We start from the raw sequence: 55,422 nt of genomic DNA on the forward strand, positions 1-55,422 counted from the left end.
GGCTTGTCGGCCGGCTTCTTGCGGGAGGCGTCGTCGGACCAGGTCGAGGAGACTTCGGCCGTCTTGATGGTCTTCTTCGAACCGGGAGCGCCCGGCTTGGCGTCCTTCTTGGCGGCGCCAGCGGGCGCGGCGGCGGTCTTGCCGGCCGGCTTGTGCAGCGTGCCCGACAGAGGCGCGGCAGGCGCTTCCGGCTCGGGAGCGCGCAGCACCTTGCGCGGACGGTTCAGCATCTCGCGCAGCGCGGCGGCTTCGGCCTCGGCGGCACGGCGCGCTTCGTCGCGGGCGGCGTTGGACGCCACCGGCGGCATGGCGCGACGCGTGTCGGCGGGACGGGCGGCCTTGGGCGCGGCGGCGGGTTCAGCCTTCGCGGGCGCCTTGGCGGGTTCGGACTTGGCGGCGGGCTGCTGGGCCTGCGCGGCAGGCGCGGCGGCCTGCGAGGAAGAGGATTCTGACTTGGTAGCTAGCACAACGGGTTCCGGCTTGGCTTCTTCAGCCTTGGGCTCGGCGGGTTCAGTCTTGACTTCGGGCTTGGCCTCTTGGGCCACGGGCTCGGCAGGAGCGGGTGCCGGCGTCGATTCGGACTCGGGCTGCGCCTGGACTTCAGGGGCCTGTTCCTTGACGGGGGCGGGCGCTTCGGCCGCGACGGATTCAACGGGCGCAGCCGCTTGCGCCGGCTCGGACGCTTCGACTACGACGGGCTTGGCCTCGGGCGCCGGCTCGGCGGGAGCCTGCGCCTGCACGGGCGCGGCTTCGCGGATCGGCTCCTGGGGAGCGGCGGGCGCGGCCGTTGCCGGCACGCTCGCTTCTTCTGCGGCAGCGGCGGCGGCTTCTTCTTCCGCTCGCACGGCGGCGGCGTGCTCTTGCGCCAGTTCGGACGGATCGCGCTTGACGAAGACGCGTTTCTTGCGCACTTCGACCTGGATGGTGCGCGAGCGACCGGTGGCGTCCGCCTGACGGATCTCGGAGGTCTGGCGCCGCGTCAGGGTGATCTTCTTGCCTTCGGTCGCGCCGTGGGCCCGACGCAGCGAGTCGAGCAATTTCGCCTTGTCGCTGTCGGTGACGGAATCGTCAACCGATTTGAGGTCAACGCCAGCCGAACGCAACTGCTCCAGCAGCACGTTGGCAGGCATTTTCAGCTCGGTAGCGAACTGGGCGACGGTGTTACTCGACATTAGGCTCTCTCTTCCCTATATGCAGCTATGACAAACAACGTGAACTCGCGGCGGATGAAAGCGCTCCGTCCGCCGCGGACGCGTGTCCTTATGGTTATTCCTCGTCGAACCAATGGGCACGGGCACGCATGATCAGATCGCTGGCTTCCTGCTCGGTCAGACCGGCGATTTCCGCCAGCTCGTCCGTCGCCAGTTCGGCCAGATCGTCACGCGTATGCACCTGACGCTCGGCCAGCTTGGCAGCCAGCTCGGGCGTCACGCCTTCGAGTTCCAACAGGTCCTGCGCGGTCTCAAGACGCTCTTCCTGGGCGATCGCCTCGGTCAGCAGCGCATTGCGGGCGCGGGCACGCAACTCATTGATGGTGTCTTCGTCGAACGCCTCGATTTCCAGCAGTTCCTGCATGGGAACGTAGGCGATTTCCTCGATACCGGTAAAGCCTTCGTCGATCAGGATGTCAGCGACCTCCTCGTCGACGTCCAGCTTGTTCATGAACGTGGCGCGCAGCGCGGACCGCTCGACTTCCTGGCGGTTCAGGCTTTCTTCCGGCGTCATGATGTTGATCTGCCAGCCGGTCAGCTCGGACGCCAGGCGCACGTTCTGGCCCTTGGCGCCGATGGCCTTGGGCAGGTTTTCCTCGTCCACCACCACGTCCATCGCGTGCTTGTCCTCGTCGACGACGATGGACTCGACGTTGGCCGGGGCCAGCGCGCCGATCACGAACTGCGCCGGGTCTTCGGACCACAGCACGATATCGACCTGTTCGCCGCCCAGCTCGTTGCGGACCGCGGTCACGCGCGAACCGCGCATGCCCACGCAGGTGCCGATGGGATCGATGCGCTTATCGTAAGCCACCACGGCGATCTTCGCACGCACGCCGGGATCACGGGCGGCGGCCTTGATTTCGAGCAGGCCCTGCTCGATCTCGGGCACTTCGTTTTCGAACAGCTGGCGGATGAATTCCGGCGAGGTGCGCGACAGGATGACCTGCTGGCCACGGGCGGCGTGGTCCACTCGCAGCACATAGGCGCGCACGCGGTCGGCCACGCGCAGGTTTTCCTTCGGGATCATTTCCGAGCGCGGCAGGCGGGCTTCGATCTTGCCGGTCTCGACGATGACGTCGCCCTTGTCCATGCGCTTGATGGTGCCGGACACGATGGTCTCGCCACGATCCAGGAAGTCGTTCAGGACCTGCTCGCGCTCGGCGTCGCGGATCTTCTGCAGGATCGCCTGCTTGGCGGCCTGGGCGCCGATGCGGCCGAACTCGACAGGCTCGAGGGCCTCTTCGATGTATTCGCCAGCCTGGATGCCAGGCACCATTTCCTGGGCGTCCGACAGCATTTCCTGCTTGTCGGGCTCTTGCAGGCCCGCTTCGTCGGGCACGACCAGCCACCGGCGGAACCCTTCGTGGCTGCCGGTTTCCCTATCGATGGAGACGCGGATTTCGGCGTCGTCCTTGAAACGCTTTTTCATGGCCGAGGCCAGCGCACTTTCGAGTGCTCCGAATACCACGTCGCGCGTGACGTTCTTTTCGCGCGCCAAGGCATCGACCAACAGAAGAATTTCGCGACTCATCGCTTTTTGCCCTTGAAATCCAGAACGGGGTCCAGTTTTGCGCGCTCGACATCGTCGAGCGAGAAGTTCAACACCTGCACTTCGTTCTTCTTTGCCTCAAATTCGAGACCGAACACGGTCTTTTGCGCCTGGCCGGCTTGCGGCTCGGCGTCATCCTCGGGCACGACCAGCGTGCCGGAGAAGACCTTGCGTCCATCCATGGCCTCGCGCAGCTTGATCTCGATGCGCTCGCCCGCGAAACGGCGGAACTCGGCCTCGGTGCGCAGCGGACGATCCACGCCCGGCGAACCGACTTCGAGCCGCTTGTAGTCGACGTTCTCGACTTCGTACACCCGCGACAGCTGGCGAGACACCTGCTCACAGTCTTCGATGCGCACGCCGCCGATCCGATCGATCGTCACGCGCAAAAGGCCCAGGGCGGCACGCTCGACGTCGACGAGTTCGACGTCCATGCCGGCCAGAGCCTCTTCGGTCAATGCGAATAAATCAGCCATATACTCAAAAAAAATGGGCTGCACGCCCAGCCCATCGTATTGCGCAATGCCCGGCCGCTGCCCTACTTCACGTAAGGAGCAATGCCAGGCAGCGCCCAAATTGCGACCTAAAAATGCGGCAATCGGCCCCGGCCGATTTGCCCTGCCTCGCCCGCGCACGCCCCAAAAAGGCACCGCTGGCAAAAGCGCCGCTTTGCGCCTCGCCCTTCAAGCCTGCCTGATGCTTGCATTTCTGCTGGCATCACTTGCGGGCATCCCCTGTATAGGGCAACCCGCAGGGCTGGCGAAGGCACGCAAAGACGCGAAAGCCATGAAAACCATTGATTTTACCAGATAAACCGGAAAAATACCTGATACCTCACGGGCTTACGATTAAGCGGGACGAATCAGCCGGCAAGCCCCGCCAGCAGCCGCTCCGCCAAGAGGGTGGAACGACCTCAAGCAAGCGCCGGCCAGGACTCAGCGCCCCTGACGACCCCGGCCGCCACCCAGCACGCCCAAGCGCGACTCGTGCGCGCTGGCGCCGCGCGGCTGCCAATCATCGCCTCGCGGCGCGGAACCGCGCGACGAACGCGACTTGTTGCCGCCCTGCCCCGCGCTCTTGCCAGCCTGACCGCCCGCGCCCTTGCCCGCGGCGCGCGACCCTTCGGCCTTGTTGCCGCCGCGACCGGCCCCGGCCGCCTTGGCGCCACCACGACTGCCGCGCGCACCCGCCGGCTTGCCGGTCGCCTTGGCGCCGCCGGCTCGCCGCCCGGCGCCCGGAGCGCCGGCGGCCGCACCGCCCTCCGCCGGCGAGTAGGCCGCTTGCGCACCCTGCTCGGCGGATGCAGCCGCGCGATTGCCGCGCGGCTTGCCGCCGGATTTGCCGCCAGCGGGCTTGCCGCCCTTGCGGTTGCCGTCAACGCTCCCACCGCCCGCCAACGGATGACCGTTGGCGTACCCGCCCGCGATCATCAGGCCGGTGCCGAACGGATCGGAGGGACAAGCGGCGGCCTGGCCGGCGCTGCCCTGGCGGCCGCCTTGCAACTTGCCGCGACGGCCGATGCGCGCGCCGTTCATGCCGTTGCGGTCCATGGTGCCAAAACCCGGAGGCAAGGCACTGTCATGCGATTGCGGCTGCTTGGAGCGGCGGCGGTTGCCGCCGCTGGAATCGTCGTCTTCGCGCAACAGACCCAGCTGGACCATCAGCGCCGTGACCAGCGAGGCATCCAGTTCGTCCCAGCGGCCGCGGCGCAGCGTGCGCGGCAGCACGATGTCGCCGAAACGGGTGCGAATCAGCCGGCTGACGGTGACGCCCACGGCCTCGAACATGCGGCGGACCTCGCGGTTGCGCCCTTCCTGCAGCGTGACGCGATACCAGCGATTGCTGCCGTCGCCGCCCAGGTAGTCCAGCGCGCCGAACGCGGCCAGGCCATCTTCCAGCTCGATGCCCTCGACCAGGGAGCGGCGCTGCGCTTCGTCCATCTCGCCCAGCACGCGCACGGCGTACTCGCGCTCGGTGCCGTAGCGCGGGTGCATGATGCGGTTGGCCATGTCGCCCGAGGTCGTGAAGATCAGCAGGCCCTCGGTGTTCAGGTCCAGGCGCCCCACCGACAGCCACTTGCCGGTGCGCAGCTTGGGCAGGCGCGCGAACACGCTGGCGCGACCGCCCGGATCATCGTGACTGACGATCTCGCCGGCCGGCTTGTGATACAGGATCACGCGCGGCGGCTTCTTGGTATTGGTGCGCATGATCGGCTTGCCGTTCACGCGCACCTGGTCATTCGGGGCAACACGCTGGCCGATGTGGGCGGGCTCGCCATTGACCGACACGCGGCCGGCCACGATCAGCTCTTCCATCTCGCGGCGCGAGCCGATGCCGGCGTCCGCCAGCACCTTGTGCAGCTTCGGCATGACCGCTTCGCTGTTCAGGTACTTGCCCAGTCGCTGCTCCATGCGGTCGGCGGTGTCCAGATAGGACAGCGCCTGTTCGGCTTCCTGCTCGCCGCCACGGGAATCCTGCGACTCGACCGGGGCGGACGGAGCAGCGGCCTGACCTTCCGCGGCCGACGCCTGTTCGGCGGCGGCATCGCCGCGACGGCGGCGGAACGGCGTGCGCAACTTGCGGCCGCGGCCACGGGCGGCATCGCCTTCGGCAGCCGGCTCGCGAGCGGCGGAGGCTTCCGGCTGCGCGCCGGAAATGGCGTCATCCGGACGGGGATTGTCGTCCTGCATTGCTGTATTCGTTGTCACTGGGACAGCTCCGAATTTCAAACTTGGGAGGGCCTGCCGGCGGCAGGCTCATCATCATCAGGAGGCACGGGCTCTCGGCCCGCATCGGTTTGTTCCGCGGCGTCGCCATCGGGCGAGCCGTCGGATGCGGCATCCAGCAAGGGCCGGGCGGCGGGCCCATGGCCAACCTCCGACTCAGGCCCGGCAGCGCCTTGCGGCGCAACACCGTCCGCGTCATTCAGGTCATTCGATTTCGCCGATTCCGCATGTCCGGCGGCATGATCCGCCGCGATCTCGTCGGCGGACTCCACGTCGGTATTGGAAATATCATTGCCGACCGCAGCGCCGAGGGTATCGGCATGCGCATCGGGCTCAGGACCGGCGCCGGATGTCTCGTCAGCGGAGGCGGCGGCATGGCCAGCGCCCGGAAGTTCGGGCTCGCCGGACAGACCGTCCGCCGGCGATCCTGCAGCCAGCTGGTCCGCAAGACCAGCGTCGCCATCATCGCGCGAAAGCGAGGATTCTACGCTATCGCCCGCCGCCACGGAAACCGGCAACGACGGAACAGACAATTCCGCTTGCGGAATACTGTCGCCGGCGTCACCGCCCGCGACGTCGAGTTCCGCCTGGACGCCCGCCCCATCCTGCGGCGCATCGCCCTCTGCTGCAGCGGCAGCCTCGCCTTCGGCCGGCGCCTCGCCCAGCGGCTGCGCATCGCCCAGGTCCAGCCCGGCCAGGGCCGCGGCAGCCTGCGCCGATTCCAGCGGAGGCAGCTCATCCAGCGCGCGTAGTCCCAGGTCATCCAGAAACTGGCGGGTCGTGCCGAACAGCGCGGGCCGCCCTGGCGCGTCGCGATGGCCGATCACTTCGATCCAGCCACGATCCTCGAGCGCCTTGACGATCTGGGACGACACGGTGACGCCGCGTATGTCCTCGATATCACCGCGCGTCACCGGCTGGCGCCAGGCAACGATCGCCAGCGTTTCCATGACGGCGCGCGAGTACTTCGGCGGCTTCTCGGGACTCAGCCGCTCCAGGTAGCGCTGCATTTCAGGACGGCTCTGAAAGCGCCAGCCCGTGGCCAGCTGCACCAGCTCCAGGCCGCCATCGGCCCAATTGGCCTGCAAGGTTTCCAACAGCCCGCGCAAGGCGGCGTTGTCGAATTCCTCATCGTTGCCGAACAGCTTGCGCATGTCGGCCAGTTGCATCGGCTGCACGGCGCACAGAAGTGCGGTTTCCAGGACGCGTATTGCCTCGCTATCGTTCATCGACATTCATATTCAAAGTGGACCAACTTGCGTTGGATGGAAAATAAGGCTAATATTCTTTTCTCAGACGCGGGGTGGAGCAGTCTGGCAGCTCGTCGGGCTCATAACCCGAAGGTCGTAGGTTCAAATCCTGCCCCCGCAACCAAATTGATCAAGGCCTGGCATCTGCCGGGCCTTTTTCATTTGCGCTCGCGATACCGAGATCAGACGGACGTAGGCACGGATGCAGACACGGATGCAGACACACACCCCCGCGACAGCCACGGCGGAACGCTCCGCCAGATCGGCGATTCCGCGAATGACTGCGTAGGTTTGCGACATACTCAAGAGACGTTCCTGTTTGGCGCCCGGCCACCCTGCTGACGACGGATATGCCGGATATCCGCACACTCGGGCTGGAGCAATGCGTGTGCGCAGCCCTGCTGCGGCAAACGCTTAATCAAATTCCGGAAAAGCGGGCATATAAAGCCCACGCAGCCTGCGGACACTCCGGCAATCCGGAGCCATACGCCGCGGCGATCGATAATCAAGGACCCGATACGTCAGGCATCGGACGGCTGGCGAAATCCTGCGCCGAAAACCGGACTCCCGATGCGCTCCCTCCGCACGGACGGCATTCCGTTCCGCGCCGCTACGGCCACCCATCTGGCCGCACCCGTGATTTTTGGACGTTTTCTAAGACTATATCCTAGCGAACATTGGCCCTGCCGCAAATCGTGATCCGGAATCGTGTTCCACCACGCCGCGCAAGGCGCTCAGGCGGGCAAATTATACCGCCATATACCTGGCCCTCAAGCGCCGGCCGGCTTGTCCCAAGGCGCCGGTCCCAGTCGTTCCACCAGGAAATCCAGCATGGACCGCAGCACCAGCGGCATCTGCCGGCGCGACACATAGACGCCGTAGATGCCCAATTCCTGCGGCCTGGCCTGGGGCAGAATGACCCGCAACTGGCCGGACGCAATGTATTCGGCTGCGTAGTAGGTCGGCAGCATCGCGATCCCCGCCCCCTCCAGCGCGGCGCGCAACAGAACCGATACCTCGTTGGCGCTGATATTCCCATCGACCGGCACATCAACAGGCTCGCCGTCGCGCTCGAAGCGCCAGAGGCTCTTGCCGAAGTAGGAATGCGTCAGGCAGTTGCGCAGGGACAGGTCTTCGATCCGGGCCGGCTCCCCTTCCCGCTCAAGATAATCCGGAGAGGCGCACACCACCGAGCGACAGACGGCCAGCTTGCGGGCGATGAGATTGGGATCCAGGTCATTGGTGATGCGCACTGCCAGATCCACCCGCTCCTCGACCAGATTGACGGCGCGCTCGACCAGCATCAGATCCACCGACGTGCCCGGATGCAGCTTAACGTAATCCGCCACGATGCCCGCCAGATGACGCGAGCCGAACGACATGCTGGTCGTGATCCGCAACAGCCCCTTGGGCGTATCGTCGGGCGTGGACACGGCGCTGCGCAGATCCCCCACCATGTCCAGCATCTGCCGGCAACGCGGCAGCGTTTCGGCGCCGGCGGGCGTCAGGCTGAGCCGGCGGGTCGTGCGGTGCAACAGCCGCACGCCAACCCACTGCTCCATTTCGGCGAGATACCGCGACACCATGGCCCTGGACATGTCCAAATGCACGGCCGCCGCCGACAAGCTCCCTCTGTCGGCGACCTCGACAAACACCTGCATGGCTTTCAAGCGATCCATGATTGTCTCGAATCGTGCATAAGACGGTTCCGTTTATACCGTATTTCCATGCATTTTCCGTACATGCGATACGGCAAAGGGTGCGATTCGCGCACCGACCGTCTCATGCGGGCAACTGGCCGAGGGCGCGCCGCAGGCAGGCCTGCACCTCGGCCGCGTCCGGTCCGCGCAGGATGCACACCAGGCGGGACGCCCGTTCGTCCGACGGCCACTGCGGCAGCGTCCGCAAGGGATACAGCTCGCCATGCACGCCGTGCACCTCGCAAGGCAGCGTCTCGCCTTCGAAACAGACCAGGCCCTTCAGGCGCAACAGGCCTTGCCCATACCGCTCCTGGACCAGCGAGATGCCCGCCAGGAAGGCCGCGCGACCAATGGGTGCATCCAGTGTCAGGCTGAAGCTGGACACCATGCCATGCCTGCCCGCCACCGGCTGCGCGAACGCCCGCAACCAGTTCGACAGCTCCGCCCGCCGCGTCGCGGCATCCGGCCAGCCCGCCAGCGCCTCGACCAGTGGCGAGTCCTGGCGCTGCACGCAGCGCCTTGCACCCGGATTGATGGCCTCGACCTGCCGTTGCAGGGCCTGCAACGAGGCATCCTCTGCCAGGTCGGCCTTGCTGAACACGACGGTGTCCGCCAGGGCCAGCTGACGGGCTGCCTCGGGCTGGTCGGCCAACTGCCCCGCGCCATGCTGCGCATCCACGACCACGATGGCGCCGCGATAGGCATAGCGCTCGGCCAGGAAGCGATCGTGCTTCAGCGTGAACAACACGGGCGCCGGGTCGGCCAGGCCGCTGGTCTCGATGAGCACGCGGCGAAATGGCTTGATCTGCCGGCGCAATGCCAGCATGAACAAGTCCCGCAACGCATCGACCACCGCGCCGCTGACCGCGCAGCACAGGCAGCCGCCTTCGACCAGCATGATGTTGTCCTGGGCCAGGCGCACCAGGTGGTGGTCCACGCCCACGTCGCCATACTCGTTGATGATCACCACCGCGTCCGAATAGGTCGGTTCCTGCAGCAGGCGGTTGAGCAGCGTCGTCTTGCCGCTGCCCAGAAAACCGGACAGCACGGTCACGCCGATGCGTTTTTCTTCGTCCATGAACCTCGATTCCACCCGCGGCATCCGCCGCCTTCACGCCCCAACTCAATCGCCGGACGCCTGCGCCGGCCCCCAGACGGGAAACGGATCCGGCAAGGCGCGCAATTCTTCCACAGGCAGGGCCAGTTCGTCCTGCGTCATCAGGCAGGCATGCAAACCTGCCCGCAAGGCGCTTTCGTCCATGCCGATGCCGATCAGCACCAGCTCCTGGCACCTGTCGCCATAGACCGGATCCCAATCCGCCACGATCTGCGCGCGCGCCTCTGCGTCCTGCGGCCATCGCTCGCGCGGCAGCGCCGCCCACCAGTAGCCCGCCGCGCCGTGCCGCGAGACCGGCCCGGCCTGCGACCATGATGCGGCAAACGCGGGACGCGTCGCAAGCCAGAAATAGCCCTTGGAGCGCATCACGCCCGGCCACTCCTGGCGCATCCAGTCCCACAGGCGCTGCGGATGGAAGGGTCGCCGCGCGCGAAAGACGAAACTGCCGATGCCGTACTGCTCGCTCTCGGGCACATGCTCGCCGCGCAACGCCTTGAGCCAGCCCGGCGCCTGCGCGGCCGCCTCGAAATCGAAGCGCCCCGTGTCCAGCACCTTGGCCAGCGGGACGCTGCCGAACTCGCAGCGCACGATATCCGCCCTTGGATTGAGCTTGCGCAGCATCGCCTCCAGCCGGCCCAGCTCCTGCCCGGAAAGCAGGTCGATCTTGTTCAGCACCATCACATCGCAGAACTCGACCTGTTCGATCAACAAGTCCACGACCGTGCGCTCATCTTCCTCGCCCAGCGTCTCGCCGCGCGCGGCCAGGCGGTCCTCGCTGGCGTAGTCGCGCAGGAAGTTGAAGGCATCGACCACCGTCACCATGGTGTCCAGCCGCGCCATGTCCGACAAGCTGGCGCCGTCCTCGTCGCGGAACGTGAAAGTCTCGGCCACCGGCAGCGGCTCCGAGATGCCGGTGGACTCGATCAACAGATAGTCAAAGCGCCGCTCGGCGGCCAGCCGCCCGATCTCCAGGAGCAAGTCCTCGCGCAGCGTGCAGCAGATACAGCCGTTGCTCATCTCGACCAGTCGCTCCTCCGAACGCGACAGGGACGCCCCGCCGTCGCGGACCAGTCTCGCATCGATATTGACTTCCGACATGTCGTTCACGATGACCGCCACCCGCAGCCCGTCGCGGTTGTTCAGCACATGGTTGAGCAAGGTGGTCTTACCCGCCCCCAGGAAACCGGACAACACCGTCACCGGCAGGCGCCGGCCCCGCGCCAGCCCCTCATCTTCCATTCTCATCGTCGCCATCACACGCCCCTCATCCAAAAATGAAATGTTATTACATAACTAAATTTGGAGGTAGAAAGGACTCATGACGAGCCAAACAACACCCGCGCGCTCCGCACGAATGGCGCAAGCAGGGAGCGGCGCGAAATTCGTCCCGGGCCTCGCCGGACCAGCGCGGCAGAGTTGAACAGGAAGGATGGGAAGACGACCGCTTGCGCGCGCTCGCAGCCGCGAAAGCCACTCAGAAGCACCCGGGTGTGGCCGCCCGCGTACAAAGCGCCAAGCCAACGACGGCGCGGTTGCAAAGCAACCAAGGGGCATACGAAATCGGGCGCCCGGAAAGCCAAAAGGGCCACTCACTTGCGTGAGTGGCCCCAAAATTCTTTGGCTCCCCGAGCTGGGCTCGAACCAGCGACCTGCGGATTAACAGTCCGTCGCTCTACCGACTGAGCTATCGGGGAACTGCTAAGAAACGAGATTATGAACGAAAATTTTGAAGTATGCAAACGCCGGTTTTTTTGCCAGAAAACGCGTCTCTTGTTTCCCATTGCAAAAAAACTCTGATATGATTTCGGTCTTTCCAGATCAGGCCCTAAAAATCCCGATCCTGGGAAGAACAAAAGAGCAAGTAGATTTTTTTGCCCGCCACGGGAGTCATTCCAAGGCATCAGGGCAAATGGTCTTGCCGGCATAGCTCAGTTGGTAGAGCAGCGCATTCGTAATGCGAAGGTCGTAGGTTCGACTCCTATTGCCGGCACCAGAATTCCAGGAAAAAGCAGCCGCCAGGCTGCTTTTTTCGTTTGCGGGTCCGACACCGCCGCCAGGGCGCGCTCACCCGCGCCGCCACCCGCCCAAGGGTTGCCACCGCAGCGCCGCCCTCCCTTTCTCAAACGCCGCAACAATGCAGCCAGCGCGCTGCGGGGAACTCGGACACGATCCCCCGCATCCAATCTGCTGGACTCCTTTCCGCCACACACCGCCCATGCGCATCCTGCTCGTCGAAGACGACACCATGATCGGCGAAAGCGTGCTCGACTGCCTGCGCGCCGAACACTACGCGGCCGACTGGGTCAAGGACGGCAACGCCGCCGACCTGGCCCTGCGCACCGGCCCCTATGACCTTATCCTGCTGGACCTCGGCCTGCCCCGACGCGACGGCCTGACGCTGCTGCGCGAACTGCGCGCCCGCAAGGACCGCACGCCGGTCCTGATCGCCACCGCCCGCGACGCCGTCAGCGACCGCATCGCGGGACTGGACGCGGGCGCGGACGACTACATCGTCAAACCCTATGACGTGGACGAGCTGCTGGCCCGCATGCGCGCGCTGATCCGGCGCAGCGCCGGACGCGCCGAGCCCGTCTATGAGCACGAAGGCGTGAGCATCGACCCGCAATCGCGCGAAGTCACGGTCAACGGCGCGCCCGTCACGCTGACCGCGCGCGAATGGGCCGTGCTGGAACCGCTGATCGCCCGCCCGGGCATGATCTATTCGCGCGCCCAGCTCGAGGAAAAGCTCTACAGCTGGAAGGACAGCGTCAGCAGCAACGCCGTCGAGGTATATATTCATGGCCTGCGCAAGAAGCTGGGTCAGGACCTGATCCAGAACGTCAGGGGCGTCGGCTATGTCATACCCAAAACATGAGCATTCCGCTTAGCTATTCCTTGCGGGCCAGGCTGCTGTTCTTCCTGCTTGCCGCCATCGTGGTCGGCGCGCTGGTTCAGGGCACGATCGCCTACCGCAGCACCTTGCAGCAGGCCGACGACATCTTCGATTCGCTGCTGCAGCGGACCGCGCTGTCGCTGGGCACCGGCGACGGCCTGCTCAGCACCGGACCGACGCATGCGCGCGGCGCCGGCACGCCCTTCGCCGACGATCTCATCATCCAGATCTGGACGCCGGACGGACTGCGCGTCTTCAACTCCCGTTCGCGGCAGCCGCTGCCGGACCAGATCGTGCTGGGCTTCTCCGACGCCAAGGTCGAAGGCAGCACCTACCGCGTCTATTCGCTGGCCACGCCATTCCAGGTGATCCAGGTGGCGCAGGACATGGGCGTGCGCACCCACATGGCGCGCTCCCTGGCGCTGCGCACCATCGCGCCGATAGCCGCGGCCGCGCCGCTGCTGATGCTGGTCATCTGGTGCGTGGTCAGCTGGTCGCTGCGGCCCGTGAAACGGGCGCGGGCGCAGGTGGCTGCGCGCCAGCCCGAAGACCTGTCGCCCGTCAGCACCGAGGGCGTGCCGGACGAGATCCGCCCGCTGCTGCAGGAACTGAACCTGCTGCTGGAGCGCATGCGCGGCGCCTTCGCGCTGCAAAAGCAATTCGTCGGCGATGCCGCGCACGAGCTGCGCTCGCCGCTGGCGGCGCTGCGCCTGCAATCGCAAGCCTTGCAACGCGCGGGCGATCCCGAGTCCCGCCGCGTGGCCGAGCAACGCCTGACGGCCGGGATCGATCGCGCCACCCGACTGATCGAACAGCTGCTGTCGCTGGCCCGGCATGAAGGCGCGGCCGAGCGCCCGGCGCCGGACCGCGTCGACCTGGACGACGTCGTCCGGCAGGCCGTGTCCGAAACGCTGCCGGACGCCAACGCGAAATCCATCTCGCTCGCCATGCATGCACCCGCGCCGGTACAGGTGCGTGGCCATCGCGACGATCTCGTGCTGCTGGTCCGCAACCTGCTAGACAACGCGATCAAGTATTCGCCGCCCGGTTCGCGCATCGACCTCGGCCTGACCGCGCCGGACGGCCGCGCCTCGCTCACGGTCGACGACCAGGGCCCCGGCATCGCGCCCGCAGAGCGCGCGCGCGTCTTCGACCGCTTCTACCGCGCCGAGGGCAACAGCCAGCACGGCAGCGGCCTGGGCCTGGCGATCGCCCGCTCGATCGCCGAAGGCCACCATGCCTCGATCGTCCTGGAAGACACGCCCAGCGGGCAGGGCTTGCGCGCGCGGGTGGATTTTCCCGCCGCCTGACCCCTCTCGCGCCACGGCGTCCGGCCCTGCCCCGCCAGTCTTAAGATTCCCCTAAGCATCAAGCCCGAACATGGCTCCATGTCCTTCAACATGAACGCAGGAGCCGACATGAAGACCACGCTACTGAAACCCTCTCGCCTGGCGCTGGCGCTGCTGGCCGCGGGCACGATCGGCGGCGCGGGCGCCGCCGCCACGCTGGGTGCGATGACGCCGGCCGTCGCCGCGCCGGCGCCCGCCGCGTCCGCCCCCATCGCGCCATCCAGCCCGCCGAATTTCGCGCAGATCACCCGCGACTATGGCCCCGCCGTGGTCAACATCAGCGTCAGCGGCACGCGCAAAGTCTCGGCCATGGACGACGACGACCCCTTCGCCCAGTTCTTCGGCCAGATCCCCGGCGCGCGCGGCCGCATGCCGGCGCGCGAGGTGCCGATGCGCGGCGAGGGCTCGGGCTTCATCATCAGCAGCGACGGCCTGATCCTGACCAATGCCCACGTCGTGCAGGACGCCAAGGAAGTCACGGTCAAGCTGACAGACCGCCGCGAATACCAGGCCAAGGTGCTGGGCGCCGACCCGCAGACCGATGTGGCCGTGCTCAAGATCGAGGCGAAGAACCTGCCGGTGGTGAAGACCGGCGATGTCAACCAGTTGCAGGTCGGCGAATGGGTGCTGGCCATCGGCTCGCCCTACGGGCTGGAAAACACGGCGACCGCCGGCATCGTCAGCGCCAAGGGCCGCTCGCTGCCGGACGACACCTCGGTGCCGTTCATCCAGACCGACGTGGCCGTCAACCCCGGCAACTCGGGCGGACCGCTGTTCAATGATCGCGGCGAAGTGGTGGGCATCAATTCGCAGATCTACAGCCGCACGGGCGGCTTCCAGGGCCTGTCCTTCTCCATCCCGATCGACGTGGCCTACAAGATCAAGGACCAGATCCTCGAACACGGCAAGGTCCAGCACGCGCGGCTGGGCGTGACGGTGCAGGAAGTGAATCAGGACCTGGCCAATTCATTCAAGCTGGAAACGCCGACGGGCGCGCTGGTCGCCAGCGTCGAAAAGGGCAGCGCCGCCGAACGCGCCGGCCTGCAGCCGGGCGATGTCGTGCGGCAGATCAACGGCAAGACCATCGTGTCGTCCGGCGACCTGGCGTCGATGATCACGCTGGCCTCGCCCGGCGACAAGCTCAAGCTGGATGTCTGGCGCAATGGCTCGCCCAAGGAACTGAGCGCCACGCTGGGCGGCGTGCCGAAGGACAAGGCGACCGCGTCGTCCGACACCCGGGAAGTCCAGCGCGGACAGCTGGGCCTGGCGTTGCGCCCGCTCAGTCCGCAGGAGCAGCGCCAGTCCGGCGCCGAGGGCCTGCTCATCGAGCAGTCCGCCGGCCCTGCCGCCAAGGCCGGCATACAGCCGGGCGACGTGCTGTTGTCGCTGAACGGCGTGCCTGTGCGCGACATCGAGCAGGTCAAGGCGGAACTCGCCAAGGCCGGCAAGACGGTCGCGCTGCTGGTGCAGCGCGGCGACGACAAGATCTTCGTGCCGGTGCGGATCGGCTGATCCGCGCGCGCTTACTCCGCGTCGGGCTGCTTGCCCGGCGCGGCGGCATCGAAGGCCGGCAGCTCGCGGCAGGCCTCGTCGATGCGCACGACCGTGGGCATGGCGGACAGATCGCACTCCAGGCGACGCGCGTTGGCCACCTGCGGCACCAGGCAGATATCGGCGATGGTGGGCGCGTCGCCGTGGCAATAGCGGCCGGTGGCGGACGAGGCCGTCAATTGCGCCTCGAAGGCCTGCAGCCCCTGGTGCACCCAATGGCGGTACCAGGCGTTCTTGGCGTCTTCGTCCACGCCCAGGGTGTGCTTCAGGTACTTCAGCACGCGCAGATTGTTCAGCGGATGCGTGTCGCAGGCGATGCCCAGCGCCAAGTCCCGCACCCGCGCGCGGCCGATGGCATCGGCCGGCAGCAGCGGCATCTGCGGATGGGTTTCTTCCAGGTATTCGATGATGGCCAGCGACTGGCCGATGACCGCATCGCCGTCGATCAGCGTGGGCACCAGCGCCGTGGGATTGAGCTTGCGGTAGTCGGCCGACAACTGCTGGCCGCCATCCTTGAGCAGGTGCACCGGCACGTACTCATAGGACAGCCCCTTCAGGTTGAGCGCGATGCGCACGCGATAGGCCGCCGAACTGCGGAAGTAGCTGTACAACTGCATGTCTTCTCCTTGATTTCGCGCCGCGCGGGGCCTGCCCGGGCCCCGCCGCCGGCTTCTTATTCGAGCGGTTCCACCCGCGCCTTGCGCGACAGCCCCTTGGGCAGCGGGAAGGCCACGTTTTCCTCCAGGCCCGGCATGGTGCGGACCGATACCGCGCCCAACTCCTTGACGCGTTCGATCACCTGCTGCACCAGGATTTCCGGCGCGGACGCGCCGGCCGTGACGCCGATGCGCTGGCGGCCGGCCAACCATTCCGGCTGGATCGAGTGCGCGCCGTCGATCAGATACGAGGCCACGCCCTTGCGCTCGGCCACTTCGCGCAGACGGTTGGAGTTCGAGCTGTTCGGGCTGCCGACCACCAGCACCAGATCGCAATCCGGCGCCAGGATCTTGACCGCGTCCTGGCGGTTCTGCGTGGCGTAGCAGATGTCGCTCTTCTTTGGTTCGACGATATTGGGAAAGCGCGCCTTGAGCGCCTGCGACACGGCGGCCGCGTCATCCACCGACAGCGTGGTCTGCGTGACATAGGCCAGGTTGTCGGGATCGGCCACCTGCAAGCCGGCCACGTCCTCGACGGTCTCGACCAGGTACATGCCGCCCTGCGCCTGTCCCAGCGTGCCCTCGACTTCCGGATGGCCCTTGTGGCCGATCATGATGATCTCGCGGCCGGCGGCGCGCATGCGGGAGACCTCGATATGCACCTTGGTCACCAGCGGGCAGGTGGCGTCGAACACCTGCAGGCCACGGGCGTCGGCTTCGGCGCGCACGGCCTGTGACACGCCGTGGGCCGAGAACACCACGATGGCGCCCGCGGGGGCGTCCTCGAGCTCGTCGATGAACACCGCGCCCTTGGCGCGCAGGTCTTCCACCACATAGCGGTTGTGGACGATCTCATGGCGCACGTAGATCGGCGCGCCATGCAGTTCCAGCGCGCGCTCGACGATGTCGATGGCGCGATCCACCCCGGCACAGAAGCCGCGCGGCTGCGCCAGCACGACCTCGGCGCCGGCGGCGGTAACGGGCTCGCTCATCACAGCACTCCCAACAGCGCCACGTCCACGCGCAGGCGCACGCCCGCGAGCGGATGGTTGAAATCGAACAGGGCGGACTCGTCGTTGATTTCCTTGAGCACGCCCGAATAGCGCCCGCCTTTCGGCGCGGCGAACTCGACCAGATCACCCGGCTCGAAGGCCGCGTCGGCGCCGGCGTGCTCAGCCAGCATCTTGCGGGTGACGCGCTGGATCAGCTCGGGATTGCGGTCGCCATAGGCGTCGACCGGCTCCAGCTCGAAGCCGAAGCGCTCGCCTTCGGCGCGACCGACCAGCGCGGCCTCCATGCCCGGGGCCCACTGGCCGCTCCCCATCTGCAGCGTCGCCGGACGACCGTCGAAGGTGTCGGTGAAGACCGAATCCTTGCCCGGCCCGGAAGCCAGCGTGATCCGATAGTGCAGCGTCAGGTAGGAATCCGGACGGACAAAAACGTTCACTTCATTAGAGGCGATGCTCAAGATCTGCCACCGTATAGAAACATTGACCAAACCCTGATTTTAGAGCCTCTTATGAATTTGTCTGTCCGCCTGCCCGAACACGGGCGTCCCCGGGAACGGCTGCTGCGTCACGGGGCTGCCGCCCTGAGCGATGCCGAACTGCTGGCCATCGCCCTGCGCACGGGCCTGCCGGGCCTGGATGTGCTGAACCTGGGCAACCAGCTGCTCGACCGTTTTTCCGGCCTGCGCGGGCTATTGGGGGCCACACCGGAGGAACTGCTGGCCGTGCCCGGCCTGGGCGCGGCGAAAGCCTGCATGCTGGCCGCCGTCCTGGAGCTGGCGCGGCGGGCCATCGAGGAAGATCTCACCCGCGACACCGCCCTGGACCACCCCCGGCGCGTCAAGCAGTACTGCAAGACCACGCTGGGCCACCGGCGGATCGAGCATTGCGTCGGCCTCTACCTGGACAGCCAGCTGCGCCTGATCGCCAGCGGTGAACTCGCGCGCGGCACCCTGTCGCAGGCCTCGGTCTATCCGCGCGAAGTCGTGCGCGAAGCGCTGCGCCACCATGCCGCCGCCGTGATCATCGCGCACAACCACCCCTCGGGCCTGGCCGAGCCCAGCGCCGCCGACCAGGCCTTCACCCGGCACCTGAAGCAGGCGCTGGCGCTGGTCGACGTGCGGCTGCTCGACCACCTGATCGTGGCGGGCAACAGCGTGGTGTCCATGGCCGAATGCGGCGCGCTCTGACGCCTGCTCGCGGCCAGGGCTGCGCGGCGCGCCGGAATCCGTTAGACTCGCGTCCGCAAATGCTTTAGGCTTGAGCTAAATCCCGGCACACCCTCGTTGCGCGCCCTCATGAAACGCCTGTGGGATATCTCCCCGCCCGTCTCCGCGACCTCGCCCGTCTTTCCGGGCGACACGGCCTATACCCAGAAATGGAAATGGTCGCTTGAGCCCGGCTGTCCGGTCAATGTCAGCGAGATCACCATGTCGCCGCATATCGGCGCGCATGCGGACGCTCCACTGCACTACGCCAACGGCGCACAGGCCATCGGCGCCGTCGCGCTGGAGCCGTTCCTGGGCCCCTGCCGGGTGATCCACGCCATCGATTGCGGCCCGCTGATCCAGATCGAGCACATCGCCCACGCCGTCGGCGGCCTGCCGCCACGCGTGCTGGTTCGCACCGCCAAGCATGCGGCGCAGGACTGGTGGACCGACGACTTCTCCGCCTACGCTCCCCAAACCATTGAATGGCTGGCCGAACGCGGCGTCATGCTGATCGGGCTGGATACGCCCAGCATCGACCCCGCGTCCAGCAAGACCCTGGACAGCCATCACACCATCCTGCGGCACGACATCCGGGTACTGGAGAACCTGGTGCTCGACGACGTGCCGGAGGGCGATTACGAGTTGATCGCATTGCCGTTGGCTCTGGTCCAGGCCGATGCCAGCCCGGTGCGCGCCGTCTTGCGCGAACTGGGCTGATCCGCCAGCTTTTTCTATGAAGCAAGACCATGGGAAACCTACTCCATCCGCGCGCGGCGTCCGGCCGCGCCCGCCGGCGCGCCCCTGACTGGCGCAGCCTGCCCGCATCCGCCCGGCGCGCCGCGCCGCCCTGCCAGGGAGGCCACGCATGAGCGCCCCCCAACGCCCCGAAGACATCGTCCACCAGGAAAAGGCGCAGCTCGATTTCGCGCGCGACATGACCTACGGCGATTACCTGCACCTGGACGAACTGCTGGGCGCGCAGCACCCGCTGTCGCCCGAACACAATGAAATGCTGTTCATCGTGCAGCACCAGACCAGCGAGCTCTGGATGAAGCTGATGCTGCACGAGCTGCGCGCCGCCGTGGGCTGTGTCGCGTCCGACCAGCTGCAGCCGGCCTTCAAGATGCTGGCCCGCGTCAGCAAGATCATGGAGCAGCTGGTCCACGCCTGGGACGTACTGGCCACCATGACGCCGCCCGAGTATTCCGCGCTGCGCCCGTACCTGGCGCGTTCCAGCGGCTTCCAGAGCTACCAGTACCGCCAGATCGAGTTCCTGCTGGGCAACAAGAACGCGGCCATGCTCAAGCCCCACGCGCACCGCGAGGACCTGCTGGCCCAGGTGCGCCAGGCTTACGAGACGCCCTCGCTGTACGACGAGTCGCTGCGCCTGCTGGCCCGTCGCGGGCTGGACGTGCCGGCCGAATTGTTGCAGCGCGACTGGACCCAGCCCTACCAGGCCTCGGCCGGCGTCGAACAGGCCTGGCTGACGGTCTATCGGGATACGGACCGCTACTGGGACCTGTACCAGCTGGGCGAAAAGCTGACAGACCTGGAAGACGCGTTCCGCCTGTGGCGTTTCCGCCACGTCACGACGGTCGAACGGGTCATCGGTTTCAAGCGCGGCACCGGCGGCACGTCGGGCGTGGACTACCTGCGCAAGATGCTGGAAGTGGTGCTGTTCCCCGAGATCTGGAAGCTGCGCACGGACCTCTGAGCGGAGATCTGCCCGCCTTGAATCCGTCCCCTTAATAGGGCGCCAGACCGCGCCCGCGCCGCTTTCGAGCTGGCGCGGGCCGGAAATCACATGCTAGAATGCGGGGTTACTTTTCGGATACGTGGCTGAAAGTGCGCCTGGCAGTCATTGCGGCGCTTCGGCTGGCGACCCTAACTCTTGAAAGCGGCTCACGCGAGCCCTAGGAAAGCACCATGAAAGAAGGCATTCACCCCGACTACCGCGAAGTCGTTTTCGCCGACCTGCAAACGGGCAGCAAGTTCATCACCCGTTCGACGGTGCAAACCCGCGAAACGATCGAGCTGGACGGCAAGACCTACCCGCTCTTCAAGTGCGACGTGACGTCCGAATCGCACCCGTTCTACACGGGCGCCCAGACCCGCATCGTCGAAACCGGCCGCGTGGAAAAGTTCCGCGCCCGCTTCGCGCGCACCGCAGGCACGGTCAAGTCCGCTTCCTGATTCTGTCGCTCCCGTCCCGGGAGCCACAGCGAAAAAGGCAGCCTTCGGGCTGCTTTTTTTTCTCCCGCCCGGCTCGGCCGCCATTGAAAGGCTGGCGCTTGCCCGCCACTCGGTTACAGTAACGCCCGTGTCCCCACTTTCGATTTCCACCCCGGCCCGGCTGACGTCCGTGGCCACCGCAAAACTGCCAAGGCTGGTATTGCTCGGCCTGGCGCTGGCCTATATCGTGGCCGGCCTGTTCATGCGCGACCCCTGGAAAACGGACGACGCGGTTGGCCTGGCCACCATGATCACCGCCATACGCGAAGGCGGCATCACCTGGCTGCTGCCGCAGGTCGGGCATCTGGCCCACGCCGAGGAAGGCCCGCTGATCACCTGGGTCGGCGCGATCTCGATCTGGATCTTCGGTCCGTTCATCGGTGACATCACCGCAGGCCGCCTGCCCAACCTGCTCTGGTTCGGCATCACCGCGTCCAGCGTCTGGTACGGCACCTATCTGCTGGGCCGCCGTTCGGAGGCGCAGCCGCTGGCCCTGCCCTTTGGCGGCGAACCGTCGCCGCGCGACTACGGCCGCATGCTCGCCGACGCCGCCCTGCTGCTGCTGCTGGCCACCGTCGGCATCCTGCAGCGCACGCACGAAACCACCGTCATCCCCGCCATCATGGCCTGCCAGGCGCTGGCGTTCTATTCACTGGCGCGCAGCATCGACCGCCCGCTGACCGGCGCGACCACGCTGGCCATCGCGCTGGCGGCCAGCTTCCTCACGCGCGGCTGGATCGGCGCCATTCCGATCATGGCTGGCGCGCTGCTGACCTTCTATCCGCGCAGCCAATTGTGGCGCCGCAAGCGCTGGCTGCCCTGGATCGTCCTGTTGACCGCGGCGCTGATCCTGGCGTGGTGGATCCCCGCCACGCAGGGCAGCGAATACTGGATCCGCAACTGGAAGATCTGGAACCTGTCCTCCTTCGCCGGCCCCGACCTGCCCGACATGGGCCGCACGCTGCGCGACCTGCCCTGGTATCTGTGGCCCGCCTGGCCGCTCGCCCTGCTGGCTGTCTGGCGCTGGCGCGCGTGGATCTACGCGCCGCATATCTGGGTGCCGCTGATGCTGTTGATCAGCTCGGCCCTGCTGCTGTTCGGACTGGCCGAGCCGTCCGATTCGGAATACGCGCTGCTGGCCGTGCCTTGCGCCGTGCTGGCCGCGTTCTCGCTGCCGACCCTGCGACGCGGCGTGGTGAACACGCTGGACTGGTTCGCCGTCATGTGCTTTTCACTGACGGTGGCCACGGCCTGGCTGGGCTGGGTCGCGGTGAACTTCCAATGGCCCGCCCAGATGTCGCGCAACATCGGCCGCCACACCACCGGCTATGAGCCGTCGATTTCGTGGGTCGCCTTCGGGTTGGCGCTGCTGGTCACGATCGGCTGGGTGGCGCTGGTGGTCTGGCGCCTGCGCGTCAAGCCACAGGCGCTGTGGCGCGGCACGGTGCTGTCCGCCGGCGGCCTGACCGCCACCTGGATCCTGCTGGTGCTCCTGTGGCAGCCCGCCGTCGACTACGCGCGCAGCTACCGCATCATGTCCGGCCAGCTGGCCCAGGCGCTGGAGCAGAACCTGCGTCCCGGCGAATGCGTGCGCGGACTGAGCCTGGGCAGCGGCCAGCGCGCCTCGTTCCTGATCTTCAACAATCTGACGTTCACGTTCGATTCCAAGTGCACGGTGGTGCTGCAACAGACCACCAACCAGAGCCTGCGCGACAACACCGCGGCCTACAGCGACGGCGCCGAGGTGCTGTGGCAAGGCGGCCGCCGCGCCGACCGCCACGAAGTGTTCCGCCTGCTGCGCGTCACGCCCAACCGATGACGCCCGCTCATCAGGGCCCCCCGGGCTTTGGCGCCACGCTGCGTGGCATCGCCCGGCAGGCCTGGCCCGTGCTGGTCAGCCAATGGGCCGGCATCTCGTTCGGCGTGCTGGACACCGCCATGACCGGCCACGCCAGCCCCACCGACCTGGCGGCGATGGCGCTGTCGGCCTCGATCTACATCACCATCTTCGTCGGCCTGATGGGCGTGGTGCACGCGCTGATTCCCATCCTGGCCCAGCACTTCGGCGCCGGCAACAACGCCGAGGTCGGCCGCAGCTGGGGCCAGGGCGTCTGGCTGGCGCTGGGCCTGTCCGTCGTGGGCGCGATCCTGATGCTGTTCCCCGACGTCTGGCTGTCCATGTCGGGCGACGTCGCGCCCGACGTGCGCGAGCGCATCGCCTCCTATCTGCGCGCCCTGGTGCTGGCGATGCCCGCGGCGCTGGTGTTCCGCACCATCTACGCGCTGGGCACCGCGGTGTCGCGCCCCAAGCTGGTGATGGCGATCAACCTGGCCGCCATCGGCGTCAAGGCCCTGCTCAATTGGGTATTCATCTACGGCAAGCTGGGCCTGCCTGCCCTGGGCGCGACCGGCGCCGGCATGGCCACCGCCGTGGTTTCCTGGATCAGCCTCGGCCTGGGCCTGTGGGTCATCACGCACGACCGCTACTACCGCCGCTTCCAGCTGCGCGTGGGCAAGCCGGACTGGAAGTCGCTGAAGGAACTGCTGCGGCTGGGCATCCCGATGGGCGGCTCCTATCTGGTGGAGGTCTCGGCCTTCACCTTCATGGCGCTACTGGTGGCCCGCGAAGGCACGCTGGTGACCGGCGGACACCAGATCATGTCCAACCTGGCCGCGCTGTGCTACATGATGCCGATGGCGCTGGGCGTGGCCACGGCGGCGCTGACGGCACAGGCCATCGGCGCCGGCAAGCTGGACCAGGCGCATCGCATCGGCATGGCCGGTCTCACGCTCGGCCTGATGGGCGCGCTGCTCACCGCCGCGGTGCTGCTCATCGGCCGCCCGCTGATCCTGGCCGCCTACACCGACAAGGCCGAAGTGGCCGCGGTGGCCGCCACGCTGCTGGCCGTGCTGCCGCTGTTCCACCTGTTCGATTCCATGCAGTGCATCAACTCCTACCTGCTGCGCGCCTACAAGATCGCCGTGGTGCCGCTGCTGCTGCAGACCGTGGCGCTGGCCGGCGTCGGCCTGGTGGGCGGCTGGTGGTTCGGCTTCGGCCCCGGCAAGGGCGGACTGGACTGGCTGCGCCTGATCCTCGCGCCCGGATCGCCCCAGGGCGCCGGCACGATGTGGTTGATGGCGATGGCCGGACTGGCGCTGTCGGCCGCGCTGCTGCATTACTGGTATCGCCGCATCGTGCGCCAGGCCGCCCTTGAGGCCGGCCGCGCCTGATACGCGCATCCTCCCGTCCGAAAAAAAGAGCAGCCCAGGGGCTGCTCTTTTCCTTGCCCAACCAGAAAGCGCCGGCCGGACCGACCCGGATACACGCCAGGCCTGATGCGCCCTACTTCGGACGCTTGTCGATCACGCGGCGCGCCTTGCCGGTCAACGTGCGCTCGACATGGCCCGCGTCCGACACCTGGATGCGCGCGCTGACGCCGATGTGCGTCTTGACCGCGTGCTGCAGCTGCTTGCCCAGCGCCGCGCGGTCCGCGTCGGACAGCGTCGAGAACTCGGCGCGCACCTCGGTCAGGATTTCCAGCTCGTCCATATTGCCGGTACGCGACAGCACCAGCTGGTAGTGCGGCGCCAGCTGGGCGATCTTCAGCACCAGTTCCTCGACCTGCGTCGGGAACATGTTCACGCCGCGCACGATCAGCATGTCGTCGCTGCGGCCGGTGATCTTGCCGATGCGGCGCATGCTGCGCGCGGTGGGCGGCAACAGGCGGGTCAGGTCGCGCGTGCGGTAGCGCACGATGGGCATGGCTTCCTTGGTCAGCGAGGTGAACACCAGTTCGCCCGGTTCGCCGTCGGCCACGGGCTCGCCGGTGTCGGGGTTGATGATCTCGGCGTAGAAGTGGTCTTCCCAGACGACCGGACCGTCCTTGGTCTCGACGCATTCGCTGGCCACGCCCGGCCCCATCACTTCCGACAGGCCGTAGATGTCCACCGCGTCGATGCCGGCCTCGGCCTCGATGTCGGCGCGCATCTGGCCGGTCCAGGGCTCGGCGCCGAAGATGCCGATGCGCAGCGAACTTTGACGCGGATCAATCCCCTGGCGACGCTGCTCCTCCAGAATATTGCAGAAGTAGGACGGCGTGACCATGATGATGTCCGGACGGAAATCATTGATCAGCTGGACCTGCTTTTCGGTCTGTCCGCCGGACATGGGAATGACGGTGCAGCCCAGGCGCTCGGCGCCGTAGTGCGCGCCCAGCCCGCCCGTGAACAGGCCGTAGCCATAGGCCACGTGCACGGTGTCGCCCGGCTTGCCGCCGGCGGCGCGGATCGAGCGCGCCACCAGATTGGCCCAGTTATCCAGGTCGCCCTTGGTGTAGCCCACCACGGTCGGCTTGCCAGTGGTGCCGCTGGATGCGTGGATGCGCGAGATACGCTCGCGCGGCACGGCGAACATGCCGAACGGATAGTTCTCGCGCAGTTCCTTCTTCGTGGTGAAGGGAAACTTGGAAATATCGGACAGCTGCTTCAGGTCGTCCGGATGCACGCCGGCCTCGTCGAAGGCCTTCTTGTAGTGCGGCACGTTGTCGTAGGCGTGCTTGAGCGTCCACTTCAGGCGCTCGAGCTGCAAGGCGCGCAGTTCGTCGATGCTGGCATGCTCGATGGGGTCCAGCCCCGGCTTGCTCATGGTGTTGGACATGGTATCTCTCTCCTGGAATGCTCTCTTGGCGGCTGCGGACGGCACCGCGGGCGCCATGCGCGCCCGCTTCCGGCCCCGCCGGCGTCTCGTGATCGATGATCTGATCGGTGATCGGTTAAAGGAAATCTCGCTCAGGCGTCGGCAGGCACTCCGACGATCTGGCCTTTGATCCGATAGGACCGGCCACGGAAAATGGCCACGTTGCGGCCGTCCTGGTTGGTGACGGTCACGTCGTAGACGCCGGTGCGACCGGCCAGCGAGCGTTCCTGGGCCACCGCCGTCAGCAGGTCGCCCTCGAAACCGGGCGCCAGGAAATCGATGGTGCAGCCCGACGCCACCGTGCTGACGTTGCGCGAATTGCAGGAAAACGCGAATGCGCTGTCGGCCAGGGCGAAGATGAAGCCGCCATGGCAGGTCTTGTGGCCGTTGAGCATGTCGGGCCGCACGCGCATGGTCAGGCGCGCGTAGCCGGGCGCCATTTCCTCGACCTTCATGTCCAGGCCCTGCGAGGCCGCGTCGCCGGCGTACATCACGGCGCCGACGGCCTGCGCCAGTTCCTGGGGATCGGACGGCACATCAAGCTGGGGAACGTGCGTGCTCATCATTGCCCCTTGAACTGCGGTTCGCGCTTGTCCAGGAACGCGGCCACGCCCTCGGCGTAATCGGCGCTGCGGCCCAGCTCGCGCATCATGTCGCGCTCCAGGTCCAGCTGCGTCGCCAGGTCGTTGGCCAGGCTGGCCTGCAGGGCGCGCTTGGTGAACGCCAGGCCCTTGGTCGGCGCCTTGGCGAAATGCTGCGCCAGCCGCTCCAGCGTGGCGTCGAACTCGGCATCGGCCACGCATTGCCAGATCAGGCCCCAGTCCTGCGCCTGCTTCGCGCTGAGCTTGTCGCCCAGCAACGCCAGGCCGGCCGCGCGCGCGCGTCCGACCAGGCGCGGCAACACGAAGGTGCCGCCGGTGTCGGGAATCAGGCCAAGCTTGCAGAAGGACTGGATGAAGCTGGCCGATTCCTTGGCGATGACGATATCGCCAGCAAACGCCAGATTGGCGCCCGCCCCCGCCGCCACGCCATTCACCCCCACCACCACGGGCATGGGCAGCGCGTTGATGCGGCGAACCAGCGGACCGTAGTACTTGTCGACGGTCTCGCCCAGATCCGGCGGCGTGCCATCGGCCGCGGCTTCGTTCTCCACCCGCGTCATCGCATCGGCCACTTCGCCGTGCATGTTGGCGGTGAAGCTGTTCAGCTTGTCCGGGCGATTCAGCGTCAGGCGCGCAATGCCGCCAGACAGATCGAATTGAATATCTTGATAGCTCATGTCATTGATCCATTGCAGCACCACTAACCGGTCGCCCCCCATCGGGGCCGCACGGATCCGGCTCCGCCGGTCCGTAGCGGCGCCCCCTGGGGGGAAGCGCGCAGCGCTTCGGGGGGGGTCACACGTGTTTTCTAGTCTGGACCACGCGGAAGCGATTGGCGACGAAGGCCGAGTCCGACAGCGCGGCGTTGGCGGCGGGGTTGGCGCCGGTGCCGTGGAAATCGCTGAAGGCCGCGGTCTGGTTGACGAACACCGCGCCCGTCAGATTCAGCGACAGCGACACGCCCGACACTTCGGCCGCGTCCTGGATGCGCTCGGCGACGGCGTCGTCGGTGGTGTAGGCCGACAGCGACAAGGCGCCGTGACGGATCACGCTGTCGCGCGCCAGCTGGATGCTGTGTTCGGTGGAATCGGTGGCCACCACGAAAGCGATGGGACCGAACCACTCCTGACCGATGGCCGGATTGCCGGCCTGGGCGGACAGCAGCAGCGGCGTGCGCACGCGGGCATTCTCGAATTGCGGGTGGACCAGCGGCTTGCTGTCGGCCAGCACCGGCAGGCCCAGCGCACGGGCCTTCTCGATGCGCTCGACCACGCCTTCGTTCTGGATCGCGCCGGTCAGCTCGACCGCGCGGGCGGCGTCGGCGGTGGTCTTTTCCAGCGCGGCGGCCAGGGCGCCCGCGACCTCGTCGAAGCTGACACGGCCTTCCGGCGTCTGGATGCCGTCGCGCGGCACGTAGATGTTCTGCGGCGCCGTGCACATCTGGCCCGAGTACAGGGCCAGCGAGAACGCCAGGTTGCGCGCCACGCCCTTCAGGTCGCTGGCCGAATCGATGATGACCTGGTTGACGCCGGCCTTCTCGGTGTAGACCAGGGCCTGGCGGGCGTTGTCTTCCAGCCAGTTGCCATTGGCGCTGCTGCCGGTGAAGTCGACGATCTTGACGGCGGGATCCAGCGCCAGCTGCTGCGCGGTGTCATCGCCGGCGGCATGCGCGGCCAGCAGCACCACGTTGGGGTCGAAGCCCGCTTCGGCCAGCACTTCGCGCGCCACCTTCACGGTGATGGCCAGCGGCAGGATCGCGCCCGGATGCGGCTTGACGATGACGGTGTTGCCCGTGGCCAGGCTGGCGAACAGGCCGGGATAGCCGTTCCAGGTCGGGAAGGTGGAGCAGCCGATCACCAGCGCCACGCCGCGCGGCACCACGGTGAAGTGCTTTTCCATGCGGATGGGATCGTTCTTGCCCTGCGGCTTTTCCCAGACCGAGATGCCGGGAATGCGCGACATTTCCTGCCACGCGTAGGTCACGGCCTCGAAGCCGCGGTCCTGTGCGTGCGGACCGCCGGCCTGGAAGGCCATCATGAAGCCCTGGCCGGTGGTGTGCTGCACCGCGTAAGCGATCTCGAAGCTCAGCTTGTTCAGGCGCGACAGGATTTCCATCGACACGCCGACCCAGGCGCGCGGGCCGGCGCGGCGCCATTGCTCCAGCGCCTTGGACGACGCGGCCACCAGCTTGGCGGCGGGCACGCGCGGATAGGTGATGCCCAGGTCGAAGCCGTAGGGAGATGCCTCGCCGCCCACGCTGCCTTCGGCGCCCGGCAGGTCCAGCGGGAAGGGCTTGCCGCGCAGCGCCTCGAAGGCGGCGCGGCCGTCGTCATTGGCGGTCTCGCCGTAGTGGCGCGGGCTGGGCGACTCGGCAAACGGGCTCCAGTAGCCGCGCAGCGCGGCGGCGGCCATGGCCTGTTCCAGCAGGGCCTGGTGACGCTCGAAGAATTGCTCTGACACTGTGTCTCTCCAAAATGAATGATGTCGGCCTGGCGGACGCCGGCTCAGGTTTCCTGGTCGAAGTCGATGACCAGGCGGTCGCTGACCGGAAAGCTCTGGCAGCTGAGGATGAAGCCGCGCGCGACCTCATAGTCTTCCAGCGCGAAGTTGGCGTCCATGTCCACTTCGCCCTCGACGACCTTGCAGCGGCAGGTGGAACACACCCCGCCCTTGCACGAGTACGGCAGTTCTATCCCTTGCGCCAGCGCCGAATCCAGCACGCTGTCCTTGTTCTTGTCGATGACGAACATCCTGCTGTGGCCGTCCTGCACCACGGTGACCTCGCACTGCCCCTTGCCGGGAGCCTGTCGGGCTTCCTGGCCGGTGCGCAGGGCGCGCGGGCCCTTGGGCGCGCCGAACAGCTCGAACTTGATGTTCGACTTCGGAATGCCGCGGGCCTGCAGGCGCTCGACCACGCTTTCGGTCATGGTCTGCGGACCACAGACAAAAGCGTAATCGATATCGGCCGGGCTCATCCAGGCCGACATCAGCTGGTCAACCTTGTCGCCGTCCAGACGGCCGTTGAATAGTTCGATGTCCTGGGTTTCGCGGCTCATGACATAGACCAGCGAGAAGCGGTCCATGTACAGGTTCTTCAGGTCTTCGATTTCCTCTCGGAACAGCACGGCCGACGAGGCGCGGTTGCCGAAGAACAGCGTGAACTTGCTCTTGGGCTCGGTCGACAGCGCGGTCTTGACCAGCGAGAACACCGGGGTGATGCCGCTGCCGACGGCGAAAGCCACGTAGTGGCGTTCCTGCTCGGGCGAGAAATCGACGGTGAAATTGCCCGCCGGCGCCATCACTTCCAGGGTCTGCCCGGGTTGCAGCTCATGGTTGGCCCAGCTGGAGAACGCGCCCTCGTCCACCCGCTTGATCGCCACGCGCAGGCGCTTGTCGCTGGGGGCCGAACAGATCGAATACGAGCGGCGCAGCTCTTCGCCGTTGAGCTGGGTGCGCAGGGTCAGATACTGGCCCGGCAGGAAGGCGAACTCGTCGGCCAGCGTCTCGGGCAGGTCGAACGTCACCACCACGGCGTCGCGCGTGTTGCGCGCGACCGAGGCGACCTTCAGGGAATGGAATTGGTTCTGGCTCATTGTCTCAACCACTCAGTGGGTCTTGAAATAATCGAAAGGCTCGCGGCAGGCGACGCAGCGGTACAGCGCCTTGCACGACGTGGAACCGAAATCGCTGACCAGGCGCGTGTCGCGCGAGCCGCAGCGCGGGCACTCGATGGCGGGCGCGGCGCGGCGGCGGCTGATGCCGGAGATGTCGACGGCGCGCTCGGCGGGCGCGGCGATGCCGTAGCCCTTGAGCGCGGCGCGGCCCTTCTCGCTCATCCAGTCGGTGGTCCAGGCCGGCGCCAGGCGGGTCTCGACGCGCACGTCGTCGACGCCGTGCCGCGCCAGCGTGGCCGCGATGTCCTGCGTGATCTCGCGCATGGCCGGACAGCCCGAATAGGTGGGCGTGATCACGACCACGCAGGTCTCGCCGTCCCAGCGCACGTCGCGCACCACGCCCAGGTCCACCACGGAAAGCACGGGGATCTCCGGATCCGGCACTTCCTGCAGCCAGTCGAAGACCTGGCCGGCGGACACGGGCGCCATGGCGTTCACCACTTGGCTCCCGGATAGGCGCGCGGCAGGAATTGCATCTCGGCCAGCACGTAGCCCAGTTCCTCGCTATGCCGGCCCTGGCGGCCGCCGCGATGGGCGGGATGGCTCGCGGCTGCGGCGTCCGGCACGGACAGCGTGGCCTCGCCCAGCACCTCGGCCACGTGGCGGGCCCAGGGCTCGCGCAACTCGGACAACAGACAGCCGATGCCGCGCGCGGCCAGGTCCTGGTCCACGGCGTCGTCAAAGAACAGCTCGCCCGTGAAGCGCCAGGCATCGTCGATGGCGGCCTGCATCTTGGCGTGGCTTTCGGCCGTGCCGTCGCCCAGGCGCACCACCATGTCCGACGAACGGCGCACGTGATAGGTGACTTCCTTGAGCGCCTTGGCGGCGATTGCCGCGACGCGTTCGTCGGCGGACCGCTCAAGCTTCTGCAGCAGGAAGTAGTGCCAGACGTCAAACAGGAACTGGCGCGCCATGGTGTCGGCGTAGTTGCCGTTGGCGCGCTCGACCAGCAGCGCGTTGTGGAATTGGTGCGCGTCGCGCAGATAGGCCAGCGCGTCTTCGTCGCGGCCCGCGCCCTCGACCTCGCCGGCCAGGGTCAGCCACATGCGGGCCTGGCCCAGCAGGTCCAGCGCGGTGTTGGTCAGCGCCAGGTCCTCTTCGAGGATGGGGCCGTGGCCGGTCCATTCGCCCAGGCGCTGCGACAGGATGAGCGTGGTGTCGCCCATGCGCAGCAGGAATTCAAAGAAATGCTTGTCCATGTCTCCCCCTCCCGCCTTACATGTGCTTGATTTCTTCGGGCATCGGGAAGAACGTGGGATGCCGGTAGACCTTGCTGTTGGCCGGCTCGAACAGCGGATCCTTGTCGCCGGGGCTGCTGGCCGAGATGTCCGACGCGCGCACGACCCAGATGCTCAGGCCTTCGTTGCGGCGCGTGTAGACGTCGCGCGCATGGTTGATGGCCATTTCGGCGTCGGGCGCGTGCAGGCTGCCGACATGCTTGTGCGCCAGGCCGTGCTGGCTGCGGATGAACACTTCCCACAGGGGCCAGTCTTTGCTCATGATGGATGTCCTCGGTGCCGGGCGCGCGATGCGCGTCCTGGTCTGCAATGGATAAAAAATAGGCCTGAAAATCAGTTGTTCCTGCTGCTGGCTTCTCACCCGCAACCGGGGTATCGCCCCATCCGGGTCGCGCGAAGCCGGCTTTGCCGGTCCGCAGCGACGCCCCCTTGAGGGGGGAGCGCGCAGCGCTTCGGGGGTGGCCCCCCCCCTACGCGGCTTTGCGTGTTGCCTGTTTATCGGCGTGGGCGACCAGCGCGTCGCGCACCCAGGCGCCGTCTTCATGCGCCTTGACGCGGGCGGCCAGGCGTTCGCGGTTGCAGGGACCATTGCCCTTGATGACCGCGTAGAACTCGTCCCAGTCGATCTCGCCGAAGTCGTAGTGGCCGCGCTCGGCATTCCACTTGAGATCGGGATCGGGCACGGTCAGGCCCAGGTATTCGGCCTGCGGCACGGTCTGGTCCACCATCTTCTGGCGCAGCTCGTCGTTGGAGAAGAGCTTGATCTTCCAGGCCATGGACTGGGCGCTGTTGGGCGAATCGGCATCGCTGGGACCGAACATCATCAGCGCGGGCCACCACCAGCGGTTCAGCGAGTCCTGCACCATGGCCTTCTGCTCGGGCGTGCCATGCAGGCACATCTGCATCAGCAGGTCGTAGCCCTGGCGCTGGTGGAAGGACTCTTCCTTACAGACGCGCACCATGGCGCGCGCATAGGGGCCGTAGGAACAGCGGCACAGCGGGATCTGGTTGATGATGGCCGAGCCGTCGACCAGCCAGCCGATCATGCCAATGTCGGCCCAGCTGAGCGTGGGGTAATTGAAGATGCTGGAGTACTTGGCGCGGCCGCTGTGCAGATCGTCGATCAGGTCGTCGCGCGACACGCCCAGCGTCTCAGCGGCGCTGTACAGGTACAGGCCGTGGCCGGCCTCGTCCTGGACCTTGGCCAGCAGGATGGCCTTGCGCTTGAGCGAGGGCGCGCGGGTGATCCAGTTGCCTTCGGGCAGCATGCCCACGATTTCGGAATGCGCATGCTGCGAGATCTGGCGCACCAGGGTCTTGCGGTAGGCGTCGGGCATCCAGTCCTTGGCCTCGATGCGCACGCCATCGTCAATGCGACGCTGGAAGGCCTGTTCCGCGCCTTCGAGCTGGTCGGCGGACTTGACCTGCTTGACGCCGGTCTCGACGAGTTGAGCGTACATGTGTGTCTCCTTGAGACGGTTTGCGAAAACGCAAAGCAGGCGCCGCGCAGTGCCGTCATGTCATACCGGCGATTATTTAATACAAAAAAACCATTGTCAAACTCAAATCTGTATCACATTGGATTTATGTATCATATTGCCGAACTCGATACCGGCCGCCCGCGGCCCTACTTATGGCAAACCCTCAGTCGCCCCTGGACCGCTTTCTGTCGCGCTTGATCAAAAGCGATCCGCCCCGGGCAAAATCGCTCTGCGTCAGCCTGCTGGGCGATGCGCTGGCGCCGCACGGCGGCGCCATCTGGCTGGGCGACCTGATCGAGCTGCTGGCGCCGCTGGGCATCAATGAACGGCTGCTGCGCACCAGCGTCTTCCGCCTGGTCGCGCAGAACTGGCTGCAATCGGAACGGCATGGCCGCCGCAGCCTGTACCTGATCTCGGAGCTGGGGCAGCGCCACACGGCGCACGCCTCGCAGCGCATCTACGAAGGCGCGCCGCAGGACTGGAACGGGGAATGGACGCTGGTGGCCCTGCCCCGGATCGGCAACGGACTGGCCGAGCGCGCCGAGCTGCGCCGGGAACTGATATGGGAAGGCTTCGGCATGATCGCGCCGGGGCTGTTCGCCCATCCTCATACCCAGGCCAGCGCGGCGCATGACATCCTGGAAAAGCTGGGCATTCCCGACCGCGCCCTGGTGCTGTCGGCGCGCGACCTGGCCGACGCCGGCGGCCTGCCGATAGCCAGCCTGGCCTCGCAGTGCTGGAACCTGGACGATGTGGCCGAGCAGTACCGGGCGTTCAGCAAGAATTTCGGACCGCTGGAAAAACTGCTGGACGCGCCGCCCTCGCCAGCCGAGGCCTTCGTCATCCGCGTCCTGCTGCTGCACAATTGGCGCCGGATCGTCCTGCACGATCCCCACCTGCCAGGCCCGATGCTGCCCGACAACTGGCCCGGACGCGCGGCACGCGAACTGTGCGGGCGTCTCTACTGGCGCGTGTTCGACGCCTCCGAGGCGCACCTGGACGCGCTGGCCGCCCGCGACAACGAACGCTACACGCCGCTCACGGCGGACGTGGCGGCGCGCTTCGGCGGCCGGCCCGCCTGATTCGACGAAAAGCGATTGGATCCGGGGTCGGATGCGCCGGCCGATGTCGCGTCACGCCCGGCGCGACGGACCGTCGGATTGCCTGCGCGTCATGATCCGGCGGATTGGGCTCAGACGTCGTCCGCCTCGGACGGCATGACCACATCCAGCGTATCCAGATGCCGCTCGCCGATGGCGCCGGCGCCGGACCCCGGCAGCTCCAGCCCCCGCGCCCGGGCAATGAAGGACAGGGTCCAGCGCGCCTGGATCGGGCGTCCCAGCGCTACGCCGGTGTCCGCGTCCACGCCGCTGGGCACATCCAGAGCCAGCACGGGCGCGCCCCAGCGATTGACCGTGTCCACCAGCGCCTGCCAATCGGCGCCCAGGGGACGGTTCAGGCCGATGCCGAACAGGCCGTCGATGACCAGCCCGGGCACGAAACCCGGTTCCAGCGCGGACAGCGTCCCGCCGCCCGCGGCCACCCACCCGTCGTAAGCGCGGGCGGCATCGGGAGGCAGCTTCTGCGGGCCGGCGGGCAGCAGCACGCGCACGTCGTGCCCCATCGCCCGCAGCACGGTCGCCGCGACCAGGGCGTCGCCGCCATTGTTGCCGGGGCCGGCCAAGGCCAGCACCGGCGTACCGGGCGCGATCCGGGCCGCCACAAAGCGGGCCGCAGCCGCGCCCGCCAGCGGCATCAGCTGCCGGCCGGCAGCCAGCGCCTGGCGCTCGGCCTCGCGGATCCGGGAAACGGGATAGCAAGACGGCATGGCGGGCTCCGGAATGCCGGCGGGACGGACGCCCCGGGGCCGTCAGACCTTGAGGAAATGCTCGCGGTAGTACTTCAGCTCGTCGATCGACTCGTAGATGTCCGCCAGCGCTTCGTGGCGGCTCTTCTTCTCGAAGCCCTTGTAGACGGCCGGCGCCCAGCGGCGAGCCAGTTCCTTCAGCGTGCTGACGTCGAGGTTGCGGTAGTGGAAGAACTTCTCGAACCGCGGCATGTAGGCGAACATGAAGCGGCGGTCCTGGCTGATTGTGTTGCCGCACAGCGGCGACTTGCCGGCCGGCACGTGCTGCGACAGGAACTCCAGCAGGATATCCTCGGCCTGGGCCTCGTTGATGGTCGAGGCGCGGACCTTGTCGATCAGGCCGCTCTTGCCGTGGGTCGACTTGTTCCAGTCGTCCATGGCGTCGAGCAGGCTGTCGGGCTGGTGCAGCACCAGCACGGGGCCTTCCGCGACCACGGTCAGGTCGGGTTCGGTCACCACGACGGCGACTTCGATGATGCGTTCTTTCTCAGGTTCGAGGCCCGTCATTTCCATGTCGAGCCAGACCAAGCGGTTTTCGTTCACAGCCATATAATTTGCCTATAAAACACGCGATTTTCGCATATCCCTTACCGAGCACCCGACCCGCACATGTTCACCCTGCTGTTCGTCGCCTTCCTGCTGATCGACGTTGCCGTGCGCCTGTGGCTGGCCACGCGCCAGATCCGTCATGTCGCCCGCAACCGTGAACAGGTGCCAGCCGAATTCTCGCACCGCATCGGCCTGACCAGCCACCAGCGCGCGGCGGACTACACCGTGGCGCGCGTGCGGCTGGGCATGCTGGAACGGACCTACGACGCCATCGTGCTGGTGGGCCTGACCCTGCTGGGCGGCCTGCAGGCCATCGATCTGGCGGTAGGCCAGCTTACCAGCAACGACTTCCTGCGCCAGATGCTGCTGCTGGTGACCGTGGCGCTGCTGCTGGGCCTGCTGGGACTGCCATTCACGCTGTGGCGGCAGTTCAGATTGGAAGCCCGTTTCGGTTTCAACCGCATGACACCCGGGCTGTTCGTGGCGGACGCGCTCAAGGGCCTGCTGGTGGCGGCCGTGCTGGGGTTGCCGCTGGCCGCCGCCGTGCTGTGGCTGATGGGCAGCGCCGGCGCGTACTGGTGGGCCTGGGCCTGGGGCCTCTGGATGGTGTTCAACCTGGCGCTGCTCATCATCTATCCGATGTTCATCGCCCCGCTGTTCAACAAGTTCACGCCCTTGACCGATCCCGACCTGGCCGGACGCATCCAGCGCCTGGCGCAGCGCTGCGGCTTCGCGCTCAACGGTCTGTTCGTGATGGACGGCTCGCGCCGTTCCGCGCACGGCAACGCCTACTTCACCGGCTTCGGCCGCTCACGCCGCATTGTCTTCTTCGACACGCTGCTGGCGCGCCTGAACGGCGACGAGATCGAGGCCGTGCTGGCCCACGAGCTCGGCCATTTCGCCAAGCGCCACATCATCAAGCGCATCTGCTTCAGCTTCGGCGCGGCCCTGGTATTCTTCGCGCTGCTGGGCTGGATATCCCAGCAGCCGTGGTTCTATGTGGGACTGGGCGTGCTGCCGCAGCTGGGCGGCCGCAACGACGCCATGGCGCTGCTGCTGTTCTTCCTGGTGATTCCGGTCTTCACCTTCGTGTTCACGCCGCTGGCCAGCTGGTACTCGCGCCGCGACGAATTCGAGGCCGACCGCTATGCCGCCGAGCAAAGCTCGCCGGATCGACTGGTATCCGCCCTGGTCAAACTCTACGACGACAACGCCGCCACCCTGACGCCCGATCCCGTGCACTCCGCCTTCTACGACAGCCATCCTCCCGCCGCCGTGCGCATCCGTCACCTGATGGCGCCGGCCGCATGAGCGCGCGCGATCGCTCCCCGCAACGCCCGCAGCAGGGCGCCGCGGCCGCCGTCACCGGCGCGCCGAACGAAGGCCGCATCATCGCGGCCCATGGCCGCCACTACACCGTGGAGCTGGACGACGGCACGCTGCGCAAGTGCTTCCCGCGCGGCAAGAAGGCCGGCGCGACGGTCGGCGACCGGGTCCGCATCACGCCGCAGGGCAGCGACGAAGGCGCGATCGATGCGATCCTGCCGCGCCGCAACCTGCTTTACCGCTCGGACGAGATGCGCTCCAAGCAATTCGCGTCCAACGTCGATCAGCTGCTGATCGTGGTCGCGGTCCAACCCACCTTTTCCGACGACCTGACCGGGCGCGCCCTGGCCGGCGCCTGGAGCGCCGGGATCTCGCCACTCATCATCCTGAACAAGACCGACCTGGCCGACGCCCTGCCCGCCGCCCGCGAACGACTGGCGCCGATCGCCGCGCTGGGCGTGGACATCGTCGAGTTGAGCGCGCTGGAACCGGCGCGGGTCCACACGCTGCTGGCGCCGCGCCTGGCGGGCAAGACCAATCTGCTGTTGGGACAAAGCGGCATGGGCAAGTCCACGCTGCTCAACGCGCTGGTGCCGGACGCCGCCGCGCCCACGCGCGAACACTCGACCGCGCTGGACATGGGCAAACACACCACCACCAGCACGCGGCTGTACCACCTGCCCGATCCGGGCGGCGACCTGATCGATTCGCCGGGATTCCAGGCATTCGGCCTGCAGCACCTGACCCGCGAGGACATCATCCGCGGCTTCCCCGAGTTCGCTGGCCCCATCGAGTCCTGCCGCTTCTACAACTGCAGCCACCGGCACGAGCCGGGCTGCGGCGTGGTCGCGGCGCTGGAGGCGGGCGCCATCCATCCCGCGCGCTATGCGCTGTATCAACGGGTATTGGAAGAGAACGAAGCGGGCCAGCAGCGGTATTGAAACCTGGCGCGGGCGCGCTCGCGCGGGATCGCGCCGGGCGCCAATGCGTCGGGCACCACGACACCTAGCGCCATGGCGCCTGGCGCCGACGCACCCGGCTCTCAGCGCGGCTGCAGCCCGTGATTCAGCAGATGGTACAGATTGCGCAGCATGCCTGCCGTCGCGCCCCAGATGAAGTACTTGCCATAAGGCATGCCGTAGTAATGGCGCACACGGCCATCGTCCAGCCGCGCCTCGTAGAGGCGGTGATTGGCCGGGTCCATCAGGAAGGACAACGGCACCTCGAACACCTCGGCCACCTCGAACGCGTCCGGCGCCAACTGGAAGCCGGGCCGCACCAGGGACACGACGGGGATGATGGAGAATCCGGTCGCCGTCAGATACGGCGGCATGCTGCCCAGCACTTCCACATGCTCGGCCGGCAATCCGGTTTCCTCGTGCGCCTCGCGCAGCGCGGCGTCCTCCGGCGTGGGGTCGCTGGTTTCGATGCGTCCGCCGGGAAAGCTGATCTGGCCGGCATGGTCATACAGGTGCGCGGCGCGCTGGGTCAGCAGGATGCTGACGCCCTGCTCCCGGGTCACCAGGGGAATCAGCACGGCGGCGGGCACCGGCGTGCCTTCGCGTCCTGGATAGCGCAGGTCATTGTCGCGCGAGAGTTCGAGCTTCCAGGTGGAAGGCTGGCTCAGCGTTCCGCGCAGCGCGTCGGGCGTGAGCAGGCCGGCAGGCACGGCCGGCAGCGAATCATTGGCCACGACCCAGGGCTGGGAAGCCGGATCGAAACCGGGACGGGCCAGCGGCCGCCTGGGCCGCGGGGATGACGAGGAATCAGACATACGGCTCTGTGTAAAGAAAAAGGCACCCTCGCAGGTGCCTTTTTAACCCGGAAATCCGTATCGGACGAAAACGCGGGAAAGCGTGAGCGTCCGACACAGATAGGGCCGTGTGCCGATAAGCGATCAAGCCGCCGAGGCTTGCTTGCTGACCAGCTTTTCCTTGATGCGAGCCGACTTGCCCGAGCGGTTGCGCAGGTAGTACAGCTTGGCGCGGCGCACGTCGCCGCGGCGCTTGACTTCGATGCCAGCGATCTGCGGCGAGTACAGCTGGAACGTACGTTCCACGGCTTCGCCCGACGAGATCTTGCGCACGGTGAACGCGGAGTTCAGGCCGCGGTTGCGCTTGGCGATCACGACGCCTTCGAAGGCCTGAACGCGCTTGCGGGTGCCTTCAACGACGTTCACGCTCACGACGACGGTGTCGCCAGGAGCAAAAGCAGGCATGGCCTTGCCGCCGGTCAGGCGGGCAATTTCTTCCTGTTCCAGGATAGCGATGAGGTTCATTGAAACTCCTAGTTCATCTTGCCTTTGCGGGCTAACAACTTTTTGCCGTCCGATTTTGTTCGTTGTCCTATGTCCCAGACTGGAAGGGAAAGGCTCCCGACTTCCCGGGCGCCAGACAACGGATATGCCGCAAGCAGAGGATGAGATTTGGCAAACCAATGATTCTACACCAGAATTTCCGAAAATAGCCAAGTCGGGGGACGCGACTGGACGGGACCATGCCCATGGGTGTATCTTGCGAGTCCTATTGAGTAGACATCTATACAAATTTTCCGTGCCAGGTCGTCGGAAGTGACGACAAGACCGCCGATCAGAAGCTCACGGCGTCCTTGCCAGCCCATTTGCGGTACCCTTGCGGTCTTGTAACAAACACGTCACCAAGCAGCTCCCTCACATGTCGTATTCGTCCCTGGTACTGGTCGTCCTGGCCGCGATGGCCCACGCAACGTGGAACCTTCTGGCCAAGCGAGCCGCCATGGTGGGCGCGCCCTTCGTCTTCGCCTACGGCCTGTGCGCCTCGGTGCTCTACGCACCCTGGGTGGTCTGGGTGCTGTTGCACGACGGCATGCAATGGTCCTGGATGGTGGTCGGCGCGATCCTGATGTCCAGCCTGTTGCACCTGGGCTACAGCTTGTGCCTGCAACGCGGCTATCAGGTGGCCGACCTGTCCGTGGTCTATCCGATTGCCCGGGGCACCGGCCCGCTGCTCTCGACCACCGGCGCGTTCATCCTGTTGAATGAACCCGCCAAGGCCAGCGGCATCGCCGGCATGCTGTGCGTGGTGATCGGCGTGTTGCTCATCGCCACGCAAGGCCGGCTGGCCATCTTCCGCCAGGCCCAGGCCTGGGTTGGCGTGCGCTGGGGCGTGGTGATCGGCCTGTTCATCGCCGCCTATACCGTGGTCGACGCCTACGGCGTGAAAGTGCTGCTGATCAGCCCGGTGCTGTTCGACTGGTTCACCTGTGTCACGCGCACCACCATGATGACGCCACACATGCTGCGTCGCCGGGCCCAGAACTGGGAATCGATGCGCGGCTATTGGCACCTGGCGCTGGCCGTGGGCTTCCTGTCGCCGCTGGGCTACATCCTGGTGCTGTTCGCGCTGCAGGACGGCGCGCCGCTGAGCCTGGTGGCGCCGGCCCGGGAAATGTCGATGATGCTGGGCACCCTGGCCGGCATGTTCCTGCTGCGCGAGAAGGTCGGCATCGGCCGGCTGCTGGGCTGCTTCTCCATTCTGGCGGGCGTTGTCCTGCTGGGTTCAGCCTGACGGACGCCGTTCAGCGCGGTTCCGTCTGACCGGCACCCGCTGTCGGGTCCGGTCCAACTGAAGAAGCCCGGGTGGCAAGCGCCGCTCCCCTGCCCCTGCGCGCCGGACCCGCCCGGCATCGCGCCGAGGTCAGAATCCGCCGGCAGCGCCCAGCCACATCAACGCAGGAATCATGGCGCCCCAGGCCAGCACCAGCAGCACATCCGCCACCTTGCTCTTCATGCTGAGCTGATCCGCCACCGGCTCGACGGTGGCATTGCCCAGCGTGCGCTCGCGCGGCAGGCGCGCGGCGCTTTCTCCGGCCTTGCCCTTGCTCGCCGCGTCGTCCTGGGCGGGCGCGGGAAACGGCCACTTGGCCGGCAGCGACGCCAGCCGGCTGCTCGCGCGGGCCGGCTGCGTCTTGCCTGGCATGGACACCGCAAGGCGGGCGCCCAGCGCGCGCAGACGCGCCAGCGGTCCACGGGCGGGATTCAGATCCAGGGCCAGCGCATCGGGCATGGCGGAGAGGTTTCCGGTGTTCATGGGAACTCCTTGTATTCATGGCCGCGCATGCGCTTGGCCCATCGGCTAGACGACACAGACTCCGGCCCGACAGGCCCGGCGAGATCGGACTACGACTCGAACAGCGACAACTGCCCGGCGGCCGCGGCGCGCAGCGGACTGCGGCCACGGACATAGCCGCTGGCGGCGCCAGCGGTCGAGGCATGGGGGACCCCTGAAGACGCTTTCGCGCCAGCCGGGGATGGGAAAACGGGGAATGAGGCATCGTGCGCGCCGTCCAGGCCGGCCACGGCGGGCGGCATGAATTGGTCGCAGCTGAGCTGCAGGCGGCTGCGGTTCAGGCCCAGCTTGCGCGCGGCCATGGAAAAACGCTGGCGCAGCAAGTCGGCCCAGATGCCGGTGCCACGCATGCGCGAACCAAAGTTGGGATCGTTGCGGCGACCGCTGCGCAGGTCTTCGATGCGATGCAGGACGCGCTGGGCGCGATCCGGGAAATGGGCGTGCAGCCAGTCCTCGAACAAGGTCTTGACCTCCCAGGGCAGGCGCAGGACCGTGTAGCTGGCGTAATGCGCGCCAGCCGCCTTGGCGGCCTCCAGGATGTGCTCCATGGACTCGTCGTTGATGAACGGAATGATGGGCGCCACCAGCACGCCCACCGGCACGCCGGCGTCGGTAAGGCTGCGCACCGCCTCCAGCCGGCGCCAGGGCGCGGCGGCGCGCGGCTCCAGGCTGCGGGCCATGGCCGCGTCCAGCGTGGTGACGCTCATGTAGACGACAACCAGGTTGCGGCGGGCCAGTTCGGCCAGCAGGTCCAGGTCGCGCGCGACCAGGGCGTTCTTCGTGACGATGGTGAGCGGATGCCGGGTTTCCAGCATCAGTTCCAGCAGGCCGCGCGTCAGGCGCCATTCGCGCTCGATGGGCTGGTAGGCGTCGGTGGCCGAACCGATATTGATGGGCGACGGCTTGTAGCCCGGCCGGCTCAGTTCCGCGCGCAGGGCCTCGACGGCGTTGGCCTTGGCCACCAGCCGGGTTTCGAAATCCAGGCCGGGCGAATAGCCCAGGTAGGCATGGGTGGGACGGGCGTAGCAGTAAACACAGCCGTGCTCGCAGCCACGGTAGGGATTGACCGCCACGTCGAAGGGAATGTCGGGCGAATCATTGCGCGACAGCATCTTGCGCGCGGCCTCGGCCGTGACCTGGGTCTTGGGCGCGGCGGGTTCGCGGCGCTGATCGGGCACGATGGGGATGACGGGAACGATTCGGGAGGACTGGCCGGAAACGGCCGGCGTAGCGGCGTCGTCCTTGCCAGGAAAGGCGGCGGCGCGCTCGGTCAGGCTCGACGAAGCATCTGAAGAAAAATCGGGGACGGGATCTACGAAATCTGCCGGCAGTCCGGAGGCGGACCAGCCGTCGTCGACCTGCACGCGTTCGTCGGATTGGAAGCGATGTCGAACATTAGTAACCGCACCCCGACCGCGCAAGGCGGCGGGGGCGGCAGCCGGGGACCCAGAACCGGCGGGAAAAGAATGATCGATGCTTGCCATAGGAACCACTGTACAAAAACACAGTAGTTTTAGCAAGCCCCGAAAGACTTTTCTTAAGACAGCCCCACTTTACCGCAAGACGCCGGCTCCGTTGCGACAATTCGATTTCATCTTGCGAGATGGGCCGGAAACCCGCGCCAGCATTGACTTTGGAAGAAAAACAACAACAATCCGGGGGAACGAAAAACGCTCCGCCCCCCCGAATCCGCAGGCCCGTTAGCGCAGCATGCCGGCAGCCGCCGTCTGATGCGTCGCCTCGTCGATCAGGATGAACGCGCCGGTCGCCGGCACGTCCGCGTAGCGATCTACGGCGAGCGCATCGCGCGTCGTGAACGACACCCGGCCGATGTCGTTCATGCGCAGCACGCCTTCCGTGTTCTCGACTTCCTGCAGCTCATGGATATCACGATGCGACAGCACGGCGCGCACCTTCGCCGAGGTCAGCCGCGTGCCCGACTTGAGCAGATACTTGCGCGCCGGATTGAGCGGCTGCGAATCGAGCCAGCACAATTCGGCCTCGAACTCGCGCGACACCTGCGCGGGCGCGGCCGAGTGCGCGATCACGTCGCCACGCGAGACATCCACGTCGCGGTCCAGCACCACAGTGACGGAATCGCCAGCCACCGCTACGTCCAGTTCACGGTCGAATGCCAGCACGCGGCTCACCACGGCGTCCACGCCGGACGGCTGCACCGTGACGGCATCGCCGGGCCGCAGCACGCCGCTGGCGACGCGGCCAGCATAGCCACGGAAGTCGTCCTTGCGGTCGCCGTCATGGCGCGCCACGCGCTGCACCGGGAAACGCAGCGGCAAGGCGCCGCCGTCGTTCTGCACATCCAGCGCCTCCAACAGCGCCAGCAGCGGTTGGCCCTGGTACCAGGGCGTCTTCGGCGACGACGTGACCACGTTGTCGCCGTTCAGCGCCGACAGCGGCAGCGCGTCGAAATGCGCGATACCCAGCTTGGCCGCCAGCTCGGCGTAGGCGGCGCGGATGCGTTCGAACACGGCCGGGTCCCAATCCACCAGATCCATCTTGTTCACCGCCACCACGATGTGGCGGATGCCCAGCAGCCTGGCGATGGTGCTGTGGCGCTTGGTCTGCGGCAGCAGCTTGCCATCGGCGGCGCGGGTGGCGTCGATCAGGATGACGGCCACGTCGGCGGTGGACGCGCCCGTCACCATGTTGCGCGTGTACTGCTCATGCCCCGGCGCGTCGGCGATGATGAACTTGCGCACCGGGGTCGAGAAGTATCGGTAGGCCACGTCGATGGTGATGCCCTGCTCGCGCTCGGCCTCCAGGCCGTCCGTCAGCAGCGAGAAGTCGATGCCGTCGCCGGCCACGCGCTTGTACTTGGCGCGCGCGATGGCGTCGAGCTGGTCGGCGAACACGCCCTTGCTGTCGTACAGCAGGCGTCCGATCAGCGTGGACTTGCCGTCATCCACCGAACCGGCGGTGATCAGGCGCAGCACGCCGCGGTCGGCGCAGGAAAGAAAAGAATCGTTGATGGCGTTCATGTGCGTTCCTTGCGGCCGGCCTTCAAGCCGGCAAACCCCGGCGCACGGCCGGAGCGGTCGGGTGCTTGCGCGGGATCAGAAGTAGCCTTCCTTCTTGCGGCGCTCCATCGAGGCCTCGGAAGTCTGGTCGTCCATGCGGGTGGCGCCGCGCTCAGTGATGTCGGTCACCGCGGTCTCGGCGATGATGGCGGCCGTGTCGGCGGCGTCGGACGCCACCGGGCAGGTGCAGGAGATGTCGCCCACGGTGCGAAAGCGCACCTGCAGCCGCTCGACCCGTTCGCCTTCCTGCGGCGGCGTCAGCCGCGTCACCGGCACCAGCAGCCCCTTGCGCCGCACCACCTCGCGCTCGTGCGCGTAGTAGATCGACGGCAGCGCCAGGCCTTCGCGCTGGATGTATTGCCACACGTCCAGCTCGGTCCAGTTCGAGATCGGGAACACGCGCATGTTCTCGCCGCGATGCACGCGGGTGTTGAACAGGTTCCAGACTTCCGGCCGCTGGGCCTTCGGATCCCATTGGCCGAACTCGTCGCGGAACGAGAAGATGCGTTCCTTGGCGCGCGCCTTTTCCTCGTCGCGCCGGGCGCCGCCGATGCAGGCGTCGAAGCCGAATTCCTCGATCGCTTCCAGCAGCGTCACCGCCTGCGCGGCATTGCGCGAATCGGTCTCGCGCCGCAGCACCACACTGCCACGCTTGATCGAATCCTCGACGCTGCGCACGATCAGGGTCTCGCCCAGCTCGGCGGCGCGCGCGTCGCGGAAATCGATCACCTCGGCGAAATTGTGGCCGGTGTCGATATGCATCAGCGGAAACGGAAAACCGCCCGGGCGAAAGGCCTTCTCGGCCAGGCGCAGCAGCACGACCGAATCCTTGCCGCCCGAGAACAGCAGCACCGGCCGTTCGCACTCGGCGGCGACCTCGCGCAGGATGAAGATGGCTTCCGATTCCAGCCAGTCCAGGTGGCTGCGTTGAATCACGGCAGACATTGGGTGTTCCCCTTGAATCATGGTTTTCGAATTCATGGCCGGCCAGCGTCGCCGACGGGCGCGATGGCGATGACCCGGTTGCCCGCATGCAGGCCGCATTCCTTGGAGTCCGAGGACTCCCACCACCAGCGCCCTGCCCGCAGGTCTTCGCCCGGCCGCAAGGCGCGCGTACAGGGTTCGCAGCCGATGGACGGATAGCCCTGGTCGTGCAGCGGGTTGTACGGAATGCCCAGCGCGCGGATCACGGTCCAGACCTCGGCCTCGCTCCAGTCCGCCAGCGGGTTGAACTTGTACAGGCCGAACGTGGCGTCCTGTTCTTCGCGCGCCAGCTCTCCGCGCGTGGCGGACTGGGCGCGCCGCTGCCCGGTGATCCAGGCGCCGCGTCCGGCCAGAGCGCGCTTGAGCGGCTCGACCTTGCGGATCTGGCAGCAAGCCTTGCGCAGCTCGACGCTTTCGTAGAAGGCATAGGCGCCATGCGCGGCCACGTGCGCGTCGACGGCAGCCGCGTCTGGCCGGTAGATCGTGACCTCGCGGCGGTAGCGCTGGCGGATCGCGTCCAGCACGCCCAGCGTTTCGGCGTGCAGCCTGCCGGTGTCCAGCGTGAACACCTCCAGGTCCAGCCCGGCGTCGAAAATGGCGTGCGTCAGCACCATGTCCTCGGCCGCCAGCGACGAGGCCAGCGCGGCGTCGGGATAGCGACGCCGCGCGTCGGCCAGCGTCTCGATCAACTCGCGCCAGCGCGCCGCCGCGCCGGCTTCCAGTTCGGGAGGCAGTTCGATCGTCGTCATGCTTGCACCGCGAAGATCCGGGCCCGGCGCGGACGCGCCAGCAGGGTTTCGCCGTCGCGCAGGTTCAGCTCCCGGTACAGCTGTTCCGGCACTTCGGCCTCGATGATGGCGTCCGAGTCCTGGCGCGCCAGTTCCAGATAGGCGCTGGGGCCGGCCAGGTAGGCGTGCGACAGCCGCACCGCGATGCCCTCGCCTTCCGGCCGGTAGCGCTCGATGTCGAATTCGTGCGGCCGCACATAGGCGGTGGCGCGCTCGCCGTCGGCCTGCGCCAGCTCCGGCGCCGGCAGCGACAGCCCCGCGCCCTGCCAGACGCCGCGCGTGGCCACGCCGGCCAGCGAGTTGACGTCGCCCAGGAAGCCGTAGACGAAGGGCGTGGCGGGCGACTCCCAGACTTCGCGAGGCGTGCCCACCTGCTCGATGCGGCCCGAGTTCATCAGCACCACCCGGTCGGCCACTTCCAGCGCCTCTTCCTGGTCGTGCGTCACGAACACGCTGGCCACGTGCAGCTCGTCGTGCAGCCGGCGCAGCCAGCGGCGCAGTTCCTTGCGCACCTTGGCGTCCAGCGCGCCAAAGGGTTCGTCCAGCAGCAGCACGCGCGGCTCCACCGCCAGCGCGCGCGCCAGGGCGATGCGCTGGCGCTGGCCGCCCGACAGCTGGGCCGGATAGCGATCGGCCAGCCAGTCCAGTTGCACCAGCCCCAGCAGGTCGTGCACCTTGCGCTGGATCTGGTCCTCGGAAGGACGCTGCGAACGATGCTTGACGCGCAGGCCGAAGGCCACGTTCTCGAACACGGTCATGTGCTTGAACAGCGCGTAGTGCTGGAACACGAACCCGACCTGGCGCTGGCGCACGTCCACGGCGGTGGCGTCCTCGCCGGCGAACAGCACGCTGCCCGAGTCAGCCGATTCCAGGCCCGCGATGATGCGCAGCAGCGTGGTCTTGCCACAGCCGGACGGTCCCAGCAGCGCGACCAGCTCGCCGGTCTCGATATGCAGCGATACGTCGTTGAGCGCGCGGAACTGGCCGAAGCGCTTGGACAGATTGCGGACTTCTATGCTCATGTTTGTCTCCGTCGGGCGCCGTGTCAGGCGGCGGCCTGGGTGATGGCCACGGCGGGGCCGGGATACTCGGCGGGCTGACTGGCGGCCTGCAGCTGCTTCGCGTTGCGCCACTCGACCAGGTTCTTGGCCACCAGCGTCACCAGCGCCAGCAGGGCCAGCAAAGAGGCGACGGCGAAGGCCGCCGAATACTGATATTCGTTGTAGAGAATCTCGACGTGCAGGGTCATGGTGTTGGTCAGGCCACGCACCTGGCCGGACACCACCGACACGGCGCCGAACTCGCCCATGGCGCGCGCGTTGCACAGGATGGCGCCGTACAGCAGGCCCCACTTGATGTTCGGCAGCGTGACGCGCCAGAAGATCTGCCAGCCATTGGCGCCCAGCGTCAGCGCGGCCTGCTCTTCCTCGCTGCCCTGCGCCTGCATCAGCGGAATCAGCTCGCGCGCGACGAACGGAAAGGTCACGAACAGGCTGGCCAGGATGATGCCCGGCACCGCGTACACGATCTTGATGTCGTGCGCCTGCAACCAGCCGCCGAACCAGCCCTGCGTGCCGAACAGCAGCACGAAGACCAGCCCCGCCACCACCGGCGACACCGAGAACGGCAGGTCGATCAGCGTGATCAGGAACTGCTTGCCGCGAAACTGGAACTTGGTGATGGCCCAGGCGGCGGCCACGCCGAACACCAGGTTCACAGGCAGCGCGATGGCCGCGACCAGCAAGGTCAGACGGATCGCCGCCCAGGCGTCCGGCTCGACGATGGCCTCCAGGTACAAGGCCCAACCCTTGCGGAAGGCCTCGGCGAATACCGCGGCCAGCGGCACCAGCAGGAACAGCGTCAGGAACAGCAGCGCGATGCCCAACAGGATGCCGCGCACCCAGCGCGGCTCGGTCAGGTGGGCGGGACGATGGTCGACGCTCATCAGGCTCTCCCGAGGCCGCGGCGGGCCTGCCAGCCCTGCAGCAGATTGATGATGAACAGCAGCGCGAAGGACAGCACCAGCATCACCGTGGCGATGGCGGCCGCGCCGGCATAGTCGAACTGTTCGAGCTTGGCGATGATCAACAACGGCGTGATCTCGGACACCATGGGCATGTTGCCGGCGATGAACACCACCGAGCCGTACTCGCCCACCGCGCGCGCGAAGGCCAGCGCGAAGCCGGTCATCAGCGCCGGCAGCAGCGCGGGCAGCAGCACACGGCGTATGGTCTGCCAGCGATTGGCGCCCAGGCTGGCGGCGGCCTCCTCGATCTCGCGCTCGACGTCCTCGAGCACAGGCTGCACCGTGCGCACCACGAAGGGCACGCCGATGAAGATCAGCGCGATCACGATGCCCAACGGCGTGAACGCGACCTTCCAGCCGAACCACTCGGCCAGCGGCGCGCCCAGCCAGCCCTTTTCCGAATACAGCGCGGTCAGCGCGATGCCGGCGACGGCGGTGGGCAGCGCGAAAGGCAGGTCCACCAGCGCATCCAGGATCTTCTTGCCCGGGAAGCGATAACGCACCAGCACCCAGGCCACGATGGTGCCGAACACCAGGTTCACCAGCGCGGCGATCAGGGACGCGCCGAAGGTGAGCTTGTAGGACGCCACCACGCGCGGCGAAGCAACGGCGTCCCAGAAGCCCTGCCAGCCGAGCGAGGCGCTCTTGATGGGCAGCGCGGCCAGTGGAATGAGCACCAGCAGGCTCAGGTAGAGCACCGCATAGCCCATGGAAATGCCGAAGCCGGGCAATACGCCCGGGCTGCTGCGGCGAACGGCAAAAGGCGCTTGCGCGCCCGTTGCCGCCGGTGTCGAGGCTGAGGTCATGGCCGTCGTCCGATGGTCAGGAGATCATTTCTTCTGAGGCTGGTAGATCTGGTCGAAGGTGCCGCCATCGCTGAAGTGATCCTTCTGCGCCTTGCGCCAGCCGCCGAAGATCTTGTCGTCGATCTTGACGAGCTTGACCTTGGGGAACTTGCTTTCGTACTTGGCCGCCACGTCCTTGTCGATGGGGCGGTAGTAGTTCTTGGCGATGATTTCCTGCGCCGCCGGCGTGTACAGGAATTCCAGGTAGGCCTGGGCCGCGGCGCGGGTGCCCTTCTTGTCGACGATCTTGTCGACCACGGCCACCGGCGGCTCGGCCAGGATGGACAGCGAGGGCACCACGATGTCGAACTTGTCCGGACCCAGCTCCTCGAGCGCCAGGAAAGCCTCGTTCTCCCAGGCCAGCAGCACGTCGCCCACGCCGCGCTCGACGAAGGTGGTGGTGGCGCCGCGCGCGCCGGTATCCAGCACCGGCACGTGCTTGAGCAGCTCGCCGACATAGGCCTTGGCCTTGTCCTCGCTGCCGCCGTTCTTCTCGAGCGCGTAGGCCCAGGCCGCCAGGTAATTCCAGCGCGCGCCGCCGGAAGTCTTGGGGTTGGGGGTGATGACCTGCACGCCGTCCTTGACCAGGTCGTCCCAGTCCTTGATCTGCTTGGGATTGCCCTTGCGCACCAGGAACACGATGGTGGAGGTGTAGGGCGAGCTGTTCTGCGGCAGGCGGGCCTGCCAGTTTTCCGGGAGCAGGCCGCGATCGGCGATGGCGTCGATGTCGTAGGCCAGGGCCAGCGTCACCACGTCGGCTTCCAGTCCGTCGATGACCGAACGCGCCTGGCGGCCCGAGCCGCCGTGCGATTGGCGGATGGTCAGCTCGACGCCGGCCTTGTCCTTGTATTGCTTGGCGAAGGCGTCGTCGATCGCGCGGTACAGCTCGCGTGTCGGATCATAGGAGACGTTGAGCAGCGTCTGCTTCTGCTGCGCCTGGGCCGGCGCGATCGCCGCGAGCGAAACCGTCACTGCAGCCAAGGCGGCCAGCCAACCCGCTTTCCTGAAAGACATCCCTTGCTCCCTGCGTCAGTTTGACAATGTGGAAGCAAGTTTGCAGGCGAGTCGATCTGAACGGAACGAATCATTTTTTGATTGTTAATCGCCGCCAAGCATATAGACGCGGGGCATGGCGAAACCACGCCGCCTCGCCTGCTTGGGGCCAGGCGCAGCGCGCGCCCCTTGCGGAATGCCCGTCGCGCCAGCCGTGGAGACCCATAAAAAAACGCCGCGTTCCCAGCGGGGAATCGCGGCGTACTGGCGGCAAAGCCTGCGGGATGCGTTCAGGGCGCGCGGCCCTTCATGCATCCCGGCTATTTACTTATTCGGCTGGGGCGTGATGCGCAGGTAAGGACGCACGGCCTTGTAGCCCTTGGGGAATTTCTGCTTGATCACGGCCTCGTCCTGCAACGAGGGCACGATGATCACGTCGTCGCCGTCCTGCCAGTTCACCGGCGTGGCCACGCTGTGGCTGTCGGTCAGCTGCAGCGAGTCGATGACGCGCAGGATCTCGTTGAAGTTGCGTCCGGTGCTGGCCGGATAGGTGATGGTCAGGCGCACCTTCTTGTTCGGATCGATGATGAACACCGAGCGCACCGTCAGCGTGGCGTTGGCGTTCGGGTGGATCATGTCGTACAGCTCGGAAACCTTGCGGTCCTTGTCGGCCAGGATCGGGAAATTGACCGTGGTGGACTGGGTGTCGTTGATGTCCTCGATCCACTTGTTGTGCGATTCCTTGCCGTCGACGGACAGCGCCAGCACCTTCACGTTGCGCTTGGCGAACTCGTCGGCCAGCTTGGCGGTGTAGCCCAGCTCGGTGGTGCAGACGGGGGTGAAATCGGCGGGATGCGAGAACAGCACGCCCCAGCTGTTGCCCAGGAATTCATGAAAACGGATCGGGCCAACCGAGGATTCCTGTTCGAAATCGGGGGCGATGTCGCCCAGGCGTAGATGACTCATGGTGTCTCCTGCATGCGGATGAAGGTTGATCGAGGGCGGCCCGCCCGCGAGCGCGGCGGACACGGCCGGCAACGGCTCGTCGGCGGCCTGCGACGCCCGGGCTTGCATCCCGCAGCGGCAGCCATGCGACGATTCTTCCATCAAACTCGGTACGGGGGAAATACGCAAGACATATAACCTTATGCAATATTCATGACCCGAATTGAGCGCCTGCAATCCGATGTCACGCGCAAAAGAAAAGCCCGCGAACCTGCGTTCGCGGGCTTTTCCGTAGATGCCTTGCGTCTGGCTCTATAGCGCGCCGGTCAGTTCCGGCACGACCTGGAACAGATCGCCGACCAGGCCGTAGTCGGCCACGCCGAAGATCGGGGCTTCCGGATCCTTGTTGATGGCCACGATGACCTTGGAGTCCTTCATGCCGGCCAGGTGCTGGATGGCGCCGGAGATGCCGACGGCCACGTACAGCTGCGGGGCCACGATCTTGCCGGTCTGGCCGACCTGCCAGTCGTTCGGCGCGTAGCCGGCGTCGACCGCCGCGCGCGAAGCGCCCAGCGCCGCGCCCAGCTTGTCGGCCAGCGGGTCCAGGATCTTGAAGTTCTCGGCGCTGCCCAGGCCACGGCCGCCGGAGACGACCACGCGCGCGCCGGCCAGTTCGGGGCGGTCGCTCTTGGCGACTTCGCGACCCACGAAGCTGGACAGGCCCGAGTCGGCCACGGCAGTGGCGTCCTCGATCGCGGCCGAGCCGCCGGTGGCGGCCACCGCGTCAAAGCCGGTGGTGCGCACGGTGATGACCTTGACCGCGTCGGCCGACTGCACCGTGGCGATGGCGTTGCCGGCGTAGATCGGGCGCTGGAAGGTGTCGGCGGATTCCACGCCGATGATGTCCGAGACCTGCGCCACATCCAGCTTGGCGGCCACGCGCGGGGCCACGTTCTTGCCCGAGGCGGTGGCGGGGAACAGGATGTGGCTGTAGCCCGACGCCACGGCCAGCACCTGGGCGGCCAGGTTCTCGGCCAGGCCTTCGGCCAGCTGCGGCGCGTCGGCCAGCAGCACCTTGGACACGCCGGCGGCCTGCGCGGCCTGCTCGGCCACGGCGCGGGCATTGGCGCCGGCGACCAGCACGTGCACGTCGCCGCCGCTCTTGGCGGCGGCGGCGATGGTGTTCAGGGTCGCGCCCTTGAGCTGGGCGTTGTCGTGTTCAGCAATAACCAGCGTCGTCATCTCAGACCACCTTCGCTTCGTTCTTGAGTTTGTCCACCAGCGCCGCCACATCGGGCACCTTGATGCCGGCCTTGCGCGCCGGCGGCTCGCTGACCTTCAGCGTCTTCAGGCGCGGCGCCGGGTCCACGCCCAGGTCCTGCGGCGTCACGGTGTCCAGCTGCTTCTTCTTGGCCTTCATGATGTTCGGCAGCGTCACGTAGCGCGGCTCGTTCAGGCGCAGGTCGGTGGTGATGATGGCCGGCAGCTTCAGCGACACGGTCTCCAGGCCGCCGTCGACTTCGCGCGTGACGTTGACCTTGCCGTCGCCCAGCTCGACCTTGCTGGCGAACGTGGCTTGCGGCCAGTCCAGCAGCGCGGCCAGCATCTGGCCGGTCTGGTTGGCGTCGTCGTCGATCGCCTGCTTGCCCAGGATCACCAGCTGCGGCTGTTCCTTGTCGACCAGCGCCTTGAGCAGCTTGGCCACGGCCAGCGGCTGCAGTTCGACATCGGTCTGCACCAGCACGCCGCGATCGGCGCCAATGGCCATCGCTGTGCGCAGGGTTTCCTGGCATTGGGCCACGCCGCAAGACACGGCGACGACCTCGGCCACCGAACCCTTCTCCTTCAGGCGGGTCGCTTCCTCGACGGCGATTTCGTCGAAGGGGTTCATGGACATCTTCACATTGGCGATATCGACGCCAGTCTGATCCGACTTGACGCGCACCTTGACGTTGTAGTCAACGACGCGCTTGACAGGTACCAAAACCTTCATCCCGCTGCCTCCAAATGGAAATAATTACCCGGCATGCGCCGGGATCGCATTGCACAATTTTTTCCTGATTCTACAGCTTCGCCAGCGCCCGTATATGCGCCACCACGCTGCGACCGAGGGCGGACAGGTTGTAACCGCCCTCCAGCGTACTGACGATCCGGCCCTGGGCATGGCGGTCGGCCACCCCGACGAGCTGTTCGGTGATCCAGGCGTAATCGGCCTCGACCAGCCCCATCTGACCCATGTCGTCCTCCCGGTGGGCGTCGAATCCCGCCGACACCAGGATCAGCTCCGGCCGATGCGCCTCCAGCCGCGGCAGCCAGGTGTCCGTGACGATGGACCGCACCGCCGCGCCCGCGGTATAGGCCGGCACCGGCACGTTGAGCATGTTGGCGGCCAGATGGTCCGCGCCGCTGTTGGGAAAGAACGGGTGCTGGAAGAAGCTGCACATCAGCACCCGCTCGTCGCCGGCGAAGACGTCTTCGGTGCCATTGCCGTGGTGCACGTCGAAATCCACGATGGCCACCCGCGACAGGCCGTGGAAATCCAGCGCGTGGCGGGCCGCGATGGCCACGTTGTTCAGGAAGCAAAAGCCCATGGCCTGGGAGCGGCAGGCATGGTGCCCGGGCGGACGCACCGCACAAAAAGCGGTGCGCGCCTCGCCGCCCATGACCGCGTCGACCGCGGCCACGCCCGCGCCGGCCGCGTACAGCGCGGCCTCGTAGGTGTGCGGGTTCATCAGGGTATCGGGATCGATCGGGTAGTAGCCGTGCTCGGGCACGTGCTGGCGCAGACTGTCCAGGTACTGAACGGTATGGACCCGCAGAATGTCGTGGCGCGAGGCTTGCGGCGCCTGGCGATCGTCTAGATAGGGCATCAGGCCGCTGGCCAACAACTGGTCCGAGATGGCGTCCAGCCTCTGCGGGCTTTCCGGATGCCAACTGCCCATTTCATGCAAGCGGCATGCCGGGTGGGTAAGATACATGGTCTCCATAAGGAAGATTATGTTCATCTGTCGGCGATTACTGCAACTCGGGGTCATGTCGGCCCTGCTCGCGGGGTGTTCCACCACCGCTCCCTCCGCCCCCCGCTCGTCCTCCGCGCCGGGCGTGTCCGCCGCCAGCGAGGCACCTACCGCCCCCATCCGCATCGGCCCGACCGCCCCTGGCCCGGAGACAGCCGACGAAGGACCCGCCGCGCTCACGCCCAGCGGCGGCCTGAAGCCTGAAGTCCGCCAGTTCCTGGAAGGCCTGTCGGCCGAGCGCAAGCTGCCGTTGGCGCCCATGGTCGCCGCCCTGGAAGGCGCGCGCTACAACGCCACCGTGGCCCGCCTGATCGCGCCGGCGCCGCCCGGAAAGAAGATCTGGCGCAGCTGGCTGACCTACCGCGCGCGCTTCGTCGAGCCCAAGCGCATTGGCTGGGGCGTGGAGTTCTACAACGAGAACCGCGACCTGCTGAACCAGGCCGCGCAGCGCTTCGGCGTGCCGGCCCCCATCATCGCCTCCATCATCGGCGTCGAAACGCTGTATGGACGCAATATGGGCAATTTCCGCGTACTGGACGCGCTGACCACGCTGGCCTTCGACTATCCCGACCCGGACAAGCCCGAACGCGCCGCCATGTTCCGAGGCCAGCTCGGGGATTTCCTGACGCTGGTGATGCAGGGCAAGCTCGACCTGGAAACGCGCGGCTCCTACGCCGGCGCCATCGGCATGCCGCAGTTCATGCCGGGCAGCATCATGCGCTACGCCGTCGACGGCGACGACAGCGGCCATATCGACCTGACCAACAGCACCAAGGACGCCATCCTGTCGGTGGGCAGCTTCCTGGCCCAGCACGGCTGGCAGCGCGGCGTGCCCGTGTTCGCGCCGGTGACCCTGCCGGCGGACCCGTCCACCCTGGTCGACGGCGGCCTGGTGCCCAAGCAAAGCTGGAACACGATCAGCGCCGCCGGCGGCCGCCTGCAGCCCGGCGCCTCCGCCGTTGGCTGGAGCGCCCATCCCCTGGGCATCGTCGATCTGGTCGAAGAAGCGCGTGGCACGGCCCAATACCGCGTCGGTACGCCCAACTTCTTCGCGCTGACGCACTACAACCGCAGCTACTTCTACGCCACCGCCGTGGCCGACCTGGCCGCCGAAATCGAAGCCCGCGTCGGCCGCTGAACGCGGCCGGCAAACCGCCTCAACCAGAAGAGCCTGCCCCAGTCGAAGGCTGTTTCAATCCAGGCCGCACGGAGCCGGCTTTGCCGGTCCGTCGCGGCGCCCCTTGAGGGGAGAAGCGCACAGCGCTTCAGGGGCGGGCCTCACTCTCCGGTCCGTAGCGGCGCCCCCTTGAGGGGGAAGCGCGCAGCGCTTCGGGGGTGAACTAATTGAACACACCCGTGGACAGGTAGCGGTCGCCCCGGTCGCAGACGATGAAGACGATGGTCGCATCGTTCACCCTTTCGGCCACGCGCAGCGCGGCGACCAGGGCGCCGGCCGAGGAGATCCCGGCGAAGATGCCCTCTTCCGCCGCCAGCCGGCGCGCCATCTTCTCGGCATCGGCCTGCGCGATGGATTCGTAGGCGTCCACGCGGCTGCGGTCGAAGATCTTGGGCAGGTAGGCTTCGGGCCATTTGCGGATGCCGGGGATCTGCGAGCCTTCGGCCGGCTGCGCGCCCACCACCTGGATCGCGGCGTTGCGCGACTTCAGATAGGTGGAAACCCCCATGATGGTGCCGGTGGTGCCCATCGCGCTGACGAAGTGCGTGACACGACCTTCGGTCTGGTTCCAGATTTCCGGGCCGGTGCTTTCGATGTGCGCGCGCGGATTGTCGGGATTGGCGAACTGGTCCAGCACCACGCCGCGGCCATCGGCCTGCATCTCGGTGGCAAGATCCCGGGCGTACTCCATGCCGCCCTTGTCGGCCGGCGTGAGGATCAGCTCGGCGCCATAAGCGGCCATGGCCGCGCGGCGCTCGACGGACAGGTTGTCGGGCATGATCAGGATCATGCGGTAGCCGCGCATGGCGGCGGCCATCGCCAGGGCGATGCCGGTATTGCCGCTGGTGGCCTCGATCAGGGTATCGCCGGGCTTGATGTCGCCGCGCGCCTCGGCATGGGCGATCATGGACAGCGCCGGCCGGTCCTTGACCGACCCGGCGGGGTTATTGCCCTCAAGCTTGGCCAGGATGACATTGCCGCGCGCCGCGCCCGCAGCTCCGGGAATACGCTGCAGACGCACGAGCGGCGTATTGCCGACGGTCTGCTCGATGGTGGGGTAGTTCGTAGTCATGGAGCCGATCATAACCCCGGCGCGCGCGCGTCGGCCGCAAAAGCCGCGCCGGCGCCAGGGGCACGCCCGCCGCCCTTCACGCCCGGGAACGTGAAGGACGGCATGGCTTACTGCCTGGCCTTCGCGGCGGATCCGCCCTTGGCGGACTGGGCCGCGCCAGCCGGCGCGCCGCCCTTGCCCGGCGGCGTGGCGGCGCCTTGCGCGGCATTCTGCGCGGCGCCGTCGGCGCCGCCCACCGTCAGCCCGGCGGCCTGCAACGCCTTGGCCTTCTTCGGGCCGATGCCGCGCACGCGCTCGGCCAGATCGTCCAGCGATTCGAAGGCGCCGGCGCGTTCGCGCTCCTGCACGATGGTCCGCGCGGTGCTCGGGCCGATCCCGCTGACCGACTCCAGCTGCTGCGCGGTGGCGCTGTTGACGTCGACGGCCGAGGCCGTGGCCGCCGCTAGCGCCATACCCGCCGCCGCCAACAGACGCCATATCGATCCGCCCATGACCCGGCTCAGGCCGCGGGGACGGCGCCATGGCGTGCGCCAGGGCCAGCCC

At 67.1% G+C, this 55,422-nt stretch carries 53 protein-coding genes and 3 tRNA genes (1 of these 56 only partly in view); 16 read left to right on the plus strand and 40 right to left on the minus strand.

Annotated features, from left to right (window positions below):
• The 5 genes from AC6LJ5_RS02260 to scpB all read right to left on the minus strand — a co-directional run.
• On the minus strand, window positions 1-1,172 hold a 1,172-nt coding region (locus AC6LJ5_RS02260; RefSeq protein ID WP_498139744.1), incomplete at its 3' end, for a translation initiation factor IF-2 associated domain-containing protein.
• 94 nt (window positions 1,173-1,266) lie between these two features.
• Window positions 1,267-2,745, minus strand: a complete 1,479-nt coding sequence (gene nusA / locus AC6LJ5_RS02265) for a transcription termination factor NusA (protein WP_212318337.1) — start codon at window positions 2,743-2,745, stop codon at window positions 1,267-1,269.
• Window positions 2,742-3,239: a ribosome maturation factor RimP gene (gene rimP / locus AC6LJ5_RS02270; protein ID WP_103273396.1), complete on the minus strand. Its 498-nt coding sequence runs from the start codon at window positions 3,237-3,239 to the stop codon at window positions 2,742-2,744. The genes nusA and rimP overlap by 4 nt, the downstream gene beginning before the upstream one ends.
• A gap of 459 nt (window positions 3,240-3,698) precedes the next feature.
• Window positions 3,699-5,453, minus strand: coding sequence for a 23S rRNA pseudouridine(2605) synthase RluB (rluB, locus tag AC6LJ5_RS02275; RefSeq protein WP_498139745.1), 1,755 nt, complete (start codon window positions 5,451-5,453; stop codon window positions 3,699-3,701).
• Between the two features lie 35 nt (window positions 5,454-5,488).
• Window positions 5,489-6,724, minus strand: coding sequence for an SMC-Scp complex subunit ScpB (gene scpB, locus AC6LJ5_RS02280; protein WP_498139746.1), 1,236 nt, complete (start codon window positions 6,722-6,724; stop codon window positions 5,489-5,491).
• 62 nt (window positions 6,725-6,786) lie between these two features.
• Between scpB and AC6LJ5_RS02285 the strand changes: the two genes are divergently transcribed.
• Window positions 6,787-6,863 (plus strand) — tRNA-Met (locus tag AC6LJ5_RS02285).
• Between the two features lie 646 nt (window positions 6,864-7,509).
• Here the strand turns inward: AC6LJ5_RS02285 and AC6LJ5_RS02290 are convergent.
• The 4 genes from AC6LJ5_RS02290 to AC6LJ5_RS02305 form a co-directional block, all read right to left on the minus strand.
• Entirely contained in the window at window positions 7,510-8,418 is a 909-nt protein-coding gene (locus tag AC6LJ5_RS02290) for a LysR family transcriptional regulator (RefSeq protein ID WP_103273393.1), read from the minus strand.
• A 103-nt stretch (window positions 8,419-8,521) separates the two neighbouring features.
• Window positions 8,522-9,517 (minus strand): CobW family GTP-binding protein, encoded by a 996-nt coding sequence (locus tag AC6LJ5_RS02295; protein WP_498139747.1) that lies wholly within the window; start codon window positions 9,515-9,517, stop codon window positions 8,522-8,524.
• A 45-nt stretch (window positions 9,518-9,562) separates the two neighbouring features.
• The gene (zigA, locus tag AC6LJ5_RS02300; protein WP_498139748.1) at window positions 9,563-10,810 is read right to left on the minus strand and encodes a zinc metallochaperone GTPase ZigA; all 1,248 of its coding nucleotides are present in this window, start codon (window positions 10,808-10,810) and stop codon (window positions 9,563-9,565) included.
• 364 nt (window positions 10,811-11,174) lie between these two features.
• Window positions 11,175-11,250: transfer RNA gene (locus AC6LJ5_RS02305), tRNA-Asn, on the minus strand.
• A gap of 223 nt (window positions 11,251-11,473) precedes the next feature.
• Between AC6LJ5_RS02305 and AC6LJ5_RS02310 the strand changes: the two genes are divergently transcribed.
• From AC6LJ5_RS02310 to AC6LJ5_RS02325, 4 genes are all read left to right on the plus strand, one after another.
• Window positions 11,474-11,549, plus strand: a tRNA-Thr gene (locus AC6LJ5_RS02310).
• A 222-nt stretch (window positions 11,550-11,771) separates the two neighbouring features.
• Window positions 11,772-12,431: a response regulator gene (locus AC6LJ5_RS02315; RefSeq protein WP_103273391.1), complete on the plus strand. Its 660-nt coding sequence runs from the start codon at window positions 11,772-11,774 to the stop codon at window positions 12,429-12,431.
• Window positions 12,428-13,759, plus strand: coding sequence for an ATP-binding protein (locus AC6LJ5_RS02320; RefSeq protein WP_498139749.1), 1,332 nt, complete (start codon window positions 12,428-12,430; stop codon window positions 13,757-13,759). The genes AC6LJ5_RS02315 and AC6LJ5_RS02320 overlap by 4 nt, the downstream gene beginning before the upstream one ends.
• Before the next feature lie 108 nt (window positions 13,760-13,867).
• Window positions 13,868-15,310 carry a DegQ family serine endoprotease gene (locus tag AC6LJ5_RS02325; protein WP_392412816.1) on the plus strand — a complete coding sequence of 481 codons (1,443 nt, stop codon included), beginning with the start codon at window positions 13,868-13,870 and terminating at the stop codon, window positions 15,308-15,310.
• An 11-nt stretch (window positions 15,311-15,321) separates the two neighbouring features.
• On the opposite strand, the gene maiA is transcribed toward AC6LJ5_RS02325, so the two are convergent.
• The 3 genes from maiA to AC6LJ5_RS02340 are packed head-to-tail and all read right to left on the minus strand — an operon-like array spanning window position 15,322 to window position 17,473.
• Complete coding sequence (gene maiA, locus AC6LJ5_RS02330) at window positions 15,322-15,966, minus strand: maleylacetoacetate isomerase (protein ID WP_498139750.1); 645 nt, start codon at window positions 15,964-15,966, stop codon at window positions 15,322-15,324.
• Between the two features lie 56 nt (window positions 15,967-16,022).
• The gene (gene ispH / locus AC6LJ5_RS02335) at window positions 16,023-16,997 is read right to left on the minus strand and encodes a 4-hydroxy-3-methylbut-2-enyl diphosphate reductase (protein WP_212320282.1); all 975 of its coding nucleotides are present in this window, start codon (window positions 16,995-16,997) and stop codon (window positions 16,023-16,025) included.
• Complete coding sequence (locus AC6LJ5_RS02340; protein ID WP_498139751.1) at window positions 16,997-17,473, minus strand: FKBP-type peptidyl-prolyl cis-trans isomerase; 477 nt, start codon at window positions 17,471-17,473, stop codon at window positions 16,997-16,999. The genes ispH and AC6LJ5_RS02340 overlap by 1 nt, the downstream gene beginning before the upstream one ends.
• Window positions 17,474-17,524: 51 nt before the next feature.
• Between AC6LJ5_RS02340 and radC the strand changes: the two genes are divergently transcribed.
• From radC to AC6LJ5_RS02370, 6 genes are all read left to right on the plus strand, one after another.
• Window positions 17,525-18,202, plus strand: a complete 678-nt coding sequence (gene radC, locus AC6LJ5_RS02345) for a RadC family protein (RefSeq protein ID WP_392412821.1) — start codon at window positions 17,525-17,527, stop codon at window positions 18,200-18,202.
• Between the two features lie 108 nt (window positions 18,203-18,310).
• Entirely contained in the window at window positions 18,311-18,940 is a 630-nt protein-coding gene (gene kynB, locus AC6LJ5_RS02350; RefSeq protein ID WP_103273384.1) for an arylformamidase, read from the plus strand.
• 148 nt (window positions 18,941-19,088) lie between these two features.
• Window positions 19,089-19,937 (plus strand): tryptophan 2,3-dioxygenase, encoded by an 849-nt coding sequence (kynA, locus tag AC6LJ5_RS02355; protein WP_212320291.1) that lies wholly within the window; start codon window positions 19,089-19,091, stop codon window positions 19,935-19,937.
• A gap of 212 nt (window positions 19,938-20,149) precedes the next feature.
• Complete coding sequence (locus AC6LJ5_RS02360; RefSeq protein ID WP_103273382.1) at window positions 20,150-20,416, plus strand: type B 50S ribosomal protein L31; 267 nt, start codon at window positions 20,150-20,152, stop codon at window positions 20,414-20,416.
• 127 nt (window positions 20,417-20,543) lie between these two features.
• Window positions 20,544-22,274, plus strand: a complete 1,731-nt coding sequence (locus tag AC6LJ5_RS02365) for an ArnT family glycosyltransferase (protein ID WP_392412823.1) — start codon at window positions 20,544-20,546, stop codon at window positions 22,272-22,274.
• Window positions 22,271-23,686, plus strand: a complete 1,416-nt coding sequence (locus tag AC6LJ5_RS02370; protein ID WP_498139752.1) for an MATE family efflux transporter — start codon at window positions 22,271-22,273, stop codon at window positions 23,684-23,686. Before AC6LJ5_RS02365 ends, AC6LJ5_RS02370 begins: the two co-directional genes overlap by 4 nt.
• A gap of 112 nt (window positions 23,687-23,798) precedes the next feature.
• Here the strand turns inward: AC6LJ5_RS02370 and paaK are convergent, their stop codons facing one another.
• From paaK to paaA, 9 genes are all read right to left on the minus strand, one after another.
• The gene (paaK, locus tag AC6LJ5_RS02375; protein WP_103273379.1) at window positions 23,799-25,112 is read right to left on the minus strand and encodes a phenylacetate--CoA ligase PaaK; all 1,314 of its coding nucleotides are present in this window, start codon (window positions 25,110-25,112) and stop codon (window positions 23,799-23,801) included.
• 131 nt (window positions 25,113-25,243) lie between these two features.
• Window positions 25,244-25,714 carry a hydroxyphenylacetyl-CoA thioesterase PaaI gene (gene paaI, locus AC6LJ5_RS02380; protein ID WP_392412828.1) on the minus strand — a complete coding sequence of 157 codons (471 nt, stop codon included), beginning with the start codon at window positions 25,712-25,714 and terminating at the stop codon, window positions 25,244-25,246.
• Complete coding sequence (locus AC6LJ5_RS02385; RefSeq protein WP_498139753.1) at window positions 25,714-26,430, minus strand: enoyl-CoA hydratase-related protein; 717 nt, start codon at window positions 26,428-26,430, stop codon at window positions 25,714-25,716. Before AC6LJ5_RS02385 ends, paaI begins: the two co-directional genes overlap by 1 nt.
• A 118-nt stretch (window positions 26,431-26,548) precedes the next feature.
• The gene (gene paaN, locus AC6LJ5_RS02390; protein ID WP_498139754.1) at window positions 26,549-28,213 is read right to left on the minus strand and encodes a phenylacetic acid degradation protein PaaN; all 1,665 of its coding nucleotides are present in this window, start codon (window positions 28,211-28,213) and stop codon (window positions 26,549-26,551) included.
• A gap of 44 nt (window positions 28,214-28,257) precedes the next feature.
• Window positions 28,258-29,346 carry a 1,2-phenylacetyl-CoA epoxidase subunit PaaE gene (paaE, locus tag AC6LJ5_RS02395; protein WP_103273376.1) on the minus strand — a complete coding sequence of 363 codons (1,089 nt, stop codon included), beginning with the start codon at window positions 29,344-29,346 and terminating at the stop codon, window positions 28,258-28,260.
• A 12-nt stretch (window positions 29,347-29,358) separates the two neighbouring features.
• Complete coding sequence (gene paaD / locus AC6LJ5_RS02400) at window positions 29,359-29,865, minus strand: 1,2-phenylacetyl-CoA epoxidase subunit PaaD (RefSeq protein ID WP_498139755.1); 507 nt, start codon at window positions 29,863-29,865, stop codon at window positions 29,359-29,361.
• Window positions 29,862-30,626, minus strand: a complete 765-nt coding sequence (gene paaC / locus AC6LJ5_RS02405; RefSeq protein WP_103273375.1) for a 1,2-phenylacetyl-CoA epoxidase subunit PaaC — start codon at window positions 30,624-30,626, stop codon at window positions 29,862-29,864. Before paaC ends, paaD begins: the two co-directional genes overlap by 4 nt.
• 16 nt (window positions 30,627-30,642) lie before the next feature.
• Window positions 30,643-30,927 (minus strand): 1,2-phenylacetyl-CoA epoxidase subunit PaaB, encoded by a 285-nt coding sequence (paaB, locus tag AC6LJ5_RS02410; RefSeq protein ID WP_006388300.1) that lies wholly within the window; start codon window positions 30,925-30,927, stop codon window positions 30,643-30,645.
• A gap of 208 nt (window positions 30,928-31,135) precedes the next feature.
• Window positions 31,136-32,125, minus strand: a complete 990-nt coding sequence (gene paaA / locus AC6LJ5_RS02415; protein WP_103273374.1) for a 1,2-phenylacetyl-CoA epoxidase subunit PaaA — start codon at window positions 32,123-32,125, stop codon at window positions 31,136-31,138.
• Between the two features lie 173 nt (window positions 32,126-32,298).
• On the opposite strand from paaA, the gene paaX reads away from it, so the two are divergent.
• Complete coding sequence (gene paaX, locus AC6LJ5_RS02420; RefSeq protein ID WP_103273373.1) at window positions 32,299-33,228, plus strand: phenylacetic acid degradation operon negative regulatory protein PaaX; 930 nt, start codon at window positions 32,299-32,301, stop codon at window positions 33,226-33,228.
• 110 nt (window positions 33,229-33,338) lie between these two features.
• Here the strand turns inward: paaX and AC6LJ5_RS02425 are convergent, their stop codons facing one another.
• Both AC6LJ5_RS02425 and orn read right to left on the minus strand, forming a co-directional pair.
• Window positions 33,339-33,974 carry an NAD(P)H-hydrate epimerase gene (locus AC6LJ5_RS02425; RefSeq protein WP_392411402.1) on the minus strand — a complete coding sequence of 212 codons (636 nt, stop codon included), beginning with the start codon at window positions 33,972-33,974 and terminating at the stop codon, window positions 33,339-33,341.
• Between the two features lie 42 nt (window positions 33,975-34,016).
• A complete protein-coding gene (gene orn, locus AC6LJ5_RS02430) occupies window positions 34,017-34,562 on the minus strand; it encodes an oligoribonuclease (RefSeq protein ID WP_103273371.1) in 546 nt (181 codons plus the stop codon).
• A 60-nt stretch (window positions 34,563-34,622) separates the two neighbouring features.
• Here orn and AC6LJ5_RS02435 point away from each other — a divergent pair, with 60 nt between their 5' ends.
• Together AC6LJ5_RS02435 and rsgA are read left to right on the plus strand one after the other, a co-directional pair.
• Window positions 34,623-35,873 carry a M48 family metallopeptidase gene (locus AC6LJ5_RS02435; RefSeq protein WP_103273370.1) on the plus strand — a complete coding sequence of 417 codons (1,251 nt, stop codon included), beginning with the start codon at window positions 34,623-34,625 and terminating at the stop codon, window positions 35,871-35,873.
• Window positions 35,870-36,829, plus strand: a complete 960-nt coding sequence (rsgA, locus tag AC6LJ5_RS02440; protein ID WP_498139756.1) for a ribosome small subunit-dependent GTPase A — start codon at window positions 35,870-35,872, stop codon at window positions 36,827-36,829. The genes AC6LJ5_RS02435 and rsgA overlap by 4 nt, the downstream gene beginning before the upstream one ends.
• Before the next feature lie 101 nt (window positions 36,830-36,930).
• Here the strand turns inward: rsgA and AC6LJ5_RS02445 are convergent, their stop codons facing one another.
• Both AC6LJ5_RS02445 and rplS read right to left on the minus strand, forming a co-directional pair.
• Window positions 36,931-37,662: a CoA pyrophosphatase gene (locus tag AC6LJ5_RS02445; protein ID WP_103273369.1), complete on the minus strand. Its 732-nt coding sequence runs from the start codon at window positions 37,660-37,662 to the stop codon at window positions 36,931-36,933.
• Window positions 37,663-37,785: 123 nt separating this feature from the next.
• Window positions 37,786-38,166 carry a 50S ribosomal protein L19 gene (gene rplS / locus AC6LJ5_RS02450; RefSeq protein ID WP_103273368.1) on the minus strand — a complete coding sequence of 127 codons (381 nt, stop codon included), beginning with the start codon at window positions 38,164-38,166 and terminating at the stop codon, window positions 37,786-37,788.
• Window positions 38,167-38,560: 394 nt separating this feature from the next.
• Here rplS and AC6LJ5_RS02455 point away from each other — a divergent pair, with 394 nt between their 5' ends.
• The gene (locus AC6LJ5_RS02455) at window positions 38,561-39,433 is read left to right on the plus strand and encodes an EamA family transporter (protein WP_103273367.1); all 873 of its coding nucleotides are present in this window, start codon (window positions 38,561-38,563) and stop codon (window positions 39,431-39,433) included.
• A gap of 129 nt (window positions 39,434-39,562) precedes the next feature.
• Here AC6LJ5_RS02455 and AC6LJ5_RS02460 read toward each other — a convergent pair whose 3' ends face one another.
• The 13 genes from AC6LJ5_RS02460 to AC6LJ5_RS02520 all read right to left on the minus strand — a co-directional run bounded on the left by AC6LJ5_RS02460 (window position 39,563) and on the right by AC6LJ5_RS02520 (window position 52,600).
• Entirely contained in the window at window positions 39,563-39,955 is a 393-nt protein-coding gene (locus AC6LJ5_RS02460; RefSeq protein WP_103273366.1) for a hypothetical protein, read from the minus strand.
• A gap of 89 nt (window positions 39,956-40,044) precedes the next feature.
• A complete protein-coding gene (locus AC6LJ5_RS02465; RefSeq protein ID WP_498139757.1) occupies window positions 40,045-41,478 on the minus strand; it encodes a PA0069 family radical SAM protein in 1,434 nt (477 codons plus the stop codon).
• A 216-nt stretch (window positions 41,479-41,694) separates the two neighbouring features.
• The gene (locus AC6LJ5_RS02470; RefSeq protein ID WP_498139758.1) at window positions 41,695-42,993 is read right to left on the minus strand and encodes a sulfate adenylyltransferase subunit 1; all 1,299 of its coding nucleotides are present in this window, start codon (window positions 42,991-42,993) and stop codon (window positions 41,695-41,697) included.
• A gap of 75 nt (window positions 42,994-43,068) precedes the next feature.
• Window positions 43,069-43,977, minus strand: coding sequence for a sulfate adenylyltransferase subunit CysD (gene cysD, locus AC6LJ5_RS02475; RefSeq protein WP_103273363.1), 909 nt, complete (start codon window positions 43,975-43,977; stop codon window positions 43,069-43,071).
• 32 nt (window positions 43,978-44,009) lie between these two features.
• Window positions 44,010-44,765 carry a phosphoadenylyl-sulfate reductase gene (locus tag AC6LJ5_RS02480; protein ID WP_103273362.1) on the minus strand — a complete coding sequence of 252 codons (756 nt, stop codon included), beginning with the start codon at window positions 44,763-44,765 and terminating at the stop codon, window positions 44,010-44,012.
• Window positions 44,762-45,826, minus strand: a complete 1,065-nt coding sequence (locus AC6LJ5_RS02485; RefSeq protein ID WP_498139759.1) for a sulfate/molybdate ABC transporter ATP-binding protein — start codon at window positions 45,824-45,826, stop codon at window positions 44,762-44,764. Before AC6LJ5_RS02485 ends, AC6LJ5_RS02480 begins: the two co-directional genes overlap by 4 nt.
• Before the next feature lie 23 nt (window positions 45,827-45,849).
• Window positions 45,850-46,749, minus strand: coding sequence for a sulfate ABC transporter permease subunit CysW (gene cysW / locus AC6LJ5_RS02490; RefSeq protein WP_103273360.1), 900 nt, complete (start codon window positions 46,747-46,749; stop codon window positions 45,850-45,852).
• On the minus strand, window positions 46,749-47,636 hold the full coding sequence (gene cysT / locus AC6LJ5_RS02495) for a sulfate ABC transporter permease subunit CysT (RefSeq protein ID WP_103273359.1): 888 nt from the start codon (window positions 47,634-47,636) through the stop codon (window positions 46,749-46,751). Before cysT ends, cysW begins: the two co-directional genes overlap by 1 nt.
• Before the next feature lie 24 nt (window positions 47,637-47,660).
• A complete protein-coding gene (locus tag AC6LJ5_RS02500) occupies window positions 47,661-48,689 on the minus strand; it encodes a sulfate ABC transporter substrate-binding protein (protein ID WP_103273358.1) in 1,029 nt (342 codons plus the stop codon).
• Window positions 48,690-48,992: 303 nt separating this feature from the next.
• The gene (locus tag AC6LJ5_RS02505; RefSeq protein ID WP_103276372.1) at window positions 48,993-49,634 is read right to left on the minus strand and encodes a peroxiredoxin; all 642 of its coding nucleotides are present in this window, start codon (window positions 49,632-49,634) and stop codon (window positions 48,993-48,995) included.
• A 291-nt stretch (window positions 49,635-49,925) separates the two neighbouring features.
• A complete protein-coding gene (locus tag AC6LJ5_RS02510) occupies window positions 49,926-50,855 on the minus strand; it encodes an electron transfer flavoprotein subunit alpha/FixB family protein (RefSeq protein ID WP_498139760.1) in 930 nt (309 codons plus the stop codon).
• A gap of 1 nt (window position 50,856) precedes the next feature.
• Window positions 50,857-51,606, minus strand: a complete 750-nt coding sequence (locus AC6LJ5_RS02515; RefSeq protein WP_103273356.1) for an electron transfer flavoprotein subunit beta/FixA family protein — start codon at window positions 51,604-51,606, stop codon at window positions 50,857-50,859.
• A 70-nt stretch (window positions 51,607-51,676) separates the two neighbouring features.
• A complete protein-coding gene (locus AC6LJ5_RS02520; RefSeq protein WP_498139761.1) occupies window positions 51,677-52,600 on the minus strand; it encodes a histone deacetylase family protein in 924 nt (307 codons plus the stop codon).
• A 10-nt stretch (window positions 52,601-52,610) separates the two neighbouring features.
• Between AC6LJ5_RS02520 and mltB the strand changes: the two genes are divergently transcribed.
• Complete coding sequence (gene mltB / locus AC6LJ5_RS02525) at window positions 52,611-53,768, plus strand: lytic murein transglycosylase B (protein ID WP_498139762.1); 1,158 nt, start codon at window positions 52,611-52,613, stop codon at window positions 53,766-53,768.
• Between the two features lie 202 nt (window positions 53,769-53,970).
• Here mltB and cysM read toward each other — a convergent pair whose 3' ends face one another.
• Both cysM and AC6LJ5_RS02535 read right to left on the minus strand, forming a co-directional pair.
• Entirely contained in the window at window positions 53,971-54,879 is a 909-nt protein-coding gene (gene cysM / locus AC6LJ5_RS02530; RefSeq protein WP_498139763.1) for a cysteine synthase CysM, read from the minus strand.
• Between the two features lie 107 nt (window positions 54,880-54,986).
• Window positions 54,987-55,422 carry the 3' portion of a ComEA family DNA-binding protein gene (locus AC6LJ5_RS02535; protein ID WP_498139764.1) on the minus strand. The gene runs 185 nt beyond the window's last position, so the window shows 436 of its 621 coding nt (coding positions 186-621); its start codon lies beyond the right edge, outside the window; the stop codon is at window positions 54,987-54,989.

This window comes from Achromobacter sp. 1011791174, assembly GCF_059760925.1.

Excerpts from the sequence above, each read along its gene's own strand:
- AC6LJ5_RS02320 (WP_498139749.1), top strand. The coding sequence starts at position 12,428 with ATGAGCATTCCGCTTAGCTATTCCTTGCGGGCCAGGCTGCTGTTCTTC.
- AC6LJ5_RS02435 (WP_103273370.1), top strand. The coding sequence starts at position 34,623 with ATGTTCACCCTGCTGTTCGTCGCCTTCCTGCTGATCGACGTTGCCGTG.
- AC6LJ5_RS02485 (WP_498139759.1), bottom strand. The coding sequence starts at position 45,826 with ATGAGCATAGAAGTCCGCAATCTGTCCAAGCGCTTCGGCCAGTTCCGC.
- AC6LJ5_RS02360 (WP_103273382.1), top strand. The coding sequence starts at position 20,150 with ATGAAAGAAGGCATTCACCCCGACTACCGCGAAGTCGTTTTCGCCGAC.
- rimP (WP_103273396.1), bottom strand. The coding sequence starts at position 3,239 with ATGGCTGATTTATTCGCATTGACCGAAGAGGCTCTGGCCGGCATGGAC.
- paaE (WP_103273376.1), bottom strand. The coding sequence starts at position 29,346 with ATGAGCCAGAACCAATTCCATTCCCTGAAGGTCGCCTCGGTCGCGCGC.
- AC6LJ5_RS02290 (WP_103273393.1), bottom strand. The coding sequence starts at position 8,418 with ATGGATCGCTTGAAAGCCATGCAGGTGTTTGTCGAGGTCGCCGACAGA.
- ispH (WP_212320282.1), bottom strand. The coding sequence starts at position 16,997 with ATGAGCGAGCCCGTTACCGCCGCCGGCGCCGAGGTCGTGCTGGCGCAG.
- rluB (WP_498139745.1), bottom strand. The coding sequence starts at position 5,453 with ATGCAGGACGACAATCCCCGTCCGGATGACGCCATTTCCGGCGCGCAG.
- AC6LJ5_RS02505 (WP_103276372.1), bottom strand. The coding sequence starts at position 49,634 with ATGAGTCATCTACGCCTGGGCGACATCGCCCCCGATTTCGAACAGGAA.
- cysW (WP_103273360.1), bottom strand. The coding sequence starts at position 46,749 with ATGAGCGTCGACCATCGTCCCGCCCACCTGACCGAGCCGCGCTGGGTG.
- zigA (WP_498139748.1), bottom strand. The coding sequence starts at position 10,810 with ATGGCGACGATGAGAATGGAAGATGAGGGGCTGGCGCGGGGCCGGCGC.
- scpB (WP_498139746.1), bottom strand. The coding sequence starts at position 6,724 with ATGTCGATGAACGATAGCGAGGCAATACGCGTCCTGGAAACCGCACTT.
- paaA (WP_103273374.1), bottom strand. The coding sequence starts at position 32,125 with ATGTACGCTCAACTCGTCGAGACCGGCGTCAAGCAGGTCAAGTCCGCC.
- AC6LJ5_RS02465 (WP_498139757.1), bottom strand. The coding sequence starts at position 41,478 with ATGGCAAGCATCGATCATTCTTTTCCCGCCGGTTCTGGGTCCCCGGCT.
- AC6LJ5_RS02500 (WP_103273358.1), bottom strand. The coding sequence starts at position 48,689 with ATGTCTTTCAGGAAAGCGGGTTGGCTGGCCGCCTTGGCTGCAGTGACG.
- AC6LJ5_RS02520 (WP_498139761.1), bottom strand. The coding sequence starts at position 52,600 with ATGGAGACCATGTATCTTACCCACCCGGCATGCCGCTTGCATGAAATG.
- cysM (WP_498139763.1), bottom strand. The coding sequence starts at position 54,879 with ATGACTACGAACTACCCCACCATCGAGCAGACCGTCGGCAATACGCCG.
- mltB (WP_498139762.1), top strand. The coding sequence starts at position 52,611 with ATGTTCATCTGTCGGCGATTACTGCAACTCGGGGTCATGTCGGCCCTG.
- AC6LJ5_RS02515 (WP_103273356.1), bottom strand. The coding sequence starts at position 51,606 with ATGAAGGTTTTGGTACCTGTCAAGCGCGTCGTTGACTACAACGTCAAG.
- orn (WP_103273371.1), bottom strand. The coding sequence starts at position 34,562 with ATGGCTGTGAACGAAAACCGCTTGGTCTGGCTCGACATGGAAATGACG.
- cysT (WP_103273359.1), bottom strand. The coding sequence starts at position 47,636 with ATGACCTCAGCCTCGACACCGGCGGCAACGGGCGCGCAAGCGCCTTTT.
- radC (WP_392412821.1), top strand. The coding sequence starts at position 17,525 with ATGAATTTGTCTGTCCGCCTGCCCGAACACGGGCGTCCCCGGGAACGG.
- paaI (WP_392412828.1), bottom strand. The coding sequence starts at position 25,714 with ATGAGCACGCACGTTCCCCAGCTTGATGTGCCGTCCGATCCCCAGGAA.
- paaC (WP_103273375.1), bottom strand. The coding sequence starts at position 30,626 with ATGGACAAGCATTTCTTTGAATTCCTGCTGCGCATGGGCGACACCACG.
- AC6LJ5_RS02470 (WP_498139758.1), bottom strand. The coding sequence starts at position 42,993 with ATGAACGCCATCAACGATTCTTTTCTTTCCTGCGCCGACCGCGGCGTG.
- cysD (WP_103273363.1), bottom strand. The coding sequence starts at position 43,977 with ATGTCTGCCGTGATTCAACGCAGCCACCTGGACTGGCTGGAATCGGAA.
- kynA (WP_212320291.1), top strand. The coding sequence starts at position 19,089 with ATGAGCGCCCCCCAACGCCCCGAAGACATCGTCCACCAGGAAAAGGCG.
- nusA (WP_212318337.1), bottom strand. The coding sequence starts at position 2,745 with ATGAGTCGCGAAATTCTTCTGTTGGTCGATGCCTTGGCGCGCGAAAAG.
- AC6LJ5_RS02455 (WP_103273367.1), top strand. The coding sequence starts at position 38,561 with ATGTCGTATTCGTCCCTGGTACTGGTCGTCCTGGCCGCGATGGCCCAC.
- AC6LJ5_RS02510 (WP_498139760.1), bottom strand. The coding sequence starts at position 50,855 with ATGACGACGCTGGTTATTGCTGAACACGACAACGCCCAGCTCAAGGGC.
- rplS (WP_103273368.1), bottom strand. The coding sequence starts at position 38,166 with ATGAACCTCATCGCTATCCTGGAACAGGAAGAAATTGCCCGCCTGACC.
- AC6LJ5_RS02445 (WP_103273369.1), bottom strand. The coding sequence starts at position 37,662 with ATGTCTGATTCCTCGTCATCCCCGCGGCCCAGGCGGCCGCTGGCCCGT.
- AC6LJ5_RS02460 (WP_103273366.1), bottom strand. The coding sequence starts at position 39,955 with ATGAACACCGGAAACCTCTCCGCCATGCCCGATGCGCTGGCCCTGGAT.
- paaX (WP_103273373.1), top strand. The coding sequence starts at position 32,299 with ATGGCAAACCCTCAGTCGCCCCTGGACCGCTTTCTGTCGCGCTTGATC.
- paaB (WP_006388300.1), bottom strand. The coding sequence starts at position 30,927 with ATGAGCAAAGACTGGCCCCTGTGGGAAGTGTTCATCCGCAGCCAGCAC.
- AC6LJ5_RS02315 (WP_103273391.1), top strand. The coding sequence starts at position 11,772 with ATGCGCATCCTGCTCGTCGAAGACGACACCATGATCGGCGAAAGCGTG.
- AC6LJ5_RS02325 (WP_392412816.1), top strand. The coding sequence starts at position 13,868 with ATGAAGACCACGCTACTGAAACCCTCTCGCCTGGCGCTGGCGCTGCTG.
- AC6LJ5_RS02295 (WP_498139747.1), bottom strand. The coding sequence starts at position 9,517 with ATGGACGAAGAAAAACGCATCGGCGTGACCGTGCTGTCCGGTTTTCTG.
- AC6LJ5_RS02385 (WP_498139753.1), bottom strand. The coding sequence starts at position 26,430 with ATGAGCTATCAAGATATTCAATTCGATCTGTCTGGCGGCATTGCGCGC.
- AC6LJ5_RS02480 (WP_103273362.1), bottom strand. The coding sequence starts at position 44,765 with ATGACGACGATCGAACTGCCTCCCGAACTGGAAGCCGGCGCGGCGGCG.
- paaK (WP_103273379.1), bottom strand. The coding sequence starts at position 25,112 with ATGTCCAACACCATGAGCAAGCCGGGGCTGGACCCCATCGAGCATGCC.
- kynB (WP_103273384.1), top strand. The coding sequence starts at position 18,311 with ATGAAACGCCTGTGGGATATCTCCCCGCCCGTCTCCGCGACCTCGCCC.
- AC6LJ5_RS02370 (WP_498139752.1), top strand. The coding sequence starts at position 22,271 with ATGACGCCCGCTCATCAGGGCCCCCCGGGCTTTGGCGCCACGCTGCGT.
- maiA (WP_498139750.1), bottom strand. The coding sequence starts at position 15,966 with ATGCAGTTGTACAGCTACTTCCGCAGTTCGGCGGCCTATCGCGTGCGC.
- rsgA (WP_498139756.1), top strand. The coding sequence starts at position 35,870 with ATGAGCGCGCGCGATCGCTCCCCGCAACGCCCGCAGCAGGGCGCCGCG.
- AC6LJ5_RS02425 (WP_392411402.1), bottom strand. The coding sequence starts at position 33,974 with ATGCCGTCTTGCTATCCCGTTTCCCGGATCCGCGAGGCCGAGCGCCAG.